At 36.3% G+C, this 45,948-nt stretch carries 35 protein-coding genes and 1 pseudogene (1 of these 36 cut by a window edge); 7 read left to right on the top strand and 29 right to left on the bottom strand.

Annotated elements, in window-relative coordinates:
• Positions 1-278: 278 nt before the first annotated feature.
• The 14 genes from hag to KQI76_RS02890 all read right to left on the bottom strand — a co-directional run bounded on the left by hag (position 279) and on the right by KQI76_RS02890 (position 12,496).
• Complete coding sequence (gene hag, locus KQI76_RS02955) at positions 279-1,097, bottom strand: flagellin Hag (protein ID WP_216398812.1); 819 nt, start codon at positions 1,095-1,097, stop codon at positions 279-281.
• A 232-nt stretch (positions 1,098-1,329) separates the two neighbouring features.
• Positions 1,330-1,554 carry a carbon storage regulator CsrA gene (gene csrA / locus KQI76_RS02950; protein ID WP_216398811.1) on the bottom strand — a complete coding sequence of 75 codons (225 nt, stop codon included), beginning with the start codon at positions 1,552-1,554 and terminating at the stop codon, positions 1,330-1,332.
• Positions 1,555-1,556: 2 nt separating this feature from the next.
• Positions 1,557-1,997 carry a flagellar assembly protein FliW gene (gene fliW / locus KQI76_RS02945; RefSeq protein ID WP_216398810.1) on the bottom strand — a complete coding sequence of 147 codons (441 nt, stop codon included), beginning with the start codon at positions 1,995-1,997 and terminating at the stop codon, positions 1,557-1,559.
• 16 nt (positions 1,998-2,013) lie between these two features.
• Positions 2,014-2,604 (bottom strand): DUF6470 family protein, encoded by a 591-nt coding sequence (locus KQI76_RS02940; RefSeq protein WP_216398809.1) that lies wholly within the window; start codon positions 2,602-2,604, stop codon positions 2,014-2,016.
• A 92-nt stretch (positions 2,605-2,696) separates the two neighbouring features.
• Positions 2,697-3,611, bottom strand: a complete 915-nt coding sequence (flgL, locus tag KQI76_RS02935) for a flagellar hook-associated protein FlgL (protein WP_216398808.1) — start codon at positions 3,609-3,611, stop codon at positions 2,697-2,699.
• A gap of 8 nt (positions 3,612-3,619) precedes the next feature.
• On the bottom strand, positions 3,620-5,134 hold the full coding sequence (gene flgK, locus KQI76_RS02930; protein ID WP_216398807.1) for a flagellar hook-associated protein FlgK: 1,515 nt from the start codon (positions 5,132-5,134) through the stop codon (positions 3,620-3,622).
• 12 nt (positions 5,135-5,146) lie between these two features.
• Entirely contained in the window at positions 5,147-5,641 is a 495-nt protein-coding gene (locus tag KQI76_RS02925; protein WP_216398806.1) for a flagellar protein FlgN, read from the bottom strand.
• Between the two features lie 68 nt (positions 5,642-5,709).
• Positions 5,710-5,979, bottom strand: a complete 270-nt coding sequence (gene flgM, locus KQI76_RS02920) for a flagellar biosynthesis anti-sigma factor FlgM (protein ID WP_216398805.1) — start codon at positions 5,977-5,979, stop codon at positions 5,710-5,712.
• A 65-nt stretch (positions 5,980-6,044) separates the two neighbouring features.
• On the bottom strand, positions 6,045-6,470 hold the full coding sequence (locus KQI76_RS02915) for a TIGR03826 family flagellar region protein (RefSeq protein WP_216398804.1): 426 nt from the start codon (positions 6,468-6,470) through the stop codon (positions 6,045-6,047).
• A gap of 78 nt (positions 6,471-6,548) precedes the next feature.
• On the bottom strand, positions 6,549-7,022 hold the full coding sequence (locus KQI76_RS02910) for a ComF family protein (RefSeq protein ID WP_253288773.1): 474 nt from the start codon (positions 7,020-7,022) through the stop codon (positions 6,549-6,551).
• 228 nt (positions 7,023-7,250) lie between these two features.
• Positions 7,251-8,594 carry an ATP-dependent helicase ComFA gene (locus KQI76_RS02905; protein ID WP_216398803.1) on the bottom strand — a complete coding sequence of 448 codons (1,344 nt, stop codon included), beginning with the start codon at positions 8,592-8,594 and terminating at the stop codon, positions 7,251-7,253.
• Between the two features lie 671 nt (positions 8,595-9,265).
• Positions 9,266-10,108: a DegV family protein gene (locus KQI76_RS02900; RefSeq protein ID WP_216398802.1), complete on the bottom strand. Its 843-nt coding sequence runs from the start codon at positions 10,106-10,108 to the stop codon at positions 9,266-9,268.
• A gap of 357 nt (positions 10,109-10,465) precedes the next feature.
• Entirely contained in the window at positions 10,466-11,140 is a 675-nt protein-coding gene (locus tag KQI76_RS02895; protein ID WP_216398801.1) for a response regulator, read from the bottom strand.
• Between the two features lie 222 nt (positions 11,141-11,362).
• On the bottom strand, positions 11,363-12,496 hold the full coding sequence (locus KQI76_RS02890) for a sensor histidine kinase (RefSeq protein WP_216398800.1): 1,134 nt from the start codon (positions 12,494-12,496) through the stop codon (positions 11,363-11,365).
• Positions 12,497-13,578: 1,082 nt separating this feature from the next.
• On the opposite strand from KQI76_RS02890, the gene KQI76_RS02885 reads away from it, so the two are divergent.
• From KQI76_RS02885 to KQI76_RS02875, 3 genes are all read left to right on the top strand, one after another.
• The gene (locus KQI76_RS02885; protein ID WP_216398799.1) at positions 13,579-14,217 is read left to right on the top strand and encodes a YigZ family protein; all 639 of its coding nucleotides are present in this window, start codon (positions 13,579-13,581) and stop codon (positions 14,215-14,217) included.
• A gap of 67 nt (positions 14,218-14,284) precedes the next feature.
• Positions 14,285-14,857 carry a class D sortase gene (locus KQI76_RS02880; RefSeq protein WP_216398798.1) on the top strand — a complete coding sequence of 191 codons (573 nt, stop codon included), beginning with the start codon at positions 14,285-14,287 and terminating at the stop codon, positions 14,855-14,857.
• A gap of 17 nt (positions 14,858-14,874) precedes the next feature.
• Complete coding sequence (locus KQI76_RS02875; protein ID WP_216398797.1) at positions 14,875-16,920, top strand: penicillin-binding transpeptidase domain-containing protein; 2,046 nt, start codon at positions 14,875-14,877, stop codon at positions 16,918-16,920.
• A 57-nt stretch (positions 16,921-16,977) separates the two neighbouring features.
• Here the strand turns inward: KQI76_RS02875 and KQI76_RS02870 are convergent, their stop codons facing one another.
• Together KQI76_RS02870 and KQI76_RS02865 are read right to left on the bottom strand one after the other, a co-directional pair.
• On the bottom strand, positions 16,978-17,718 hold the full coding sequence (locus tag KQI76_RS02870) for a SurA N-terminal domain-containing protein (RefSeq protein ID WP_216398796.1): 741 nt from the start codon (positions 17,716-17,718) through the stop codon (positions 16,978-16,980).
• A gap of 558 nt (positions 17,719-18,276) precedes the next feature.
• Positions 18,277-18,462 carry a cold-shock protein gene (locus KQI76_RS02865; RefSeq protein ID WP_216398795.1) on the bottom strand — a complete coding sequence of 62 codons (186 nt, stop codon included), beginning with the start codon at positions 18,460-18,462 and terminating at the stop codon, positions 18,277-18,279.
• Between the two features lie 751 nt (positions 18,463-19,213).
• Between KQI76_RS02865 and KQI76_RS02860 the strand changes: the two genes are divergently transcribed.
• Positions 19,214-20,137: an aldo/keto reductase gene (locus tag KQI76_RS02860; protein ID WP_216398794.1), complete on the top strand. Its 924-nt coding sequence runs from the start codon at positions 19,214-19,216 to the stop codon at positions 20,135-20,137.
• A gap of 278 nt (positions 20,138-20,415) precedes the next feature.
• Here KQI76_RS02860 and glpK read toward each other — a convergent pair whose 3' ends face one another.
• A complete protein-coding gene (gene glpK / locus KQI76_RS02855) occupies positions 20,416-21,909 on the bottom strand; it encodes a glycerol kinase GlpK (protein ID WP_216398793.1) in 1,494 nt (497 codons plus the stop codon).
• Between the two features lie 424 nt (positions 21,910-22,333).
• Here glpK and ppc point away from each other — a divergent pair, with 424 nt between their 5' ends.
• Positions 22,334-25,090 (top strand): phosphoenolpyruvate carboxylase, encoded by a 2,757-nt coding sequence (gene ppc, locus KQI76_RS02850; protein ID WP_216398792.1) that lies wholly within the window; start codon positions 22,334-22,336, stop codon positions 25,088-25,090.
• Here ppc and KQI76_RS11695 read toward each other — a convergent pair.
• A pseudogene (locus tag KQI76_RS11695) lies at positions 25,053-25,427 on the bottom strand (transposase); the annotation flags it as partial. The gene ppc and the pseudogene KQI76_RS11695 sit on opposite strands and share 38 nt — an antisense overlap.
• Positions 25,428-25,973: 546 nt before the next feature.
• Here KQI76_RS11695 and KQI76_RS12005 point away from each other — a divergent pair.
• A complete protein-coding gene (locus tag KQI76_RS12005) occupies positions 25,974-26,144 on the top strand; it encodes a Spo0E family sporulation regulatory protein-aspartic acid phosphatase (RefSeq protein WP_371817642.1) in 171 nt (56 codons plus the stop codon).
• Positions 26,145-26,477: 333 nt separating this feature from the next.
• Here KQI76_RS12005 and KQI76_RS11930 read toward each other — a convergent pair whose 3' ends face one another.
• From KQI76_RS11930 to KQI76_RS02795, 9 genes are all read right to left on the bottom strand, one after another.
• Positions 26,478-30,098 carry a LamG-like jellyroll fold domain-containing protein gene (locus KQI76_RS11930; protein WP_216398790.1) on the bottom strand — a complete coding sequence of 1,207 codons (3,621 nt, stop codon included), beginning with the start codon at positions 30,096-30,098 and terminating at the stop codon, positions 26,478-26,480.
• A 243-nt stretch (positions 30,099-30,341) separates the two neighbouring features.
• A complete protein-coding gene (locus KQI76_RS02830; RefSeq protein ID WP_216398789.1) occupies positions 30,342-32,078 on the bottom strand; it encodes a phospho-sugar mutase in 1,737 nt (578 codons plus the stop codon).
• A 374-nt stretch (positions 32,079-32,452) separates the two neighbouring features.
• Positions 32,453-34,525 (bottom strand): beta-galactosidase, encoded by a 2,073-nt coding sequence (locus tag KQI76_RS02825; RefSeq protein ID WP_216398788.1) that lies wholly within the window; start codon positions 34,523-34,525, stop codon positions 32,453-32,455.
• 149 nt (positions 34,526-34,674) lie between these two features.
• Positions 34,675-36,336 carry a glycoside hydrolase family 53 protein gene (locus KQI76_RS02820; RefSeq protein WP_216398787.1) on the bottom strand — a complete coding sequence of 554 codons (1,662 nt, stop codon included), beginning with the start codon at positions 36,334-36,336 and terminating at the stop codon, positions 34,675-34,677.
• Between the two features lie 90 nt (positions 36,337-36,426).
• The gene (locus tag KQI76_RS02815) at positions 36,427-37,572 is read right to left on the bottom strand and encodes a glycoside hydrolase family 53 protein (protein ID WP_216398786.1); all 1,146 of its coding nucleotides are present in this window, start codon (positions 37,570-37,572) and stop codon (positions 36,427-36,429) included.
• A gap of 39 nt (positions 37,573-37,611) precedes the next feature.
• Complete coding sequence (locus KQI76_RS02810; protein ID WP_216398785.1) at positions 37,612-38,454, bottom strand: sugar ABC transporter permease; 843 nt, start codon at positions 38,452-38,454, stop codon at positions 37,612-37,614.
• Positions 38,454-39,749, bottom strand: a complete 1,296-nt coding sequence (locus tag KQI76_RS02805; RefSeq protein ID WP_216398784.1) for a carbohydrate ABC transporter permease — start codon at positions 39,747-39,749, stop codon at positions 38,454-38,456. Before KQI76_RS02805 ends, KQI76_RS02810 begins: the two co-directional genes overlap by 1 nt.
• Before the next feature lie 69 nt (positions 39,750-39,818).
• Complete coding sequence (locus KQI76_RS02800; protein ID WP_216398783.1) at positions 39,819-41,087, bottom strand: sugar ABC transporter substrate-binding protein; 1,269 nt, start codon at positions 41,085-41,087, stop codon at positions 39,819-39,821.
• Positions 41,088-41,295: 208 nt separating this feature from the next.
• Positions 41,296-42,138: an AraC family transcriptional regulator gene (locus KQI76_RS02795; RefSeq protein WP_216398782.1), complete on the bottom strand. Its 843-nt coding sequence runs from the start codon at positions 42,136-42,138 to the stop codon at positions 41,296-41,298.
• Positions 42,139-42,428: 290 nt separating this feature from the next.
• Between KQI76_RS02795 and KQI76_RS02790 the strand changes: the two genes are divergently transcribed.
• Positions 42,429-43,385, top strand: a complete 957-nt coding sequence (locus KQI76_RS02790) for a ribose-phosphate diphosphokinase (protein ID WP_371817641.1) — start codon at positions 42,429-42,431, stop codon at positions 43,383-43,385.
• 280 nt (positions 43,386-43,665) lie between these two features.
• Here KQI76_RS02790 and yghU read toward each other — a convergent pair whose 3' ends face one another.
• Positions 43,666-44,454: a glutathione-dependent disulfide-bond oxidoreductase gene (gene yghU, locus KQI76_RS02785; protein ID WP_216398781.1), complete on the bottom strand. Its 789-nt coding sequence runs from the start codon at positions 44,452-44,454 to the stop codon at positions 43,666-43,668.
• Positions 44,455-44,756: 302 nt separating this feature from the next.
• Positions 44,757-45,948 carry the 3' portion of an ABC transporter ATP-binding protein gene (locus KQI76_RS02780; RefSeq protein ID WP_253288772.1) on the bottom strand. It continues 566 nt past the right edge of the window, so only the last 1,192 of its 1,758 coding nucleotides appear in the window; the start codon falls outside the window, past its right edge — the gene reads right to left on this strand; the stop codon is at positions 44,757-44,759.

Here is a 45,948-nt window from a genome sequence, read left to right as displayed (position 1 = left end):
TATAAAATTAGCGGGTGAAATACGCGAGACTCCTACGGGAACAGCACGACCTGAAGATCCACCTAGTCAAGCGAACTGTGCTTGACTAAGTTAGCTGAAGGCGTGCCCGTGGAAAGGGAGCGTATTTCACCTGCGGGTATTCATTTCTATTTCGTAAGAAATGTCACTTAATTAATTTCGACTCATTAGAATCTCTGACCAACACCATTTGACATAGAGCCAAAAAAAGAAAGACTCCAACCAATTTGGCTAGAGTCTTATTTATCATGATTATACAATTATTGTAGTAATTGTAGGACACCTTGAGGTGTTTGGTTAGCTTGTGCCAACATAGATTGTGAAGCTTGAGTAAGGATGTTATTCTTGGTGAATTCCATCATTTCTTTCGCCATATCTACGTCACGAATACGTGATTCAGCAGCTGTTAAGTTTTCTTGTGAAGCACCTAGGTTATTGATAGTGTGCTCAAGACGGTTTTGGTTAGCACCAAGTTTTGCACGTTCTGAAGATACTGTATTAATAGCAGCATCAATGAGTGCTAAGTTAGCATCATGGGATTCTGCCCCTTCAGATACATCAACAGTATCTACACCTAAAGCTCCAGCTTCCATATTACCTATATTAATTGTAAGAGTTTGGTCTTGGTTTGCACCAATTTGTAATATTTGGTCTGTAAATTCACCTTTTAATAGTGATTTACCATTAAACTCAGTACGTTCTGCAATACCATCAAGTTCTGCAATTAGCTCATCGATCTCATTTTGAAGTGCTGTTAAGTCTTCTTCTTCTTGTGTTGCACCGTTACCAGATTGTACAGTTAATTCACGCATACGTTGAAGAATTGCATGTGTTTCAGTTAATGCACCTTCTGCAGTTTGGATTAATGAAATACCATCTTGTGAGTTCTTTTGTGCCATTTCAAGACCACGGATTTGACCACGCATTTTTTCAGAGATTGCAAGACCTGCTGCGTCATCTCCTGCACGGTTGATACGAAGACCTGAAGATAGTTTTTCTAATGATTTTTGAACACCATTAGTGTTACCTGTTAGTTGGCGGTGTGTGTTTAACGCCGCAATGTTGTGATTAATTCTCATTGTAATTTCCTCCTTGAGTTGTTTATTATAATGCCACATCCTTGTGGCAAGCAGTAGGATAAAAGCGGCCGTCTCTTATCCTGTTTTGCTTTCACTTACTATATCGGATGACCTGTAAGAAAGTTTAATAATTTTTAAGTTTTTTTAATAAAAAGAGCTTTGTTTATTGATTTTCTAGTTAGCATCTTGTTTTTTAAACCTTTCTATGGTAAATAGATTCAATCCTAAAGCTTTATTGATCACTATTTTGGAAAAAATCTAATAGATCTTTTGGATTATTCAAGGCTTCCTTATTTTCTTGTTGAATTTCTAAATAAATTTCTTTTCGATGGACATCGATTTCCTTTGGAGCAGTGATACCTAGTTTAATTTGGTCGCCTTCTATCGCAACAATTTTCACTTCGATGTTTTCTCCAATTTGAATCGCTTCATTTAATCGACGAGTAAGTACAAGCATCGTTATACCTCCTGTTCCTGAACAGGTGTGAGTGGTGTCTGTGTTGAATATGCTTTATGATTTGTAATGTATTGTTTGGCTAATCGCTTCCTATGGTTGATGACGATTGGTGCTTGAAGATTGATTGTACTCTTAGAAAACTTCTCTTTTAATGTAATGATCCCAAGTAAGCTGACATCCTGTTCTGACTCAATCTCAAGAAGTTCAAGAGTTGAATCATCAAGTTTCACTTCATAATCTTGATAGAGCTCTAAAGGTGGCATCACAATAAAGGCGATATTCTCTTCTGTGATTGATTGTAAAACTAAAAAGGTTGGATTATCTGGGATATTGATTAAGGCAAAATTCTTTTCATCTGGAAAGCCAGGTAATCCATTTGGGAATTTGATTAAATCAGCTTCTGCTATTGTAAGAGCGCCGAAATATTTTGTTTGTATGTTCATAGTTCATACCCTTCTTTTAGATTGACATTTCAAATCCGAAATTTCGGAAGTAGAGATTTTCAAAATCAACGATTAAATCATTTTCTTGTCTAATGCCTGTCGTAACTTTACCTGGGCTATAAGTCATAATTGGTTTGTTCGGAGTATTTCGAATCACTGGTTGATTGACTTTAACACGAATATCAACTTCTGCTGGTTGATATTCGGTTTTTACTGAGAAGACAGATGGAATAAATTTAATATTGATCGGTTTTTGGTCCTCATATGCATTACGGACAGCTTGAGCCAATAAGGCGTTTCCACCATCTTCTATTTTCATTTGCTCATCGCCTTCCTGTCTTCGTCTCGCAATGCCACTCATCAATTTTTGATAGCCTGCTTTAGCGAAGTCTTCATGTGATACTTTAGCACTCTTTAATCCCATATCATACCATGCTTGCGATTGGTCGATTGTTAAACGAGATGGTTGTGTTCGAATGGAAAGATCCGCTGATGGTTGATGAATTTCCTGTCTAGCCTTCGGTTGGCGAATATCTTGTTCCGCATTTTTGGTATCGAGCGAAATTTGAGCAAGTTGTGATTGTAATCGAACTTGTGGAACTCGCATCTAATCACTTCCTAACTAGGTTATAACCATAATGACACTTAAAGAGCTAAATCAGCTACCTGACCAGCTCTTTATATCATTATTAGGTATTTTTATCTAAGAAAATCTAATAGTGTCGGTTGTAAAACTCGTGCACCAGCACTTAGAGATGCACGGTGGATCGCTTCCTGCATTGTCAAACTCATAATCACTTCGACAACATCGGCATCCTCATTATCTGACATCATACTTTCTGCACTAATACTTTGGTTTGCTAAACGATTTTCGATTAATTCAATTCGATTCTTTCGCGCTCCAATAGTAGCATGCTCACTTAAGGTCTTATTTAAGTGACCCTCAATCGTCTCAAGATGACTTCCAATCCCTTCATCAGGGATGTCACCATTATTTAAATCATCAGCCAACTTTTGTAGGTCGTCAAAGAATTCCTTAGAAAAGACGCTGGAGGGATCCGAATTAACTTTGAATCTGACCCCCGCGGAAATTTCTATTAGGACATCTTCTTTATTGTTTGATACTGTGAAATTGCCATCTTCGTCACGGGTAAAGGGCGGAATTCGATTTCCTTCTTCATCAATCACACCGTTTGTATCTGTCCCATTGAATAAGTACTTGTCGTTGACTCGTGTATTAGCTATATTGACTAGCTGATCAATCAGTTGATCAACTTCCTTACCAATATTCGACCGATCTTCACCATCATAAGTTCCGTTGCTTGCCTGTATGGTCAGATCATTGATTTTATGCATAATCAAAGTTACTTCACTCATTGCCTCATCGGTATTATCAATCCAATTATGAACTTCACCTAAGTTCCGCTCATATTGCTTTATATTCGATAGTTGTGAGCGATAGCCCATCCCCTTCATGGCAACAACCGGGTCATCAGATGGTCTGGTAATCTTTTTCCCAGAGGATAGTTGATTCATATATTTGTTTAAACTACCATAGCTGCTGCTAATGTTCTTAAGCATATTGTTGGATATCATTCCTTGTGATACACGCATTTATCTCCCTACCTTCCGACTAAGCCCATTTGGTTAATAATTCGATCGAGCATTTCATCTACTGTGGTCATACTTCTCGCCGCTGCATTATAGGCATGTTGAAATTTAATTAAGTTACTCATTTCTTCATCAAGGGAAACCGAACTAACCGACATACGATTCTCCTCGACCTGTTGGCGAAGAACCGCACTGTTATCCGTCATCCGGTTTGCTTCTTTCGTTTTTACACCTAATTCACCGATTAATGATTGGTAAAAGCTCTTAACAGATGTCCGTTCGCCAAATTCTCCAGCACCTAGCTTGTTATAAACTTCTGCTAGATCAATGGCATTCGTTCCATCACCCGTACCGCTGTTTTCTTTTGAACTCGCTGCGATTAGATCCGGGTTATTAAGGATTTCTTCATTTACGGCAATTGTTCCAAGTGGATCATTCTCATCAAAGGTGAAGAATTCCCCTCCTTGGTTTCCATCCAAATCAAATCCAGCTTGATGGACTTTATTGAATTCCTCAGCATAAGTCACCAGCATCAATTCTAGATCTGCCTTTACCTCATTGTAATAACCATGTATCTCATTCCCATCAACATAGCCGTTCATTTCAAGCAATGCTTTCATTGATCCTTTTGAAGTAAAGTCTGCTGCTAGAATAGTTTCTGTTTCATTCAATTCTTCATTTGTGATTGTAAATTCGGTAATATTACCGTCTGAATCTGCGCTAACTTCAAATTGACTATAGGATCTTGAATCCCCATCAACCAAACTAATGTGTTGATCACCATTTTTTAATGTGATTGTTGCAATTCCTTCTGCAATTGGACTTGGTTGTCCACTACTTTTTCCATAGGAAACCTCGATATCAACCATCGTTGACAAAGTGTCAATTAAACGATCACGCTCATCATATAGATCATTTGGCACTAATCCATGTGGTTCGATACCAGCAATCTCATTATTAATCGCATCAATTTGTTTTAAAATTGAATTTAAGTCCTCAACTGTCACATCGATTTGATTTTTCAAGTCATCCTGCACATCTTTAATGGATGAGGATAAATAGCGGAAGGTTTCAGCTACCGCTTCCCCCCGTTGAGCAACGACCGTGCGTGTTCCTGCGTGGTCGGCATTTCCATTTAAGTCCTGAAGACTATTGAAGAAATCTTCTAAAACAAATGCTAAACCTTCTTCTGTCGGTTCATTCAATAAATTTTCCATTTGTTTTAGTGCTTGAGCCTGTGATTGATAATAGCCATATTTACTATTCTCTTTCCGATATTGCGTATCTAAAAATTGATCACGAATACGTTCGATTGAACCTGCTTCTACTCCACTTCCGACGCCACTGACAACTCCACCCGGTTCACGGCTGGAGGATAATGAACTGATCTGTTCAAAATTAACCCGTTGTCTGGTATAGCCTACTGTATTCGCATTAGATATGTTATGTGATGTTGTATATAAAGCGGCTTGTTGTGCATTTAAGGCCCGCTTTGCCATTTCTAAACCTTGAAAAGTTGATACCATATTAAAATCCTCCTAGGCTTTTGAATCAAAGACAGATCGCTTCGATTGAGGATCGTTTTGATTTTTTGCATTTCCATAATTAACTTGTTCAATTGTTGGACTTATCATATCTAGGTTCAATTGAACAAACTGTAATGATTGATTGGTCAATTGTTGATTGAGTCCTTCCTGTGCCTTTAATTCTACTAATAGATTTGCTAATTCTGTTGACAATTCTTCTAGTTGCTTTCTTTCGTCATCATCTGATACGTGTTCCAAAATAGTCGTCACAGTTTTTTCTTCATCATTGAGTTGATGCTTTTCTGCCCATTCGTCAACAGCAATTAAGCGTTCTTTTTCAAATTTCTTAATTGCTTGGATATGCTTTTGTTCAGTTTTTAAAATCTTTTGGATGCCTTCTATGTCACCTTTTTTAAGTAACTCTGTTTTCAATAATGATAATTGAAGTAAACTTTCGTGAAGTTGAATAAGTTGCTTAAGTGGTGACAAAATACGGATAATTGACATGAGGTTAAGTCCTCCCTTGTTTCACTCGAACTCTACTCCTGCTAAAGAAATACAATTTAGTTTGAGTTTTATTTACTCCAAAATGATAGTAACTTTTCAGCTACTTTTTCCGGTTCTACTTTGTAGTTTCCTGACTCAACCTGAGCTTTGATTACTTCTACTCGTTTTTCACGAGCCGGATGAACACCACTTAATTCTTGCATTTTCTTTGCTTGATCCGAAATTTGCAACTGATCTGCTTTTGCTTGTTTTTCCGTTCGATTTTGGGCGTACTTCTGAAGTTGCTTTTGATATGGATTCACTTTTGGTTGATTTGAGCCATGTATTTTCAAGACCACCCACCTCTTTCTTAACGGTTACTATTCTAACCTTTATATCGACTTAATTAAAAAAATGTTTAATCTTATTTATTTGTTTTGTCAATGGCAAAATAAGTTCTAACTTTTTCTCTATCTTCATCATCAATTCGTTGTTCAATCGCAGTGATTTCATCTTGAATTTCTAGCTCTTTAGTCAAAGTTTTAGAACAGGAAGTACATAACTTCCCATCAGTAATTGGATCACCACAACGTTCGCAAGGATAGTTTAAATTCGGGAATTGATTGGCACGCAATCGTTTTTCTTTGACAAATTTGATGATTAGTTCTTCTTCTACCCCAGTACCTTCATAGATTTCTGAAATTGTTGCTTCGCGGTTAATTCTTTTTTTCATAAAGTCATAGACAATTCGGAACTTCTTCTCTTCCTCTTTATAGCAATCCTGACAAATCGTACGTGTTACCCGAACATATAATTTTCCACAGTTCATACAATTATCTAATTCTGCCATTAAAGCTCCCACCTTTAACTAAATTCCTATCTGGATTATAACATATATATCGGCTCCTACTTCTAATTTTGTAAGCTATTACCGTGCCAAAGTAAAACTAGCTATTTTCTGATAACCATTTCTTTTTAGAACATGAGCCGCATGGTGAATTGTTGCACCCGTCGTATAAATATCATCAATGATAATCACTGGCTCTGGTTCACATCTTTTAGTGAGTTCGAAGGGGTTTTTGCTTGTTAAGCGGGCCTGACGATTTTTTTTGGCTTGTTTTTCGCCTTCAATCCGCTTTAAAAGTGGGAGCTGTTGATATGGAAGTAAGCTAGCCAAGGCTTCTGCTTGGTTAAAGGCTCTTGCAGATAGACGTTCTGTGCTTAATGGAATTGGAACTAACTTTGTTTTTTTATCAATGGTAGGAAATGCTTGTTTAAAAGCTTGAGTAAAATCCTGTTTAAAACAATGAACAAGTGCATAATCACCACGATATTTAAACTGGCTAATTAGTGTTTTTAAAAAATCATTATACCGATAAACAGCACGATTCTTTAATAGCAAGTGCTTTTGTTCCCAGCGCCTGCAATCGTGACAACTTGTCACATCATCACGACCACAGTAGTGACAAGCTGGTGTTGTGATTAATTCAAGTTGACTGTGACACCGTTCGCAAATTGGGGATTGAATCGTGAATGCTAATAGTGTGGACCAAGTAACCTGGGCTTCAATCGTTTCTAAACATATATAACAATGAATCTTAATCGCCTCTTTCCTAAATATATATTTTATTTAATGAAAACCTGCACGTTTATTCATTAATCTTATTGCTGTGATAGAGTCTCGAATTGCTCTTGTTTTGCCATCATGAATAAAGACGACTTCTCCTGTTGGGTCATCTGGACTGCGACCAGCACGCCCCGCTATTTGTACAAGTGCCGCTTGATCAAAGACTTGATGTCCTGCATCAATCACAGCGACATCCACCGATGGAAAAGTCACACCTCTTTCTAGGATCGTTGTTGTTAAGAGAATATCAATTTCTTTTTTTCGGAATTGTTGAACTTTCTCAATTCGATCAGAATCTTCAGCATGGACGGAGTGGATGACTTTATCAGGAAGTCTTTCAACTAGAGATGGACGATACTTTTCTGCTTGTTCAATCGTTGCGGTGAAAACGAGCAGTTGGCGAGTTTTATTTTTTCTTTGATTGAACCAATTCCAAAAACAAGTTGGTAGTTCGCTTGGGGAAAGTTTATAGGTTAACTTGGACTTAGGTAGGGGTAATGGGTGGCCATGATAGCGAACTGGGACAAAGACGGTTGGTGGCTTTCGTTTAAGTAAATCTTGTCGTGGCGTTGCTGTGAGATAAATCATTGTCGCATCTTGTTTTTGTGCTCGGCGAGCTGCATACGGTAAACTGGGATCGGCATGATAGGGAAAAGCATCTATCTCGTCAATAATCAGTAAGTCAAAAGCATGGTCATAGCGTAAAAGTTGGTGTGTTGTAGCCAGTGTGATTTGTGCAGTTTGATGATTCTTACCACTTCCACCGTATAAACCGACAATTGATGTTTCTGGAAATGCCTGTTGGAATCTAGGGAGTAACTCTCTGATCACATCGGCCCTTGGTGAGGTTAGACAAATTCGTTTCTGTTGGGTAATTGCTAAAGCGATACCTTCAAATAGCATCTCTGTTTTACCTGATCCACAAACTGCGTTGATTAACAGTTCAGCTTGTTTAGTTTTAATTGCTTTGATAATCTGATCAGATGCCTGTTGCTGTGCGGGGGTTAGTTTTCCTCCCCACCCAAGCGGTTCTTCTGATTGTGGTGGCCAAATCGGAGGTGGGCCAGTCCATTTATAAAGTGGCGTGCAAAACATTATACGTCCCATCTGAATACACTTCCGACAATAATGATGATTTTGACGGCAATTTGAGCAGGGAATTTTTCCAAAAAGATCTTTAGCTGTGTTACCGCACCTCTCACAACGATAAGAAAAATAGTGTTTTGTAATTGCCTGAATAGGAGTGAGTTGCTTCCTTAATGTTAAGTCTGTGAATTCAGGTTCGGTAAGTTTGAGTTCATCACGAAGCAGTAATCGCCCAGCAAAGCGTTTGGCATAGTTATTCAATTTTTTAATCCTCCTTTTTATGGTTTAATTAATGAGTTGAGAGTATTTTGATGAAGTTGAGAATAAGTTGCGAAAGTTGAGAGCATTTCACCAAACTTGAGAACAAATCGCGGAACTTGAGAGCATTTCACCAAACTTGAGAACAAATCGCGGAACTTGAGAGCATTTCATCAAACTTGAGAGCAAATCACAAAAGTTGAGAGCATTTCATCAAACTTGAGAGTAAATCGCAGAAGTTGAGAGCATTTCACAAAACTTGAGAGCAAATCGAAGAACTTGAGAGCATTTCACAAAACTTGAGAGCAAATCGTAAAAGTTGAGAGCATTTTACCAGACTTGAGAGCAAATCGCGGAACTTGAGAGCATTTCACAAAACTTGAGAGCAAATCGAAGAACTTGAGAGTATTTCACAAAACTTGAGAGCAAATCGAAGAACTTGAGAGCATTTCACCAAACTTGAGAGCAAATCGCGGAACTTGAGAGCATTTCACCAAACTTGAGAGCAAATCGCAGAACTTGAGAGCATTTCCACAAACTTGAGAGCAAATCGCAGAAATTGAGAGCATTTCATCAAACTTGAGAGCAAATCGAAGAACTTGAGAGCATTTCACCAAACTTGAGAACAAATCAAATATGAAGAGCTCCACTACAAGTGCAGTGGAGTCAAGTTTTTATTCTTTATACCAGCCAAGTCCAATTGAGCCTTCGCCAAGGTGAGTTCCAATAACAGCTCCAAAATAACTAATGTTTATGTCAGCGTTTGGATAAAGATTTTTTAATTCTTGAGCGAATGATTCTGCAAGCTCTGGTGCGTTAGCGTGAATGACAGAAGCTTGGATGGGTTCGCCTGTTTTTGCATCTTCATCAAACAATTCAACAATACGCTTGAATGCTTTTTTCTGTGTTCGGATTTTTTCAAACGGGACAATTTTTTTATCGACAAAATGGAGGATCGGTTTGACTTGTAACATGCTTCCGACAAGTGCTTGAGTACCGCTTAAGCGTCCTCCACGATGAAGATGTTGTAAATCATCAACAACAAAATATGCTCGCATGGATTGTTTCATTTCGTTCAATCTGGCGATTATTTCGTCTGGTGTTGTTCCTTTTTCAACCATTCTAGCTGCTTCAAGTACATAAAAACCTTGTGGCATACAGCTTATTTCTGAATCAAAAACCCGAACATCAATGTTATTAACCATCGTGCCAGCAGTCTGCATAGATTGAAATGTTCCGCTAATGCCACTTGATAAATGAATTGCAATGACGGCATCATAGTCTTTAGCTAGTTCAGTTAGCTTGTCCGTCATATAACCAATTGAAGGTTGAGATGTTTTTGGTAATTCTTTTGATTCATGAACTAGCGAATAAAAGGCTACTGCATCCAGTTCAATTTCTTCTTCGTAGGACTTATTGCCAAATGTTACACTTAATGGGACAATTTCGATGTTATACCTCTTCCTCGTGCTCTCTGTTAAATAAGACGTACTGTCTGTTAATACAGCTATTTTCATTTTAAAGATCGTACCCTTCTATCAATAGTATAAGTATGATAAAAAATAATGCCATGATTATCGTCAAAGTGCATGTTCAAAAAATAGGAGAGCGCCAAATGTTTGGAACTCAAACATGTTAGTAATTGATAAAAAGTCATCTATTCTTGACACATTATTTCCTCAAAGCCTTTGAACAGTTTTTCAAAAAAAATATAAACTCCTTCTCATTCTAACGAATTACTCAAAAAAATCATAGTCCCTAACTTAAGTATTTTCATTTTATCTCTTCACATGTTTTATAAAATCCTCAATAATTAAAAAAACAACCTAGCAAAAGGAAAAACTAGATTGTTTATGTAAAAATATGCATTTGTCTTACAATACTTCCACCCAACCATTTCGAATAGCCATAACGACGGCTTGCGTACGATCATTAACATTCATTTTTTGTAAAATATTGCTGACATGATTCTTCACTGTTTTCTCACTGATAAATAAATGTTCAGAAATACCTCGGTTGCTCTTTCCATCCGCAAGTAATTGCAAAATTTCACATTCACGACGTGTTAATAAATGAAGTGGTTTACGATATTCTATGTCTTCAATGCTTCCTGATTCAACTTTGCTCAAACGTTGGAACTCTCTTACCAAGTTATGAGTGACCTTAGGATGTAAGTATGAGCCACCCTCACTTACAATTTTAATCGCTTCAATTAAAGTTTCAGAGTCCATTTCCTTTAACAGATAACCGTTAGCACCCGATTTTAATGCATGTGTCACATAGTTTTCATCATCATGAATTGATAAAATAATGACACGAACATCTGGGAATTTAGCAAAGATCTTTTTCGTTGCTTGAACACCGTTAGTATTCGGCATATTAATATCCATTAATACAACATCGGGTCTATACTCTTCAACGATGCTAAGCGCTTGTTCACCATCGTCACCTTCTGCCACAACTTCAAAACTATCCTCAAAATCTAGGATCCGCTTTACCCCTTCCCGAAATAGTACGTGGTCATCAATTAAAACAATTTTCTTTGTCATATTTACTCCTCCATCTGTACTCATTAAATATAATTCAGACTAACTATATTCTTTCTTAATAAACCATTTATATCAGGGACAATATGGCTAATTTATGAATAATTAAATAAAAAAAGTGATTAATGTCTGAAAAGCTATTCATTGATTTACAGTTTAATTCTTTTTTTTGTCAATTTATCTATCCTAATTATACATGATTTTTGAAAAAAAACATTAATTTAATTAATTTTTCAAAGGAACCTTCACATAAATTGTAGTCCCTTGTCCAATTTTGGATTTTATTTTTAACTGGCCAGCAAGCATTTCAACACGTTCACGCATTCCAATTAGGCCAAAAGAATTATCTTTCTTCTGGTTAATGTCAAATCCAACACCATCATCACGAATAAGAGCAGAAACTTGATTGTTATCCATACTTATATTAACTTGGATAACTGTTGGAGAGGCATGTTTAACTGCATTCTGAACAGCTTCTTGAATTAAACGGAATAAAGCAACCTCATATTTTGCATCTAATTGATCGAAGCAGCCTTGTTCTGATAAGTTAATTGTAATCTTGTGATAGTCCTCTACATTTGCTAAATACTTTCTAATCGTTGGAACAAGCCCTAGATCATCTAAAGCCATCGGTCGTAAATCATAAATGATTCGTCTGACTTCACCTAAGGATGTTCGAACCATTGAACGCATACTTTTCATTTCTTTCATCGCTTCTTCATGACTTCTCTCTCTAAACGTCCGATCAACTAGGTCTGCTCTCAGTAAAATATTAGCTAACATTTGTGCTGGCCCATCATGGATTTCCCGGGAAATTCGACGCCGCTCTTCTTCTTGGGCTTCAATAATCTTTAATCCGAATGCTTGTTTTTGATTAGCATCTTCTATTAAATCTCCAATTTGTTTAAAATCATCAGTCAGATAATTTGATATAATTGAGACTTTGCTAACAAGCGTTGCACCTTTGCCAATAATTCTTTCTAAAGACTTTAAACGCCGTTCAATAAAGTCACGTTGTTGCCGCAAAGAAATCTCACGTTCTCGGACCATTTTTAATTCAGCCTGAATATCATGGGTTGTGACATAAACATCTTTGATTTCTTTTTCAGTGTAGACGTTAAAATTTTTGCTAACCTGTGCCAGTCGATTACGATAAATACGTTCTTGTTTCTCTAATTGATCACCTCGAGCAATCATTTCTTTTACTTTTTGTCTAATTTCTTCCAGCTCTTGAGTTAAAGACTTCTGTTCTTCTCTTGAGGATTCCGTTAATTCATAAATTTCATCTTTACTTTTATCGACAACTCCTAGCATACTTTCAATGATTTGATCAAAATTTCTTTCATTTATTTGTTTCATTATAAAACTCCTATATCCGCTTATTGAATCCATTATCATGTACCTATTCTACTATAGGATAACCAATAAGTTAGATGTTAAAATTATTATTGTTTATGACAATGATCATTTTTTATTTTATTGAACAGCATTATACGATCCATGTTCAAAAATACAAGCAGTAAATAAAGTGAAACTTCAATCAGTAAGGGGGTTCAGAACTTACCACAAAACCTTGTGGGTTTAGTCTGCCTTCTCCCATCCCCTACTGACTGGGACTGGGACCGCGGTTACTCGTCCCAACAAAAATATTTGTTACTACTACAAGGGTTTCACCTAAACCAATCAGGCCGCTTCTGTCAGTTAATCTCCCACTTGCAATTCCTAGTTTCCTTCGAATGCTTGAAGTGTGAGTCTTACTGACAGCTACACTGTGTTAAAATAAATCTTCATTTAATGGGGCTTCATTCCCAATTAAGTCATAAATAAACCGTTCTCACTGAAGGTTCCTACATTCATCCTACTTAATCCCTTAAGGATTCTGTTGCAAAGTGTTAGGACAGGCTAAAAAGCCCCATCAGTTAAGATTACCACCTTCTAAGATTGGAACGGGGCAAAGATTACTTGTCCGAACATCGTCCAAAACATATCGGTAGATGCATTAGGCGAAGGGCTTCTGCTCTTATTTTATTAATTCTTTAGACTTTTTAAACAACCGTTTTTTTTGATACTTTTATCATAGCATATTTACAGGATAGTTTTATAATTAAATAGTGACAAAATCCAAAAATTATTGAATGATTTTTTAACTTTTTATCCCTACTCTCTTTTTTTATAGGACCATTACAATAAAACCAGAAAATTACCAATCTTGTTAGGAGGGATTATGGGACAATCAACCTAGCTCTATCTAAGGGGCTTATTTTGTCTAGTTAGTGCTTGTACGGTTCAGTAATTCAAAGATAAAAGTGATTTTATTAAATAAAAATGAAGAATGAATAGGTAAATAATCGAAGCTTTCTTTATTCAATCCATAAAGGGGATTGTTCGCTTTACCTTGTACACTTATCCGCTTATAATAAATCATGATAGGAGGTTTTTTAGTGCTGAAAAATTATTTAACTGTTCAATCAGAAGGACAAGCTGAAATCATCATTCAGAAATCCCGTTTTATTGGTCATATAAAGCGGACCGAAACAGAAGAAGAAGCACAGACTTTCATTCGAAAAATAAAAAAAGAACACAGTCAAGCAACTCACAATTGTTCGGCTTATCTTATCGGTGAACATGACCAAATCCAAAAAGCTAATGATGATGGTGAACCAAGTGGTACAGCGGGAATCCCAATGCTAGAAGTCCTGAAGAAAAACGGTTTAAAAGATACTTGTGTTGTTGTTACCCGATACTTTGGTGGTATTAAACTTGGTGCTGGTGGTCTAATCCGTGCTTATTCAAAAACAACCTCTGAAGCCATACAAGAAACTGGTATTGTTAAACGCCAATTAATGAAGCAGGTAACAATAACGATTGATTATCCTCTTCTTGGGAAAATTGAAAATGAATTGCATCAAAATGAATATTTAATTGAAACGATTGACTATTTGGAGCATGTTGCCTTTCATGTGCTTGTTGCAGTCGATCAAATCGATGCCTTTTCAACTTGGATGATTGATTTAACCAGTGACCAAGCCGAGCTCAAGATTAATAAGGAAAAATATATTGAAATTCCTTATCAAGATTAAAGCTTTTATATAGTATACTTAAAATGAAATAAACTAATAAGAATAATTCAACAAGGAGGCGGTTATTTTGAAGAAAATTGCTACATTACTTATTATCATCGGAATCGTTTTTCTAGCCATTGGCAGTTATGAATACATCAATATCCAAATCGGTGAAAAACAAGCACGAGCAGAGGCTGAAGAGTTGTTAAATGCTGCAACGAATAAAGATGGTGATTCAAAGATAGAATTCGATCCAGCTTATGGTGATACAATTGGATTATTAAAAATCGAAAAAATCGATGCATCCATCCCTATTATTGAGGGAACCGATCCAGATGAACTTGAACGTGGTGTTGGCCATATGTCACAAACAGCTTATCCAGGCGATAATGACCAAATTCTATTATCCGGTCATCGGGATACTGTTTTTACACGTCTTGGTGAAGTTGAGCTTGGTGATATTATTACCGTTGAATTACCTTATGGAACCTTTAAATACGAAATGGTCGATTCAGTTATTGTAAGCGCAGACGATACTTCTATAATCGGTTCAACTGCACCTGATGAAGAACTTGTTATTTCTACTTGTTACCCTTTTGGCTATATTGGAAGTGCACCCGATCGTTACGTCATTTATGCTATTCCAATTGAAGAATAATGAGGAGAGATACAGTAATGAAAAAACTAATCTATCTGGTCATGATACTTCTTGCATTCCTCCTTCCAAGTGGCTGTTCAAATGATGAAGAAGTGATTTTACCAGATCAACGATTTGAAGAATACGTGGAATTGTGGCAAGAACAAAACTTCACCGATATGTATGATATGTTGTCAGAAGAAACTCGTGAAACATACAGTCGAGAGGATTTTGTCGATCGTTACGAAAAAATTTATCAAGATCTTGAGATTGAAGATTTATCAATTTCCTACACTTTACCAGATATTCCTGAAGACACTGATGAAAATGAAGAAATACCAACTACTTTTCCGATTACAGTACAACAACAATCAATTGTCGGAGAAATAAAATTTGATGATGAAATCACATTGGTAGAACAAATCGAAGAAGTAGAGAAAGGTGAGGAGCGAAGTGATTGGAAAATTGTTTGGCATCCAGGATTAATTTTCCCTGAGCTTTCAGATAATGGGACGATTAGTTGCACGACCATTCCAACAACACGCGGGGAAATTTTCGATCGAAATGGGAATGGACTTGCCATAAACGATACGGTTTATGAAATCGGTGTTGACCCTGCTCGCTTTACAGATAACCGTAAATCTGAAATCAAGGAAATAGCAAAATTACTAGATATTAGTGTTGAAAAAATTGAATCATTACTTAATCAAGACTGGGTGACCGATGGTGTATTCGTTCCTTTAAAAACAATCCCTAATAATGACGAAGAATTAATTTCTGATTTAGTCGCCATTCCACCGGTCATATCAAATGCTAAGACAGGACGCTCTTACCCTTATAATGAAAGCTTAGCCCACCTTATCGGCTATATTGGAACGATTACTGAAGAAGAAATTAGTGAAGCGGAAGAAGGGACTTATACAACAAACGATCTAATTGGAAAACGGGGGATTGAACAACTTTTTGAAGAACGTTTACGTGGTGAGGATGGGATAAGAATTGTCGTTGAAAATGAAAATAGTAAAATTGGTATCGCTGAAAAACCACCGATCCCCGGTGAAGATATTCAGTTAACAATTGACGCAGAATTACAACAAATGATTTATGATCAATTTGATGGTGATGCGGGAACAGCAGCCGCGATTGATCCTAAAACGGGTGAGACACTTGCGCTCGTATCAAGCCCAGCTTTTGATCCACACGATTTTGCTTATGGTATTAGTCAAACTAAATACGATGAATTAACTGAAGATCCGGATCAACCCATTTTAAACCGATTTGCTTCAACTTATTCACCAGGTTCAGCATTTAAACCACTTACAGCAATGATCGGATTAAAAACTGGCGTAATAAACCAAAATGATGCTGTTGAAATCAAAGGCTTAACTTGGAGTAAGGAAAACTGGGGGAATTATCGAGTGAAACGGGTCTCAGAATCAACAGGGCCAGTCGATTTAAGCAATGCACTTATTCGATCTGATAATATTTATTTTGCTCAAAAAGCCGTAGAAATTGGCGGAAAAGATTTTGTAGCAGGTCTGGAGTCGTTCGGATTTGGTGAAGACGGCTTATCTTTTACATACCCGATATACTCAAGCCACATATCTAATAGTGAAAAGATCGATAAAGAAACATTACTGGCTGATTCTGGATATGGCCAAGGTGAAATTTTAATCTCTGCTTTACATTTGGCAACAGCTTATACTCCAATTTTAAATGATGGCATGATGATTCAGCCCATCTTAGATGTAGAGGAAGAGCAAGCTCAAGCTTATGCAGAAGATCTAATTAGCCCTGAAGATGCTGAATATTTGCGTGAGGCACTCCGCAAGGTCGTCTCTGCTTCTAATGGAACAGCACGCCGAGCAAATATTGATGAAGTTGAGCTCTCAGGCAAAACAGGAACAGCTGAATTAAAATTATCATTAGATGATGAAAATGGAACTGAAAATGGCTGGTTTGTCTCCTACCCTGATTCCCAAGATATCATTCTCGCAATGATGGTTGAATCGGTTCAATCTCGAGGTGGCAGTAGTTATGTTGTTAAAAAGGCAACTAATATTTATCAAGAATTGTATGATTAATTTTCAATAGAAAGTGAGGAGCTGCCAATCTATTTGATGACAGCTCCTCACTTTTATTTATATGACTTCTTCAATCTCAGCTTCTTCCAACAGTTGATCTAGGCGATCATTTAATGCATTTTGAATTTCTATTTGCAGCAATCGACTTTTTATTTCACTTCGAATATCATCTAAATCAGGAGCATCCTCCATCTCTTCCTTGAGAAGTGCATAAAAGCTCTCAACATCCTGATCACTAATCTGGATATCATCGAATTCCTGATCAATATAGTATTGTTGTAATAATGACTTCGCTAAAATATCTCGAAAAACCTCTTCAGAATAAGGTAATTGATCTAAAACCTGATAAAAGTCATCCTCTGTATCAAATTGGGCTTTTGTCTCTTGATAAATTGCATCAACTTCCTCATCCGTGATGACAATCCCCTTTTCATATGCATCTTGTGCTAAAAGCGTTTGCCGAATCAATGTTGTCATCGTTTCTTCATGAATTTTAGTTAAATCCTTACTAGCGTTCTCTTTATCTTGGTTCATTGAATTTTTAGTTTCATAATAGACTAAATTATAGTTATCCCCATAGACCTCTTCACCATTTATAATAAGCACAAGGGAGTCTTCATCAAGCAATTCATCCTCAGTAACAATCTCTTCTTGTTCATCCGTTATTTCAGGCATTTCAACGATTTCATCGTCTTGATCAAGACTAAGTTCTTCCTTATCTTTTACATCATCATTACAAGCTAACAAAACGATACTTAGTAGTAGCAGCCACCCACTTATTATTATCTTTTTAAACACATACATTCCCCATTCACTTAGAAGATTAAATCATATACTTAAACAAGTATCACTTGATTCCATTGAAACATTTTTTATCTTTTCATTCAAGTAGTGAACAATTTGGCAAAAAATAAACCTATTATTTTGATTTCCTATTTATTAACCCCTAACCTCAGGCATTTTCAAGAAGGTAACTAAAGTGAAACTTCAATCAGTGTAGAGATTGGGACTACAGGATGTAGTTCATGCAGACGTTACCACAGAACGTGGTGAGTTTAGTCTGTCTTCCTCACCCCCACTGACTGGGACTGGGACTGGGACTGCGGTTACTCGTCCCATCGAAGTGATTTGCGGTTACTCGTCCCACCAAAGTGACTTGCGGTTACTCGTCCCACTGAAAATATTTGTTAGCACCACAAGGGTATGACCTAAAGGCCTTTAAACCAATCTGGCCCTTACTGACAGTTGGGCCCCACTCGCAATTCTTTCCTTTGATTTTTTCAAGTGGGAGCCTTACTGACAGTTGCACTGCGAAAAAAAAATAAAGCGATCCCGATTGATCACTTCATCTCATATTTATTTTGTTATTTTAGGTAGTACTTTTGTTTCTTCGATCATTTCAGAGTTACATAGTGGGCAAGTTGGATTCTGATCAAAAGTATAATCTGCCCGCATCCAACCAACACAGTCCTCATTTGTACATGACCAAATTCTAGTTTCAATTTCCTCTACTGGTTCACGTCTATTATTATAATAAGCCATCAAACCACCCCTTTCTTGGGTCCAACTCCTATTATACGCTTCTTTTTGAAATAAAACAAAACGATCGTCAAACATCCAAAAGGTTTGCTAATCATGTAACAATTAAATCACGCTTAATTTCTCTTAAAATAGGTTGATCTATGAGATATTGTTTAAAAAGGATTCTCTTTAGTTGATTTTTTTAAAAAATTCACTTAAAAGATTTGAACCTTTTTTCATTCTGTTTTTAAGCTACTGCATTTCTGTTTGATAGACCATCACTATCGGTCATAAGGCCAGCCACTTGATCTCAGCTTCATTCATTTCTGCCTACAAAGATTTCCCCATATAAGTTTTGATAGATTGATTTTGCAATTACAATTAAAGGCATAAAAATAGGTCCTTTTAATCATGTAAAGTTTTAAATTTTATCATATAATGAAAACGGTTACAATTTTGAAATGTATATCTCTCCTAACGACTTGAATACTCAGTTCATGCTCTCAGTAGAGATAGCGTATTTTTCAAATTAGATTGTCCCCCTTATTGACACCCAATACATCGAAAGTTTGGGTGTTTTTTTTTATCCTAATTGATTCACTCTAAAAAAATTCTAACTCTCACAATGCTTAGTTTCCTTTTAATGCTTGAAGTAGGGGCTTACTGACAATTGCACTGCGGTAATTATTTTTCTTAGAGCGATCAATTGTTTTTAACAAAAATATAAATATGATATCCTAAAAGCATATTGTAATGTAAGGAGTGAATGACGATGCACTATCGTAAAATTGGTCAAACAAGTTTAGATGTCTCAGTTATTGGGGTCGGTACATGGCAATTTGGTGGTGAGTGGGGAATGAACTTTACTCAAAACCAAGTGGATCAAATTCTAAATCAGGCACAATTAGAAGGCATTAATCTAATAGATACCGCCGAATGCTATGGTGATCATCTTTCTGAACAATTTATTGGGGATTATTTAAAAAGACACAAGCGTGAAGACTGGATTGTTGCAACAAAATTCGGTCATCATTTTCACTCGGTATTCGAACGTACTCGCCATGTCAATGCGGATGAAGTTCTCAAGCAACTAGACGCTTCTTTAAAAGCATTAAATACGGATTATATTGATCTTTATCAAGCTCATTCCTTGACAGATGAGGAATTTAATAATGACGATTTATGGACAATGCTAGATAAACAGAAACAAGCTGGTAAAATCCGCTATCTAGGAATTTCCTTGCAGAATGAACCGAGTATTCATCAAACTAAAACAGCTAAATCGGTTGGGGTTGATGCACTTCAAATAATCTACAATCGATTAACTCGGGAACCTGAAACAGATATCTTCCCAATTGCTGAACAAGAAGATTTAGGAATCCTTGCACGTGTCCCATTAGCAAGTGGCTATTTAAGCGGTAAATACAAACCAGGTAATAAGTTCAGCGAAAATGATGTCCGTTCCCGTCGTAACAAAGAAGAACAAGATAAGCTGTTAAAAATGGTGGAGACAATCGCCAAAGAAGAAGTACCCGCTGGAATCCCTATGGCAACGTGGGCACTAGCATGGTGTTTACAACACCCCGCTGTAACAACTGTTATTCCAGGATGTAAAACACCAGAACAAGTAAGTAAAAATGCTGCAGCAGCAAAATTAGATCTTGTCTCAAAAGATCACCCACAATTTGTGAGATAGTCATCCTTTTTATAAAGTGAAACTTTAATCAATGGGGCCCACGGGACCTGGTCGTTTTAGTCTGCCTTCTCCCTATCCCACTGATTATTACTACCACAAGGGGATGACCTAAAGACCCTTGAACCAATCAGGCACTTACTGTCAGTCGATCTCCCACTTACAATACTTAGTTTCCCCTTGAATTCTCCAAATGGGAGCCTTACTGACAGTTACACAGCGATAAAAAAACAACAGACCTTGATTCCTTTATCGAGAAGTCAAGGTCTTGCCATTTAGATTTATTTAAATTCACATGTCGCTTTAACAGCTTTCCTCCAACCCTTATATAGAAGATCGCGAACATCAGCTGGCATCTTGGATTCAAATAATTGATCATGTTGCCAATGTGATGCTAACTCAGTGTAATCCTGCCAAAATCCTATTGCTAAGCCAGCTAAATATGCTGCACCAATAGCAGTCGTTTCATTCGTTTTTGATCGTTCAATCGGAACATTTAAAATGTCACTTTGGAATTGCATTAAAAAATTATTTTTGACCGCTCCACCATCTACACGAAGTTGTTTTATTTCAATCCCAGTATTTTTGACCATTGTATCTAAAACATCCTTCGTTTGATAAGCAATCGCTTCTAATGTTGCTCGGATAATATGTTCTTTTGACGTTCCACGTGTCATACCAAATAAAGCACCCCTTACCTCGCTATCCCAATAAGGTGTACCTAAACCAACAAAAGCCGGGACAAAATAAACACCTTCCGTTGAATCAACTGAGCTTGCATAGACTTCACTTTCGGCAGCATTGTTAATAACTTGTAACCCATCCCGTAACCACTGTACGGCAGATCCAGCAATAAAAACACTTCCTTCAAGTGCATAAGTGATCTCCCCATTAATTCCCCAGGCAATTGTCGTCAGTAAACCATCCTTCGATTGAATGGCTTTTTTCCCTGTCGGCATTAACATAAAGCATCCTGTTCCATATGTATTTTTAACCATGCCAATTTCATAACATGCCTGTCCAAATAAGGCGGCTTGTTGGTCACCAGCTGCTCCAGCGATTGGCGTTTCCTCACCAAAGAAATGGTGACTAATTGTATGTCCATATACTTCGGAAGATGGCCGAACCTCAGGAAGCATATTCCTAGGGATCTCAAATAAGTCTAATAGTTCCTGATCCCATTTTAACTGATGAATATTATAAAGCATTGTTCGTGAAGCATTAGAATAATCAGTGATATGAAGTTTACCACCCGATAACTTATAAATTAACCATGTTTCAATCGTCCCAAATTGTAGCTCACCTTGATTAGCTTTCGCACGCGCGCCATGTACATGATCAAGGATCCACTTTATTTTTGTTGCAGAAAAATATGGATCAATTATTAATCCGGTCTTTTCTTGGATCATCTCTTCATATCCCGCTTCACGTAAATCATGACAAATTTCTTCAGTTTGACGTGATTGCCAAACAAGTGCATGGTAAATTGGCTTGCCCGTCTTACGATCCCAGATAACAGTCGTCTCTCTTTGATTAGCAATCCCGATACTAGCAACCTCACTTGCATGAACATCAGCCTTCCTTAGCACATCAGCAATACAGGCTAACACCGATGTCCAAATTTCATTAGCATCATGTTCTACCCAGCCAGGCTTTTTAAAAAACTGTTCAAATTCATGTTGAGCTGTCGCAACAATTTCCCCTTTCCGATTAATAAGAAAAGCACGAGAACTCGTTGTTCCCTGGTCAATTGACAAAATATATTTTTTCTTCATTTCTTATGGCTCCTTTTCAACAAAAAAATACCTATACCATTTTTATTAAATAATCATGGTATAGGTCAATACTTGCGAAGGGATGCAGCTCGCTTGCTACCTATCTATCATACCTAATTCTGAAAGCGTTATCAATAGTTTTTTATAAAAAAGTGACTTTTTTCTAATTTCTAAAGCTTATTAATCTCTTATTGAGATTAATAAGACGACAAATATAGCCATTAAATAACTAATAATCATAACAAGGGCCGATATTCGATGTTTGTCAGAATTTTTTAGTTATTTTTCAGAATAATTCATGTTATGATACATTTATAGCTTTTTTAACTCACCTTTTAAAAGAGGTTTTTTAAAATTATAAAAGCCCATCATCCATATATATCAAGGCTTTATGTTATGAGAATTTTTGAAAGGAAGTGATTTAATGAAACAATTTAATTTGCAACTAAGTAACATTACACTGAACCATGATGTTGATTATCTAAACAAAATTCTAGATGGAGTGTTACGTCATGAAGGTGGTGAAGAGCTACTCAACACCGTCATCCATTTCCGCACGTTATCAAAAGCACTTCGTGATGGTGATCGGCCAAGTAACTTTGATCAATTAAATGAGGAAATTAAAAAACTTGAACCACCACTACGTGAAAAGGTGATCCGTGCTTTTTCGGTAAACCTACAACTTTACAACATAGCAGAACAAAATTATCGAATTAGACGTAGAAGACAATATCAAATGCAAGATGACACTGTTATTCAACCACGTTCATTAGAAGAAGGTGTTAATCAACTATTTGAAAATAACATCTCAATTGAACAGGTTGAAAGTGCATTAGAAAAATTATCTTTGGAACTTGTCATTACAGCTCACCCTACAGAAGCAACCCGTCGGACAATGCTACGCATCCATCATAAAATTGCAGACTTATTAAAAGACCGGGAGTTTGCCTATACACGCTACGATAAAAAAGTGATTAGAGAAAAAATTGAAACTGAAATTACAATTTTGTGGCAAACTGCTGAAATCCGCGAGGAAAAGCCTTCTGTTATGAAAGAAGTATCAAATGGACTTTACTTCTTTGATAAGGTTCTATTCGATGTTCTACCTTTAGTTCATCAAAACTTAGAAGAATTATTAGAAGATAAATACAACCATCGTTTTCATGTCCCTTCCTTCCTAAGATTTGGATCTTGGATTGGTGGCGACCGTGATGGGAATCCTTTCGTAAAAGCGAAAACAACATATAAAACTTTAACAGAACATCGTAAACTAGTTTTAAGTAAATATGAAGAATCCATAGAACAATTAAAAGAAAAGTTAAGTCAATCAACAAAACGAGTGGATGTAAGTGGTGCACTTGTAAAATCAATTGCTGAAGATCAAAAAGAACTTCAGTATAATGGTTGGCATAAAGAAGATGAAGTTTATCGAATAAAACTTGGGCTTATCCTTCGCCGCCTCAAATTAACTTCAATTGACGAGGTAGGTGGGTATCGCGATGCACATGCCTTAATTGATGATTTAATTTTAATCCAAGATAGTCTTGAATTACATCATCCAAAGGGAAATCCAATTAAGCTGTTGCGCAAGGTGATTAGACAAGTTGAACTCTTTGGTTTCCACTTAGCAACTTTAGATGTCAGAAATCATAGTGGTGAACATGAAAATACACTAACTGAAATCTTCCAATTAGTTGGGATAACTGACGACTATAAATCACTCAATGAGGAAGAGAAACTTGAAACTTTAATTAGTGTGCTAGAGGATCCACGTCCTCTCATCTCTATCTATGATGAGTTTACTGAGGAAACTCAAGAAATGATTGAAACATTTAGAACGATCAAAGAAGCAAAAGATACTTTTGGTGAAAGAGCGATTGAGGTTTACTTAATTAGTATGACCACCTCAGTAAGTGATATTTTGGAAGTATTAGTCTTGGCAAAAGAGGTTGGTCTTTACCGTGTCTATCCAAATGGAAGAGTGAAAAGTCGACTTCACATTGTTCCATTGTTAGAGACGATTGATGATTTACAATTTGGTCCGAAAATGATTAGACGCCTTTTTGATATCCCTCTATATCGAAAACATATCGAAGCCCGTGGTGACTTACAAGAAATCATGCTAGGTTACTCCGATAGTAGTAAAGATGGCGGAAATATTACCGCAAATTGGGAGCTATATCAAACACAAGAAGAAATTCATTCAATCGCCACTTCCTATGGTATTAAATTGAAATACTTCCATGGTCGTGGAGGATCATTAGGGCGTGGTGGTGGTCCACTATATTCAAGTCTTCTTTCACAACCACCAATTACTCTAGGGGATGGCGTTAAAATTACAGAGCAAGGAGAAGTCTTATCTTCACGGTATTTGTTACCAGACATCGCCTATCGAAGTCTTGAACAAGCAACATCCGTATTATTAACATCAATCGGAGGCATTGTTCAATCTGAGAAACAAGATGAAATGCCAACAGAAGAAGCCCATCAAGCAATGGCATATGCTTCAGAAGTTGCATTGAAAAAATATCAAGATTTAGTTTTTGGTGATCCAGATTTCTTGAAGTACTTTAATCAAGGAACTCCATTAAATGAATTAGGAGAATTAAACATTGGTTCACGACCAATGAAACGTAAAGGTAGCGATCGTTTTGAGGACTTGCGGGCGATTCCTTGGGTATTTGCTTGGACGCAGTCACGACAGCTTCTTCCGGCATGGTATGCCACAGGCTCTGGTTTAAAAGCATACCTAGATAAAACAAATAATATAGAATTATTAAGAGATATGTATAAACACTGGCCATTCTTCCAGTCAACTGTTAATAACCTACAGATGGCTTTAACTAAGGCAGATTTCGAAATAGCTGAGGCCTATACTCAGATGATCGATGACGAAGAAGTCAGCAAACGTATATTTAATCAGATCAAGGATGAACATACTCTAACAAAAGAGGTTATCTTAGAAATTGTCCAACAAGAGGAATTAATGGATCATCAACCAAACATTAAAGAATCAGTACGTTTACGTAACCCATTAGTTGATCCACTAAATCTCATTCAAGTACAATTACTTAATCAATTGCGACTACTAGATGATGATGATCAACAATACTCACAATTACTTGAAGAAGTATTATCAACTATCAATGGAATTGCAGCTGGATTACGAAATACTGGTTGATCAAACTAAAAGAGGCTGGGAACATAACTAGTCTCACTGAGTAAAAAATGGTTCTATTTACGGTTTTTTCGTAAATAGAACCATTTTCATTTTTGTAGTGGTTTGAATGCTTTGGAATCTTAGAGTTATTAGCCCTGAACTTCCTTAAGTTCACAGCCAATAACGCAAATCCTAGTTCATTATGTACTTTGGATTTACCGCTTAAAGATAAACGAGTGAAGCCCAAATTAGCCTTCAAAAACCCAAAGAACGGCTCAACATCCATTTTACCTTGACCGTAAGTTTCGCCAGTCTTTTCTTCTAAAAGCTTTCTTCTCATATCTTCTTTTTGTGTTTCTTCTTATGATCCATTATTAGGAGCGCCCAGCCAGTGATTGGAACGGCGGGTGGCGACTCCAGCAGGAACAGTAAACGGTCTTCGATGGGACGAGTAACCGCAAATGTTTTCGGTGGGACGAGTAACCGCAGTCCCAGTCCCACGAGTCCGAAAATCCTTATTGCGACACGGTAGTGGAGCAATAAGGAATGTTAGACTAAAACTGTGGCAACGTCTAACTGACCCACATCCTGTGCGCCCGAGGCCGTGCCCGCGGAAAGCGTCCACCCAGAGTGTAAATCACGGAGTGACACCTCAAAAACATTTAAGAGGTGATGATTCTATTTAAATGATGATCATAAGAAAAAGGAATCCAGTATCAACTGAATTCCTTTTTCATTTTAGCTGAGTTTTGTCCCAGCCTCTATTAAGTTACTTATTTATTAGACAAAACTAGACAAAAGCAGACTCGTTTCGCTATTTACAAATGATTACAATTACATTAAACTATTATAGGATTAAAGATCAAGGAGGGTTAGCATCATTAATCAATTTACTAATGCGAAATTGTTGATAAAAACAACCCCGGAAATTGAACAGTTAAGACATGAGATGTATCAAAAATATATCGAAACGAATGATCCGAAAGCACTTGTTGATATTTCACAAAGGCTTGATCAAGTTATGAATCAGTTTTATTTTTCTAATTCCTCAATCAGGAAGATTAAAACTTCGTAATTGTTCGTCTTCAAAAACATAAATCATTAACTCTTCTCTTAGGTGTTGTGCCAAAACTCAGACAAAGATCATCTAAACAATTTGAATAAACGATCGGGCAAGGGCCTTTTTTTGCATGCCTTAAACTAAATATGATTCATATTGTTTTTAATCCGCTAGCTTAATGCTGGCTCTTTTTTTTTCTAAATCTATTATTATTGAATAATTGATTCTAGCAAAATTAAAAATAAGATTACACTTCCACCATTCAAAATAAATAAGTACCCTATTGAGCGAAAGGTCACTTTATTAAAGAATATTTTCTAATCATTAACGATAACTGATTAGGAATGGCTACCTTATAATTTTATTCTTCTGCTTATTATAGAATAGAAGATAAAGACCGCCAACTAACAAGAAGAATAGGCCCGCCATTATATAATTAAATAAATGTGTTACTGTTTTTGGTAATTCCAACTCAGTTCTATCAGGCGAAGATTGATCACTGTCATTATCACGATCAAATTCTGAGTCTTCATCCGTTTCCGAGTCTTTATTCATCTGATTTTGTCCATTTGTTGTATCATCGGTATCTTCTTGTTTTTGATCATTATCTATTGAAGGTTGCTCATCTTCTGGTAACTCACTATCTTGAGAACCACTATCCTCTTTTTCACCATCTTCCCCATCTTCCTTATTATCATCAACCGGACGAATTGATTGGTAATATGAAAGTACTTCATCTTCAGATAGCAGGTAATTATCATAAACCATTAACTCATCCATCATCCCCTTATATGGAGCATCCCAATAATTCACTCCTAGGGAAAACTGGCTTTTTGCCGATGAAAACAAATCTGGAAAATCATTTCCTCCATATACGAATTCGCCATTTAAATAAATTTTAATCTCATCATGATCAACAGTCAAAGTAAGATGTGACCATTCATTTGTTGCAATTGTTCTACCAATTGGTGCATCATACCAACGATCACTTCCTGACCAAACCATTGTCTGACTATCTGCTGGACCCGCTGGAACTATACTTAACCAATTATTTTGATCTCGTGCTCCAAAAAAGGCGGTAGAATAATCCGTTAATTCCTCTGGGTTTAGCCAAATCGATAAACTATAGCGTGAATGCGAAATAAGCCCATTTGGTAACCGTATCCCTGATTGACCATCAAACACAGCAGCTTGACCTACAATTCCGTCGGCAAATGTAATCTCACCATTAGTATTTGTTATTCGGTTACCTGTAATCCTACCTGGTTCCATATTTTCAGTAAAATCAGCTAAATTATTTTCAAAATTATAATGTGCTGCTAAACCATCTGTTACACGTACCTGATAACTGGCTGTTGTACCGCTACCATCTTTTGCATTAGCAACAATCTTCGTTACACCTTCGGAAACTCCTGTTACTTCTCCAGTTGTCGAATCAACTTTTGCTATATCTGAATTATCAGAATGCCATTCTATCTCTTGATTATATGCATTAATCGGAAAGATTTTTACTTCTGGTATAAAGCGAGTATCTTTGACTAATCGTTTCTCAGTTTCTGATAATTGAATGGTTGAAACTTGTACATTTTCTTGTCTTTCACCATTCAATAGTAATTGAACTGTCTCTTCTGGTAATGCCACACCATAAACGCGTAAATCATCAATTAATCCATGGTATGGGTCATCCCAATAATTTACTCCTAAGGCAAACTTAGCTTGATCATTTTTAAAAATGTCTGGAAAACCACTCCCATGATAAACCGCTTCTCCATCAAGAAAGAGTGTGACGTCACCCTTATTAACTGTAAAAGCAACATGCGTCCACTGATCTACAGGGATCTGTCTTCCGCTTGATGCATCAAACCACTTGGTTCCAGACCATAACATCGTATTTCCATCAACAAGGTCATGCCCAACAGGTAAATAACTGATCCATTGTTCATCAGTTTGAGCACCAAAAAATGCTGGTGATATCGCCTTAAGCTCGGTTGGATTAAGCCACATTGCAACAGAATAGACATCCGTTTGTATAAGTCCATCGGCTAGGCGAATACCTGATCTACCATCTAACTCAAGGGCTTCCCCTACTGCACCTGGTGCATAAGTAATTTGGCCACCTATCTGATCCATTCTAGCACCTGTCACACTTGACTCAGGAAAGTGCCCCAGTACTTCATCCAATTGATTATCAAAATCATAATGGGCAATCAAACCGTCCAGTGTTGGATCTTCAACTTGTTCTTGAACAACTGCAATAAATTCCTTTGATCTACTGACACCGTTATAGTGTACTGTCGCTGTTAATTCAACTCGAACATTTCCCGCTCCAATAATAGGACGTGTGACTTCACCTGAATGAGAAATAACTTCTGGATTCGACGATTCCCATGTGACGGTTGCTCCTCTAGCTAGTTCCGTCGGTAAAGTTAAATCGTCAAATACTCGGTCAGTATAACCAATTGAAAGCTGATTAATAAGATTCTCAACAATCGTTTCATCATCTGTCGACTCAAATTGACTTCCCCAAATAGAAACTCCTTGTTCAGAAATTGCACTAAAGGTCATCACATACGCTTGACTCGTTTCATCCCATTGACGTAAAAAGACACCATCGTAAGTAACTGTTCCATCGTCTTCCTCAATCAGCAACTGTGCATAGTGTTCATCCTCCAAATTCCAGCGCCCTGTCACGGACCCTGATATTGTCCCATCAGCATTTAATTCTATATATTCACTTTGTTTAATCTTAGCCGTAATCTCTTTCCCATGATTGATGTAATGATAACTTCCGAATATCTCATCATTTGATACAACTTCAACTTTTTCACCAGCATATCGGTGGGGTGCCATTACTGGCCATGCATTTTTGTTCATTGGCATTAGATGAACACGGACCTCATGCTCTTCACCACGCTTTGGAAATCTTGTATGGAAAATATTAAAGTGATGACCAGTTTCCTCATCATAATATGAAGAGTTATGTCCCGGCGAAACATATCCGTAAGTTGGAAAGTCACCTGTACCATTTAAATCACGATACTGAAAGTTACCAACTAATTTCACACCATAGGGTTCAATAGCTTCATCATCAAAGGGAATTCCTTCTCTACCAATCGCTTCGATCATATCTTGCCCTTCTGCATCAAGATAAGGCCCATCAGGAGATTTAGATCGGGCAATGCGCATGTTGTAGCCACCGTCAGCCGCTAAGCCACCAAAAGTCACATACAGGTAATAATAATCGGTTTCAGGTATGTATTGAATATAAGATGCCTCAATTCGCACACCACCACCGGTTAGCTTTTTACCATAACCCTGTCCCTCTATTGGAAAACCTGTCTCATGATCCATTTCTAAAATAAAAATACCACCAGAATATGAACCATATACCATCCAAAGTTGTCCTTCTTTATCAAAGAACACATGCGGATCAACCACATTTGGATGAATATCAATGTTATACTCAATGTCCATTGGATTTGGTGTTCGACCTGACCATAAAAATAAACCTAAATCTTTATAAGGACCCTCAATATCTTCAGCAACAGCTACCCCCATTGCAGATAGAGGGGAATCTCCTTTACAGGCATTATAATACATATAGTATTTACCATCTGGAAGTTGAATCACATCAGCTGCCCAAAGTGTATCCGTTTCAGCCCAATCAAACACATCTTTAAGTTCTTCAAATACATTTTCAAATAATGGATTATCCTCCGATACTTCTGATGTCATTTGATCCCATTGAACTAGATCATCAGATTTCGCTGAAGCCAAATGGGAACCAAATATATAAAAAGTATCATTTGTTTTAATAATGGATGGATCATGAACGCCAACTTCAGTAAATTCAGGTCCCCCCTCTTTCTGTATATCTGCGGAGTCCTGCCCTTGTTCAGCTAAAACGGAAAAAGATGAACAAGGTAAAGCAAGTAATATAATTAGAAAATTTAATAAAACTCTCTTCATTCTTCACTTTCCTTCCCAAAGTAATCAGCGTGTTTCCTCCGATTGTATTAAGCGCTTACATTTTTTTAAATAACAACCCTTTCTTTAAGCATTTATTTAGTTATACATACGGACAACACATTACTTAAACTATACTACATCCGAATTAACCGTACAAGATGTTTAATAATAATAATTACATCTTTAATATTAAGAACAGAAAATCACCTTTCTTATCTGAACAAGAAAGGTGATTTTTAACTACTATATAAAGTTATTCACACGACCCATGACTTCTGTCTCTATTTGTGTTAACTTAGCTCGGGTTGTCGATTCATCATTCCCATTAACACCAAAGTAAAATTTCACTTTGGGCTCTGTTCCCGAAGGACGAAGACAGAACCATGATCCGTCTGCTAAAAAGTACTTCAATACATTTGACTTCGGTAGCACGATTGTTTCCACCTGTTTTGATTCAACTTGTGTTCGCTCACTACTTTGATAATCTTCAATTGAAGTAACGGCTTGACCTGCAACAAAGGTCGGAGGATTTTCCCTAAAGTCCGCAAGTAGGGATTCGATTTTTTCAGCGCCTGCCTTCCCTTTCAGTGTTAATGATTGGAGAGATTCATAATAATAACCATATTTCGCGAAAATCTCTTGTAAACCTTGATACAAAGTCATTCCTTTTCCTTTATAAAATGCAGCAACCTCAGAAACTAACATACTTGCTTGGACAGCATCTTTATCACGAACGAAATCTCCTATTAAATAGCCATAGCTTTCTTCATAACCAAATAGAAATTGGCGTTCTCCAGTTTCTTCGTATTCTTTTACCTTTTCACCGATAAATTTAAAACCTGTTAATGTATCAACCGTTTCTAATCCATGTGCTGCGGCAATATCACGGCCAATTTCACTTGTAACAATTGTTTTTAATACAGTCGCATTCTCTGATAGTTTACCTTGTTTTTTCTTCGCTTCGATTAAATAATCAAGCATAAGCGCCCCAACTTGATTACCCGTTAATACAACATAATCACCTGATTCATTTTTCGTTGCTACCCCAACCCGATCAGCATCAGGATCTGTCCCAATTAAAATATCTGCTCCTGTCTTTTCACCTTGCTTCATTGCTAATGTAAAGGCTGCATGTTCCTCTGGATTAGGTGATTCAACAGTTCCAAAGGTTGGATCAGGTTTTTCCTGTTCTGGAACAACATCAACATGTTTAAAGCCCATGCCCTTCAATGCACGACGTACTGGAATATTCCCTGTTCCATGAAGTGGCGTATAAATAATCTTTAAATCATCAGCAACCGTTTTGATCATTTCTGGTTGTTGAATAATCTGCTTTAAATTCTCTTGATAGGCTTTGTCAACACGCTCACCAATCATTTCAATTAAACCATCCGCTTTTAACTGTGTTTCATCTTTAACTTTAACTAATAATTCATTTTCGACTTGATTAACCTGTGCGATAATTTCAGCAGCCGTCTCTAATGGAACTTGACCACCATCCTGATTATAAACTTTAAAGCCATTATACTCTGGTGGATTATGACTTGCTGTAACCATTATACCGCTATATGCTTGTAAGTATCGAACAGCAAATGACAGCTCAGGAGTTGAACGTAATGATTCAAAAACATAGGCTTTAATCCCATGTGTTGCTAGAGTTTTCGCCGCTTCCATTGCAAATAATGGTGACTTGAATCGAGAATCATATGAAATCACAACACCAGATTTCTTGGCATGATCCCCTTTTGCTAAAATATACTGTGCCAGTCCCTCAGCAGCTTTTCGAATCGTATAAATATTCATTCGGTTCGAACCAGGTCCTAATTCACCGCGCATTCCACCTGTTCCGAATTCTAAATTTTTATAGAAACTATCTTCTAGCTTCTTATGATCATCTTTCATTTCCGTTAATTGTTGACGTAGTTCTTGATCTAAATCTTTAAATTGATTCCATTTTTCGTATTTTGTTTGCCAACTCAAAATTGTCGCCTCCATAAAAAGTTTGTTAATCCATGTGTCTATTATATCAAATTTAATATCTAAGTTGTGAAAAAATTGAATTGCAGATTTCCTTACAAATAGTTTTCACTTTACCGCAGTGAAGCTGTCAGTAAAGCTCCCACTTCAAACATACGAAGGGAACTTCGGAGCATAAGTGAGGATAAATAGGCAGCAAAAGCCTAATTCATTCATCCAAGACCCACAGTTCCATAGCTGCTTTTCGATTTACACAAGTATAATATCACTTCTACACTGTATTTTCCGTCTATTAGGTAGATGTTTTAAAAAAATTCTCAGAACAAAAAGCCAGATGTAGATATCTAACTTTTCTACATCTAGCTATTTTTATGTGTCTATTGACTACAGTTATTTAATCTAGGACGACGTAATACCTTTATCCCATATGGATTTAGTAATAGACGATCAGATATCTTTTGATCAGCCAATGCATCTTGGTAATCTGCCTGGTCTAGTCGTACTTCTTGTTGCTCATTACTGAAATTCATGACAAAAACAAAATCAGTTGTTGCATTTGAACGTAATTGAACAGTTACCCCTTCAGGTAAATCTTGATCAATCACCCGTGTTAAACCAAGCTCTTTCGCTAACGCACTATAAAAATCACGATTAAAATCTAGTTTTTGACGGGCAGCCATATAATAGGCCTTTCCTTTACCAAATTGATTAACAGTTAATGCAGGGCGCCCTTGATAAAAATCTTTTTGGTAATATGCTAACGCTTTTGCACCTTCAAGATGAATTAAATCACATAAATCACGAACTTCATATTCACCCGTTAACCCTAGTGGATTATTTGGATCAAGTTCAATGACGTTTGATTCATAATCATACAATCCATCAATCTCTTCAGACCAAATACCTAGAGTTTTTCGTAGTGGACCTGGGAAACCATTTAAATAAGTGAGATCTGTCTCATTTACAATTCCAGACCAATAAGTTGTAACAAATGTACCACCCGCTTCAACAAATGCTTCGATCCGTTTTCCGACACCTTCTCGAACCATGTAAAGCATTGGAGCAATGACTAGTTTATACTGCGATAAATCACGATCCATACTAATTACATCAACAGGAATACCTTGCTCCCAGAATGCTTGATAGTGTTCTTGGACCGTTCTTTCATAATGAACCCCTATATTTCTCGGACCTTGCGAGTCTTTGACCGCCCAACGATTTTCAGTATCAAAAATAACCGCTACTTCCGGTTGAACAGATGAACCCGTCAAATCTTTAAGTTTTGCTAAAGCTTCCCCAACTTCAGCGACTTCTTTAAAAGTACGTGTATTTTCATGACCTACATGATCAACAACAGCTCCATGAAATTTCTCACTGGATCCACGGCTTTTTCGCCATTGGAAATACTGGACAGAATCCGAACCATGGGCAACTGCTTGTAATGATGATAATAGGTGCATGCCTGGTTTCTTCAATTTACTCATATCCTGCCAATTTGTTGAGCTTGGGGTACTTTCCATTAGATAAAAAGGTTGTCCTCCTTTTAGTGAACGGAACCAGTCATGATTCATGGCTGTAAATGCTGCAATATTTCTTTCATCCTCAGCTTCATGCCATTCTGGGTAGGAATCCCAAGAAATAAAATCAACAACTTCTGCAAACTTATCATAATTTAAACCTTCAAATAAAACCATAAAGTTCGCTGTCGCTGGAATATTTGGGTTTTTATCTTTTAAAGGCTTCAATTCATGGCAATAAAAATCAATTGTTTGATCTGTAACAAATCGTTTCCAATCTAAGTTTTGACCGTGAACCATTGTCTCGCCATGTGGTGCTGGGGATTCTACTTGTGACCAGCTTGTATAAGTATGACTCCAAAATGTTGTCCACCAAGCATGATTTAATGCATCTAGCGTTTTATATTTATCTTTTACCCAATCACGGAAAGCTTGCTGGCAATAATCACAGTGACATTCACCACCATATTCATTAGAAATGTGCCAACCCGCAATTGCCGGATGATCAGCATAGCGATCTGCCAACTTTTTATTAATAATTGCTATTTTCTCACGGTAAACAGGGGATGTGTAGCAATGGTTATGACGCATGCCATGCAAATTTCTTATTCGATTTTCATTTACTCTTAAGACTTCAGGATATTTCTCTGACATCCATGTTGGTCTAGCACCACTTGGTGTCGATAGAAATACAGCGACTCCATTTTCATATAGGCGATCTATCACTTGATCCATCCAACTAAAATCAAAGATGCCTTCTTCTGGCTCTAGCTTCGCCCATGAAAACATGCCAATTGACATCACATTAACATTGGCTAGTTTCATTAAACGTAAGTCCTCTTCAAAGACCTCCGGATAATCAAGCCATTGTTCTGGATTATAATCCGCTCCATGAAGTAATTTCGAAAGATTTTCATTTAAGGGTTTAAACATACTTATCCATCCTATCTAAATTTTTTTGCTTGGTATCTTGCTGTCTATTCATCATAATCAATATAATACTATAAAAACAATTGTATTGATCTAATGAAATACTAATAACACCTAATCTTAGACTTATTCGATATTAAAAATATTATATATTAGTCTACTTTATAAAATTTAACATCATCAATATTAATCCAATTACCCGCATTTGCATAAGAAATTATTCCAATTTCACATTGACCATTTATTACTTGTATATTTTCAATCTCAACTTTCTCCCATTTAGATGGTGTTACAGGTAATTGAGTCTGAAGTTCAGACCCACCAAATCGTTTGGCATATATATAAGCACTGTCTTGGCCACCGCTATTTAATATCCAAGCCGATAGTTTATACTCACCATCTTCCAAATCTTTAATAACCTGATAAGTTGAAACTGTATAGGGTTGATCGTTCCAATGGGTTAGCTTAAATAAACCATGTGCCGCAGATCCTTCAACAAACACTGAATTTATTTGGTTAGGCTCTTCACTCCAAACACCCCAGTTAGTAGGTATATCTATCCATCCATCATTTTCAAAACTGTTATTTTTCACCAAATTGTTTGGCTGAGGTTTTTTGAAGGATAATACACTCTCTAACATGTTACCGTTAAAATCAAATAGAGTTTGGTTATCCCAAGGATTTGATAATAGTCCTGTATCATTATTATAAATTTTCCCTTCCTCGGTTCCCCAATTTGCACCATCTACCGGTAACCAAGTTGGTTCCCACCAAAATATACCTCTCCCTCTATTGTTAGGTACATCTTTTATAATTTCTATTAAATCACTAATATAATCATACTGTCCACGAGGAGTAGCGGGATAACCCCCAACTCTTTCTTCGGCAATAAAAAAGGAATTTCCTAAACCATCACCATCATCTAAAGTAAAACCATAAGCAGTCTCTACAATCATTATATCTTTCTTATATCGATTACTGATATCGTTAATATTATATTTTAACTCACCCATTGTACCATGCCAAAATGGATAAAATGATAAACCTATAATATCAAAATCTACACCCTGATCAGTAATTGAATCAAACCACCACCTATATAAATTATTATCTCCTCCATGATCAATATGCAGAACAATTTCGATTTCATCACTCGTGGATGTTGCATCTTTAATACCTGATATACCTGCATTCAAAATTTCAGCCAGTTGTGTAAAGTCACCATTACCATCTCCTACCTTTCCATCTTCCCATAACATTCCTGCGGTAATTTCATTACCTACCTGTACCATATTAGGTTGTACATCTTCTTTAGACATGGAAACAATAACATCTTTACTGTATTGATAAACCTCTTCAAGGAGATGATTATAAGATAAATGCGACCATGATTTGGGTTTATTTTGTTTTCCCGGATCTGCCCAGAAATCACTGTAATGTATATCTAAGAGTACTTCCATACCTTGTTCTTTTGCACGTTTAGCAAGTTCTATCGTTCTATCAAGATCATTAGTTCCGCCCCCATATGGATTCCCATCACTGTCATAAGGATCTACCCATAATCGTAAACGAACATAATTCATACCATTTTTACTCAGAATCTGTAATGCATCCCGTTTATATCCATCTTGATAAAATTCTCCACCAAGTTCTTCAACCTCTGCAAGCATTGATACATCTCCGCCAATAATAAAATTTGATTTTGCAATTACTTCATCAGAACTCTCATCTGAGTTCCCTGCCTTAGCAAACAAGAACATTATAATTATTAATGAAAGTGTTACAAAAAATTTTGTTTTATTGAACCTTTTCATCAAAAATCATCTCCCTCTCTAAAAAAATACTTTGATCAAAATATTTTTTAAATAATTGCAAACCATTTTGTTATGGGCATCATAAAAAGATTACTTACATTTAAAAACATTTAAAGAATCTAGAGCATGCCCATCAAAATCAAATAGTGCTTGATTCGCCCAGTGGTTCCCGGATTTCGACAAGTCATTACCATATTTCATTCCTTCTATGCTCGCCCAACTTGTACCTTTAACTGGAAGCCAGGCAGGCTCCCAATATACAATACCCAGACAATAATTATCATCTTGCTCCACATCTTTAACAACTTGCATTAAATCATGTAAAAACTCCTTTTGTCCATTTACTGTTGGGGGATAGCCAGCTTTATCTGATAGTTCAATATTAAAAATACTATCTTCCCCTTTTGGTGTTTGATCCGTAAAAGCATAAGCCGTTTCAACAATCATAGTATCTTTTTTATATCTAGTCATAATATCCTTTAGGTTGTAAGATAAATCATCTAAACAATTATGCCAATAAGGATAATATGAAAGCCCAATAATATCAAAATCTAACTTTCTATCTGTTGCTTGATCAAACCAACCTCGATAAAGATCATTCGCTCCACCAAAATCTAAATGAATAATAATTTTTAGTTCATCAGCCGATCTAATTTCTCGTGTTGCTTTTATTCCAGCACTTAATAATTCATTCAAACGATCAAAGGATTTTTCCTTAGTTTCGTTATCTAACTCTTCAAACTGTCTTTCTTCAAAGAGATATTTAGCAATCCTTCCATCTGGAAATAACATACCATTTGTTGTTTCATTACCTATTTGAATATATTTAGGCATTAAATCGAGTTCATCAAAATAATTCAACGTATCTCTTGTGTATTGATATACTTGTTCAACTAACGCTTTTCCAAACAAATGAGTCCAAGACTTGGGCTTAGTTTGTTTTTTAGGGTCAGCCCAAAAATCGCTATAATGAAGATTAAGCATAAAATCTAAACCGGCTTTTTTTATACGTTTGGCCAATTCCACTGTAGTTGCTAAATCGTTTGTCCCACCTAAATAAGGATGGCCATTTTCGTCATATGGATCGACCCACAATCTTAATCGAATCGTATTAATTCCTTTTAGTTTAAGAATATCAAAAAGATCCTTCTTTTTACCATCTAAATAATAGTTTCCACCAAAAGATTCTATTTCTTTCAATGAGGAAACATCTGCACCCTTTACAAAAGGTTTCATAAAACTCTATCATCCCTTCGTTTTTAGATTTATTATAAACTAACCTTTAGTTCCTCCAGCCGTTAAACCAGTAATTAAATATTTTTGCAGAAATAGATATATTATTGCAACAGGAATTGCAATTAACATTGCACCAGCTGAAAACCTTACAAAGTTATTAGAAAATTGATCATTAATAAATTGATATAATCCAAGAGCAATTGTATAATTTTTTTGACTATGCAAAATGATAGACGGCAATAAAAAGTCAAATAATGGAGTCATAAAATTGAATAATGCAACAACAGCAAGTATTGGCTTTGCTAGTGGCATTATAATTTTGAAAAAAACCGTTAAATGTCCTGCACCGTCTATGCGGGCAGATTCATCTAATTCTCTCGGTATTGTATCTAAATAGCCCTTCACAAGCCAAGCATTAAAGGGAATTTGTCCTCCTACATAAATCAAAATTAAGCCTATTAAAGAATCAAGCAAGCCAACTAAATTGAGTAAAATATATAATGCAACCATCGCCATCATAGAAGGAAACATTTGAAGTATTAAAAATGTGTATAATCCACTTTTTCGTCCAATAAATTGATACCTTGAAAATGCATAAGCAACCAACGATGTTATGATAACAGATAAAATCGCATTAGAGCCTGATACAATCATGCTATTTTTATACCAATTTAAATAATTACTATTAGGGCTAGTAAACAACCATTGATAGTGCGTAAGTGACCAATTTTCAGGTATAATTGAAGACGAATATAAACTTGAACCCTCATTTAAAGACATCCCGAAGGCCCATGCTAAGGGATATAAGATAATAATAGACATGAATCCAAAAATTAAATATATCCCTAACAATTCTAAAGTGTTTTTTAATTTAGCACTCATTATATTTGACCCTCCTCTTTAAATGATCTAGTTTTTCGAAATTGAATAATTGCAAATGTAGATATCAAAATACCAATTATTAACGAAATAGCTGCGGCCATACTATAATTATTCGTATCAAAAGTTAACTTGTATACCCAAGATATTAATATATCTGTTCCACCGCCATTCTGACCTTTAACTGCAGGCCCTCCTCCATTAAATAAATAAATGACATTAAAGTTATTAAAATTTGATGTATACTGAATAATTAATAACGGGGCTGTTGCAAAAAGGACATGTGGTAACGTAATACTTTTAAACTTTTGCCATCTTGTTGCTCCATCAACATCCGCCGCCTCATACCAATCCTTAGAGATACTTTGCAATACACCAGAGAATAGTGCAAACAGAAAGGGATAACCTAACCAAGTTTGAATAAAGATCAAAGCAGCTCTTGTATATACTGGATTTGTTAACCACGGTATCCCTTCACCTCCAAACAGAGGAATAATAATATCACGATTTATTGATCCAAAATCATCATTAAACATTGCAGCAAAGATAATTATTGAGACAAATCCTGGTACAGCCCACGGTAAAATTAAAATAGTTCTAAAAAATTTTTTGAATTTCACACGACTATCATTGGCTAATATAGCTAAAAACAGACCTAAACAAATTTGCATAGTTGTGGCTACTAATGTCCATACTAAAGTCCAAGAAAAAACAGATAAAAAAGTATTTCTCCAAAGTGGTACATTAAGTAAATTTCTGAAGTTATCAAATCCAACCCAATTCAAGAGATTTCTTGGTGGCGAATTATATAAATCATAGTCTGTAAAGGCCAACGATAATGCAAATAATAGTGGCAAAATTACAGTGAATACTAATAAAATAAATCCTGGTATTGTTAAGAAATAGACAAAAGACTTATTATACCCATCACGAATGGAATCTCTTAATCTGGGTGGCTCCCACCCTTCTTTAATTAATTCAGCTTGTTTTTTTGCATCTCTAACATTCAATATATAAAGAATAATTGAAAATATAATGATAATAATTGAAATCAACCCGTAAACTAATAAAAAAACAGAGTGATCAACAACAGGGATAGTGCCTAAAGTATAAATTCCCCATAATCCTAACCCGATAAAATCTAAAAGTGTAATTAAGAAAGCTATTTCTAAAATTATGAAACAAACACCTTTTAAAATCCTCCCATTATAAATTTGTCCTAGCCCAGCGAAAATAAGAGATAGTATAAAAGCTACTTTAGGATTATGACTATTTTGTTTTTTATTTATCTCTTTCATCTAAATATCCCCTTATTTATAATTAGTTTTGAGTGAGAAAACCTATTCGCACCCAAAACTAATTTTATTTTAATATAAATCTATTTTATCTTTTATATTTTGAACGGTCTCTGTTAATACATCTTCTATATCTTCTCCATTAATTATAAGTTGGATTGCATCATCCATATCCCAAATTGCAGACATTTCGGGTATATTTGGCATAGATATACCATGATCAATTTGTTGAGTATGACCAGTGTATATAGGGTCAGTAACTGCCTCTAAAATGACAGGTCGAGGGGGTAACTCACCAGTAATATCATGATATAATTCTGCACTCTCATCATTAGTCAAGAATTTTGCTAAATCAACAGCCCATTCGGCATTTTTACTATATGAAGATACTAACCATGACTTAACACCTACAAATGATGGTGCAATTTGTTCACCAATTTTCGGAAGAGGTGCCGTCCCTAAATCATCTCCTAAAGCCTCTCTATAAGATGAAATATTCCATGGCCCACTTATCACCATCCCCACTTTTCCTTCTGTAAATAAACCATCTAATACATCTACTGTTACTGTTCTTGGTAATATACCTGCATTGACGAATTGCAAATACTCTTCTAGTCCTTTTATTGAACCATCATTATTTAAGCCAATATCATCAACATTGTAAATTCCATCTTCTTCTCCAAAGATATATCCACCATGACTGTTCATAAATGAGTAAAGATAATAAAATTCTGGAGAAATTAAAAATCCATATTCGTCATTATCACTATTAGTAAATTCCAAGCTCATTTTATAAATATCCTCAATAGTAGTTGGAACTTCTTCTACTATACTTTTGTTATAATAAGTAAAATAGGTTTCAATTGCTATCGGTGCTCCATAAACTTCACCTTCATAAGTAAAGGCATCTATAGCCGCTTCACTGTATCCACCTAATTCTTCATCAGTAAAAGTCATTGGTTGGGCTAACCCTTGAGCAACAACATCTCCTAAACGATCTTGAGGTTGGAAAAACAAATCAGGTCCATCTCCGCCAGGACCTGCTAAAGCCAATTTCTGAACTTGATCCGGCATTGGAACAATTTCTAAAACAATATCAATACCTGTTTTCTCAGTATAATTATCAAAATACGGCTTCATTATTTCTAAGGCATCTCCCTGCCCAGAATCATCGTCATTAATCCAGACGATTAGTTCTTCAGGTTTTTCGGGCATCTCTCCATCATCTAATTCCTGCTTTGTAACATCCTCCCCGCGATCAGGTTCACAAGCTATCATCGTTACTAAAGCTGAAAATAATAATAATAATAAAATATAAAGTCTTTTTTTATTTTGAACCATAAAATAACCTCCTATTAAATAAATTAATTTAACTAATAACTAACTATATTATAAAGCGCTTCCATTTATAATTCTATATAATAATATTCTTAAAAATGTTCATATTATTAATCATCCTTTATCAATTTAGGCATTAAAAAGTCTTAACTACTTATCATAATTCAATAGTTAAGACTTTTTCTATAATTTCTAATTAATTATAATTTATCTATCCATATTTCTCGCGATACTGTTTAGGGGTCATACCTTCTCTGCTTTTAAAGGTTGCAACAAAATGGCTAACTGAGTTAAAACCAACCCTGCTCGCTATTTCCTTTAAGGTGAGATCGACATTAGTTAATAATAAACGTTTAGCTTCTCGGATCCGTAACTGAACTAAAAAGGCATAGGTACTCATGTTAAAGGTATCATGAAATAGCTTATTCAAGTGTTGTGGACTTAAATTAGCTTGCTGAGAGATTTCTAACAAACCAATATCTTTAGGAAATACTTGTTCGAGCCATTCTACAATTGGTTTAACTTTGTCATAGGAATGAATTCGTGGGATTTGTTCATCTATTTTAGCATATCTAATTAGTAAAATAATAAAATCATATAACTTTGTTGAAAGATCGTAATAAATGTTTGGGTCTACCTCATGTTTGGATTCAAGATAACTTAGTGTTAACTGGATGTGGTTATATAGATGCTCTTCACTAGTTTCCCGATAAATCACCGAATGATTAATCTCTAAAGCATTAAAGATACTTTCAATCGCATCACCACTGAAAGTTAGGTAGACGGTTGACCAGTCTCGGGTTTTTTCATAGTTAGGCTGGTAGCTATGAGAAGTGTATGGAGCAAGAAGGATACCGTGGCCTTTCTCCAAATTAAATTTTCGCCCCATAATCTCAATCATTCCTTCACCCTTAACAGTTTGGAGCCAGTGATAATATGGAAAGCCCTCTGGACGATTGAAATCCAATTCAAATGGGTTATAACCAATACTATCAATATAAATAGGTAATGACTTTTTGGGTGGCGAAAAAGTATAGCGTATCTTTTGATCCATAACTATTCCCCCTTTCTAATAAGGTGAAATTCACTCAATGGGTAACCATTCGCCACAGAGTGTTATATAAAGTGAAACTTCAATCAGTGGGAGTCTTATTGCCTGTTAATGCGGGATAAACCTACTTCTTATTATAGTTGATTTTTTCCATAGTGCAAAGCTAGCCCAAATAAGTTTGAAAATAATTCGTCCTAAATATAATTATCTTATGATGAGAACTAGAATTATATAATTAATTGTTTTACAATAGAGACAGGACAATAGTTAACCAATCAAAGGAGCGATTTTGAGTGGCAAGCCACAATTTTAAAGAAGAGATGAAAGTATTTAGTCTGAGTTCAAACAAAAGTTTAGCTGAAAAAATTGCCAATAATTTAGGTGTTGGATTAGGGAAATGCTCTGTCAAAACATTTAGTGATGGCGAAATTCAAATAAACATTGAAGAAAGTGTTCGTGGTTTCGATACCTATATCGTTCAATCAACGAATGATCCTTCTGATCATCATATTATGGAGTTGCTCATTTTAATCGATGCTTTTAGACGGGCATCGGCGAAAACAATTAATATTGTGATTCCTTACTATGGATATGCCAGACAGGATCGTAAAACTAAGTCACGTGAACCGATCACAGCTAAATTAATAGCCGATATCATAGAAGGCGCAGGTGCAGATCGGGTTATCGTAATGGATTTACACGCAACACAAGTGCAAGGATTTTTCCATATTCCAGTTGATCATTTAAATGGTCTTTCGATCTTAGCATCATATTTTATCGAAAAAAATTTAGAAGATGTTGTCGTTGTTGCGCCAGACCACGGAAGTGTAAAACGCGCTCGGCAATTTGCTGATCTTATCCATGCACCGATTGCTATTTTAGATAGAAGAGGGCCAAGGGAGATTGATCACCCGCTATTATCTGTTGTTGGTGATATTAAAGATAAAACAGCCATCTTGCTTGATGATATTATCGATACGGGTCGTCGTATCTCAATGGGAGCAAAAGCTTTGAAGGATAACGGTGCAAAAGAAGTTTATGCAGCTTGTACACACCCAGTACTCTCAGGGATCGCTACACAATATATTGACGAATCACCCATTAAAGAAATGATTGTTACCGATACTGTAGCTATTCCTCAAGAAAAGTGGTCTGATAAAATGATTTTATTAAGTACAGCTCCATTATTTAGTGATGCAATTAAACGTGTTCACTTAGAAAAGCCTGTTAGCTCACTATTTAATTATTAATCTTATCATTTATATTCAACAACCTTATTTGGTTCTTTACCAAATAAGGTTGCTAGGACATATTAGTATTCGTTTGCTATGAAGTTAACCTCCACAAAGTGGGGGTTTTCTGCTTCCATTAACCTAGTTGTAAGGCTTTTACTAACTGTTGCGCCCCTACTTCAATCATCTGATGCATGAATAAAGTAGGGGCCAATAGTTGATTAATCTGTGGTAAGTCAAGCTGTAGCTAAGTTTAAATCGGCTTCAAGATTAACGAACGAGATCAAGAATCGTTAATTTACTCCTCAATCGACTGATACTCCGCTTCCAACCCTTTTTGAACCGCAGGTCTTTCTGCAATCCGGTGAGACCATTTCAAGAGATTCGGATATTCATCTAGATTCAAAAATTGATAAGAGCCTTTATATAGTTTTCCTAAGGCTAATCGGCCGTACCAAGACCAGATTGCAATATCTGCAATCGTATAAGTATCGCCAGCTATATATGACTGCTCAGCTAACACTTTATCAAGTAAGTCAAGTTGACGCTTTGTTTCCATCGTGAAGCGGTCAATCGGATATTTCATAGGTTCCGGTGCATAAGCGAAAAAGTGACCAAATCCCCCACCAACAAAAGGCCCTGATCCAATTTGCCAGAATAACCAATTCAGTGTTTCTGTCCGACCATAAATATCTGTTGGGATCAACTTGTTAAATTTCTCAGCTAGATAAAGTAGGATCGATCCTGATTCGAAAATTTCCACACGTGGACTTTTGCTTTGATCAACTAGGGCTGGGATCTTGGAATTCGGGTTGATCTTGACAAAATCCGAACCGAATTGATCGCCTTTTCCAATATTGATGGTATACAAATCATAGTCTGCGCCATCGACACCCAACTCTTTTAACTCTTCAAGCATGATCGGCACTTTAATCCCATTCGGCGTTCCGAGTGAATAGAGCTGAAATGGTGCCTTTCCAACCGGTAGCCTTTGTTCAAACCGTTCTCCAGCCGTCGGGCGATTCCCACTTCTCTTTGAATTTTCATCTTCCCACTGCCATACATTTGGTAATTGATATTTTGTCATCGTAACACGCCTCCTAAAATGAATGCTTGTCTTTATTTTACTACTTATAGATCAATAAACCTATTGGATTGCTTGGTGATCTAATGATACCCTTTTTTAGAATGAACAAATCAGGGAAGCTAATTATAAATAACCTAAATCTTCACTCAGGGAGTCTCACTGACAGTTGATCTCCCACTTACAATACTTAATTTCCTTCGAATTCTCCAAATGGGATACTGACAGTTGCACTGTGATCATATGGAAAGAGAAGGCATGCTAATCCACACCTTCTCTTATGATGACCTAAATCAACTGATTCACTACTCCAAAAATTGACTACGATATAAGTCAGCATACACCCCATTTTGTTTAAGCAATTCATGATGCCCACCTTGTTCGACAATACGCCCCTTGTCCATCACCAAAATAACGTCCGCATCAACGATCGTTGACAGTCTATGCGCAATAACAAAGTTTGTCCGACCGTCCATTAAATTCGTCATCGCACTTTGGATCATTCGTTCCGTCCGCGTATCAACAGAAGAGGTCGCTTCATCTAAAATTAAAATATCAGGATCACTCACAAAAGCACGTGCGATTGTAATTAATTGCCGTTGTCCTTGTGATAAATTATTTCCCTCTTCATTAATCTGCGTCTCATATCCATCTGGAAGTGAAGTAATAAAATGGTGAGCATAGGCTTGTTTAGCTGCTTCAATCACAGCTTCTTTTGATGCCCCAAGATTTCCATAGCGAATATTATCGTAAATCGTTCCTTGAATCAGCCAGGTATCTTGTAAAACCATCCCAAAAAAGGAACGGAGATTCTCTCTCGGCGTTGTCCGAATATCAATATCATTCATCATAATTTGACCCGATGACACATCATAAAAGCGCATCAATAAATTGATGATCGTCGATTTACCAGCACCTGTATGACCGACAATCGCGACCGTTTCATTTCGCTTAACCTTTAGATTAAGGTTTTTAATAACTGGTTTATCTTTTTCATAAGCAAAATCCACATGACTAAATTCAATCTTTTGGATCGGTGCAACTATTTGATTTTCATCATTCTCTATTTCTTCTGGTGCATCTAAAAAATGAAAGACGCGTTCAGCCGAAGCCAGCGTTTCTTGTAGTTGATTTGCCATTTCTGCAATGACCTCAATCGGACGACGGATATTTTGGGAGTATTGCAGAAATGCAAGCACATCCCCAATCAGAATACTTCCAGATATGACAAGTAAACTCCCGATAATCGCAATCGTTACATACGCAAGATTACCAATAAAGGTCATCATAGGGAGCAGGATCCCTGCCATAAAACTAGCCCGCCAAGAAACTTCATAAAGATTGTTATTAATATTGCTGAAATCCTCATCTGACTGTTCTTCATAGCTAAAGGCTTTAATTAAATCCGTTCCCGTGAAATTTTCCTCAACAAAGCCGACCATCTCTCCCAATCCTCTTGACTTTTCTTGAAAAAAGTGCCGTGAACGATTCGTAATA

This window comes from Amphibacillus sp. MSJ-3 (assembly GCF_018919165.1).
Lineage (GTDB): Bacteria > Bacillota > Bacilli > Bacillales > Amphibacillaceae > Amphibacillus.
This window is presented reverse-complemented; position numbering and strand designations above follow the sequence as displayed.

What these genes read in the sequence shown, in the direction of transcription:
- hag (WP_216398812.1), bottom strand. Translation starts at nt 1,097, where the DNA reads ATGAGAATTAATCACAACATTGCGGCGTTAAACACACACCGCCAACTA.
- csrA (WP_216398811.1), bottom strand. Translation starts at nt 1,554, where the DNA reads ATGCTTGTACTTACTCGTCGATTAAATGAAGCGATTCAAATTGGAGAA.
- fliW (WP_216398810.1), bottom strand. Translation starts at nt 1,997, where the DNA reads ATGAACATACAAACAAAATATTTCGGCGCTCTTACAATAGCAGAAGCT.
- KQI76_RS02940 (WP_216398809.1), bottom strand. Translation starts at nt 2,604, where the DNA reads ATGCGAGTTCCACAAGTTCGATTACAATCACAACTTGCTCAAATTTCG.
- flgL (WP_216398808.1), bottom strand. Translation starts at nt 3,611, where the DNA reads ATGCGTGTATCACAAGGAATGATATCCAACAATATGCTTAAGAACATT.
- flgK (WP_216398807.1), bottom strand. Translation starts at nt 5,134, where the DNA reads ATGGTATCAACTTTTCAAGGTTTAGAAATGGCAAAGCGGGCCTTAAAT.
- KQI76_RS02925 (WP_216398806.1), bottom strand. Translation starts at nt 5,641, where the DNA reads ATGTCAATTATCCGTATTTTGTCACCACTTAAGCAACTTATTCAACTT.
- KQI76_RS02915 (WP_216398804.1), bottom strand. Translation starts at nt 6,470, where the DNA reads ATGGCAGAATTAGATAATTGTATGAACTGTGGAAAATTATATGTTCGG.
- KQI76_RS02900 (WP_216398802.1), bottom strand. Translation starts at nt 10,108, where the DNA reads ATGAAAATAGCTGTATTAACAGACAGTACGTCTTATTTAACAGAGAGC.
- KQI76_RS02895 (WP_216398801.1), bottom strand. Translation starts at nt 11,140, where the DNA reads ATGACAAAGAAAATTGTTTTAATTGATGACCACGTACTATTTCGGGAA.
- KQI76_RS02890 (WP_216398800.1), bottom strand. Translation starts at nt 12,496, where the DNA reads ATGAAACAAATAAATGAAAGAAATTTTGATCAAATCATTGAAAGTATG.
- KQI76_RS02875 (WP_216398797.1), top strand. Translation starts at nt 14,875, where the DNA reads ATGAAAAAACTAATCTATCTGGTCATGATACTTCTTGCATTCCTCCTT.
- KQI76_RS02865 (WP_216398795.1), bottom strand. Translation starts at nt 18,462, where the DNA reads ATGGCTTATTATAATAATAGACGTGAACCAGTAGAGGAAATTGAAACT.
- KQI76_RS02860 (WP_216398794.1), top strand. Translation starts at nt 19,214, where the DNA reads ATGCACTATCGTAAAATTGGTCAAACAAGTTTAGATGTCTCAGTTATT.
- glpK (WP_216398793.1), bottom strand. Translation starts at nt 21,909, where the DNA reads ATGAAGAAAAAATATATTTTGTCAATTGACCAGGGAACAACGAGTTCT.
- ppc (WP_216398792.1), top strand. Translation starts at nt 22,334, where the DNA reads ATGAAACAATTTAATTTGCAACTAAGTAACATTACACTGAACCATGAT.
- KQI76_RS11930 (WP_216398790.1), bottom strand. Translation starts at nt 30,098, where the DNA reads ATGAAGAGAGTTTTATTAAATTTTCTAATTATATTACTTGCTTTACCT.
- KQI76_RS02825 (WP_216398788.1), bottom strand. Translation starts at nt 34,525, where the DNA reads ATGTTTAAACCCTTAAATGAAAATCTTTCGAAATTACTTCATGGAGCG.
- KQI76_RS02820 (WP_216398787.1), bottom strand. Translation starts at nt 36,336, where the DNA reads ATGAAAAGGTTCAATAAAACAAAATTTTTTGTAACACTTTCATTAATA.
- KQI76_RS02815 (WP_216398786.1), bottom strand. Translation starts at nt 37,572, where the DNA reads ATGAAACCTTTTGTAAAGGGTGCAGATGTTTCCTCATTGAAAGAAATA.
- KQI76_RS02810 (WP_216398785.1), bottom strand. Translation starts at nt 38,454, where the DNA reads ATGAGTGCTAAATTAAAAAACACTTTAGAATTGTTAGGGATATATTTA.
- KQI76_RS02805 (WP_216398784.1), bottom strand. Translation starts at nt 39,749, where the DNA reads ATGAAAGAGATAAATAAAAAACAAAATAGTCATAATCCTAAAGTAGCT.
- KQI76_RS02800 (WP_216398783.1), bottom strand. Translation starts at nt 41,087, where the DNA reads ATGGTTCAAAATAAAAAAAGACTTTATATTTTATTATTATTATTATTT.
- KQI76_RS02795 (WP_216398782.1), bottom strand. Translation starts at nt 42,138, where the DNA reads ATGGATCAAAAGATACGCTATACTTTTTCGCCACCCAAAAAGTCATTA.
- yghU (WP_216398781.1), bottom strand. Translation starts at nt 44,454, where the DNA reads ATGACAAAATATCAATTACCAAATGTATGGCAGTGGGAAGATGAAAAT.